The 57,671-nt window shown below is 56.3% G+C and carries 42 protein-coding genes (2 of these 42 cut by a window edge); 18 read left to right on the top strand and 24 right to left on the bottom strand.

The features are described from left to right. Together treY and glgX are read right to left on the bottom strand one after the other, a co-directional pair. Nucleotides 1–427 carry the start of a malto-oligosyltrehalose synthase gene (treY, locus tag OSO_RS44045; protein WP_083842919.1) on the bottom strand. The gene continues 2,600 nt to the left of window position 1, outside the view, so the window shows 427 of its 3,027 coding nt (coding positions 1–427); its start codon is at nt 425–427; its stop codon lies beyond the left edge, outside the window. Beyond that, a complete protein-coding gene (gene glgX / locus OSO_RS0117980; protein WP_010584599.1) occupies nt 424–2,622 on the bottom strand; it encodes a glycogen debranching protein GlgX in 2,199 nt (732 codons plus the stop codon). Before glgX ends, treY begins: the two co-directional genes overlap by 4 nt. Nucleotides 2,623–3,016: 394 nt before the next feature. Here glgX and treZ point away from each other — a divergent pair, with 394 nt between their 5' ends. The 3 genes from treZ (at nt 3,017) to treS (ending at nt 10,512) form a co-directional block, all read left to right on the top strand. Further along, nucleotides 3,017–4,909 carry a malto-oligosyltrehalose trehalohydrolase gene (gene treZ / locus OSO_RS0117975; RefSeq protein WP_010584598.1) on the top strand — a complete coding sequence of 631 codons (1,893 nt, stop codon included), beginning with the start codon at nt 3,017–3,019 and terminating at the stop codon, nt 4,907–4,909. 183 nt (nt 4,910–5,092) lie between these two features. Next, complete coding sequence (locus OSO_RS44040; protein ID WP_010584597.1) at nt 5,093–7,174, top strand: glycogen debranching enzyme GlgX; 2,082 nt, start codon at nt 5,093–5,095, stop codon at nt 7,172–7,174. After that, complete coding sequence (treS, locus tag OSO_RS0117960; RefSeq protein ID WP_010584596.1) at nt 7,174–10,512, top strand: maltose alpha-D-glucosyltransferase; 3,339 nt, start codon at nt 7,174–7,176, stop codon at nt 10,510–10,512. Before OSO_RS44040 ends, treS begins: the two co-directional genes overlap by 1 nt. A gap of 100 nt (nt 10,513–10,612) precedes the next feature. On the opposite strand, the gene OSO_RS0117955 is transcribed toward treS, so the two are convergent. Beyond that, nucleotides 10,613–11,242, bottom strand: a complete 630-nt coding sequence (locus OSO_RS0117955) for a hypothetical protein (RefSeq protein ID WP_010584595.1) — start codon at nt 11,240–11,242, stop codon at nt 10,613–10,615. A gap of 38 nt (nt 11,243–11,280) precedes the next feature. After that, a complete protein-coding gene (locus OSO_RS48205) occupies nt 11,281–12,831 on the bottom strand; it encodes a S8 family peptidase (RefSeq protein WP_157605326.1) in 1,551 nt (516 codons plus the stop codon). Between the two features lie 407 nt (nt 12,832–13,238). Here OSO_RS48205 and OSO_RS0117945 point away from each other — a divergent pair, with 407 nt between their 5' ends. Beyond that, on the top strand, nt 13,239–15,392 hold the full coding sequence (locus tag OSO_RS0117945) for a serine/threonine protein kinase (protein WP_010584593.1): 2,154 nt from the start codon (nt 13,239–13,241) through the stop codon (nt 15,390–15,392). A gap of 298 nt (nt 15,393–15,690) precedes the next feature. On the opposite strand, the gene OSO_RS0117940 is transcribed toward OSO_RS0117945, so the two are convergent. Then, nucleotides 15,691–17,004 carry an MFS transporter gene (locus OSO_RS0117940; protein ID WP_010584592.1) on the bottom strand — a complete coding sequence of 438 codons (1,314 nt, stop codon included), beginning with the start codon at nt 17,002–17,004 and terminating at the stop codon, nt 15,691–15,693. A gap of 957 nt (nt 17,005–17,961) precedes the next feature. Here OSO_RS0117940 and OSO_RS0117930 point away from each other — a divergent pair. Further along, entirely contained in the window at nt 17,962–19,386 is a 1,425-nt protein-coding gene (locus tag OSO_RS0117930) for a TlpA family protein disulfide reductase (RefSeq protein WP_010584591.1), read from the top strand. Between the two features lie 304 nt (nt 19,387–19,690). Here OSO_RS0117930 and OSO_RS0117925 read toward each other — a convergent pair whose 3' ends face one another. Continuing rightward, nucleotides 19,691–20,413: an arsenate reductase/protein-tyrosine-phosphatase family protein gene (locus OSO_RS0117925; protein ID WP_010584590.1), complete on the bottom strand. Its 723-nt coding sequence runs from the start codon at nt 20,411–20,413 to the stop codon at nt 19,691–19,693. Between the two features lie 83 nt (nt 20,414–20,496). Between OSO_RS0117925 and OSO_RS0117920 the strand changes: the two genes are divergently transcribed. From OSO_RS0117920 to OSO_RS0117895, 5 genes are all read left to right on the top strand, one after another. Beyond that, nucleotides 20,497–20,877: an ArsR/SmtB family transcription factor gene (locus OSO_RS0117920; protein ID WP_010584589.1), complete on the top strand. Its 381-nt coding sequence runs from the start codon at nt 20,497–20,499 to the stop codon at nt 20,875–20,877. 67 nt (nt 20,878–20,944) lie between these two features. After that, complete coding sequence (arsD, locus tag OSO_RS0117915) at nt 20,945–21,322, top strand: arsenite efflux transporter metallochaperone ArsD (RefSeq protein WP_010584588.1); 378 nt, start codon at nt 20,945–20,947, stop codon at nt 21,320–21,322. Between the two features lie 179 nt (nt 21,323–21,501). After that, on the top strand, nt 21,502–23,271 hold the full coding sequence (gene arsA, locus OSO_RS0117910) for an arsenical pump-driving ATPase (protein WP_029247162.1): 1,770 nt from the start codon (nt 21,502–21,504) through the stop codon (nt 23,269–23,271). Nucleotides 23,272–23,516: 245 nt separating this feature from the next. After that, entirely contained in the window at nt 23,517–24,227 is a 711-nt protein-coding gene (locus OSO_RS48200; protein WP_010584586.1) for a leucine-rich repeat domain-containing protein, read from the top strand. A 179-nt stretch (nt 24,228–24,406) separates the two neighbouring features. Next, the gene (locus OSO_RS0117895; protein ID WP_029247161.1) at nt 24,407–24,922 is read left to right on the top strand and encodes a GNAT family N-acetyltransferase; all 516 of its coding nucleotides are present in this window, start codon (nt 24,407–24,409) and stop codon (nt 24,920–24,922) included. Nucleotides 24,923–24,955: 33 nt separating this feature from the next. Here the strand turns inward: OSO_RS0117895 and OSO_RS48195 are convergent, their stop codons facing one another. The 3 genes from OSO_RS48195 to OSO_RS0117875 all read right to left on the bottom strand — a co-directional run bounded on the left by OSO_RS48195 (nt 24,956) and on the right by OSO_RS0117875 (nt 31,025). Continuing rightward, entirely contained in the window at nt 24,956–27,613 is a 2,658-nt protein-coding gene (locus tag OSO_RS48195) for a hybrid sensor histidine kinase/response regulator (protein WP_010584584.1), read from the bottom strand. 607 nt (nt 27,614–28,220) lie between these two features. Then, the gene (locus OSO_RS0117880; protein WP_029247160.1) at nt 28,221–30,035 is read right to left on the bottom strand and encodes an RDD family protein; all 1,815 of its coding nucleotides are present in this window, start codon (nt 30,033–30,035) and stop codon (nt 28,221–28,223) included. A 225-nt stretch (nt 30,036–30,260) separates the two neighbouring features. Continuing rightward, nucleotides 30,261–31,025 (bottom strand): hypothetical protein, encoded by a 765-nt coding sequence (locus OSO_RS0117875; protein WP_010584581.1) that lies wholly within the window; start codon nt 31,023–31,025, stop codon nt 30,261–30,263. Between the two features lie 28 nt (nt 31,026–31,053). Between OSO_RS0117875 and OSO_RS0117870 the strand changes: the two genes are divergently transcribed. Together OSO_RS0117870 and OSO_RS52625 are read left to right on the top strand one after the other, a co-directional pair. Beyond that, nucleotides 31,054–31,218 (top strand): hypothetical protein, encoded by a 165-nt coding sequence (locus OSO_RS0117870; protein ID WP_157605325.1) that lies wholly within the window; start codon nt 31,054–31,056, stop codon nt 31,216–31,218. Nucleotides 31,219–31,512: 294 nt separating this feature from the next. Continuing rightward, nucleotides 31,513–31,929 carry a TfoX/Sxy family protein gene (locus OSO_RS52625; protein ID WP_010584578.1) on the top strand — a complete coding sequence of 139 codons (417 nt, stop codon included), beginning with the start codon at nt 31,513–31,515 and terminating at the stop codon, nt 31,927–31,929. Here OSO_RS52625 and OSO_RS0117860 read toward each other — a convergent pair. From OSO_RS0117860 to OSO_RS0117795, 14 genes are all read right to left on the bottom strand, one after another. After that, complete coding sequence (locus OSO_RS0117860; protein ID WP_010584577.1) at nt 31,820–33,178, bottom strand: MFS transporter; 1,359 nt, start codon at nt 33,176–33,178, stop codon at nt 31,820–31,822. The genes OSO_RS52625 and OSO_RS0117860 overlap by 110 nt on opposite strands. Before the next feature lie 91 nt (nt 33,179–33,269). Beyond that, a complete protein-coding gene (locus OSO_RS0117855; protein WP_010584576.1) occupies nt 33,270–35,726 on the bottom strand; it encodes a LamG domain-containing protein in 2,457 nt (818 codons plus the stop codon). Between the two features lie 101 nt (nt 35,727–35,827). Continuing rightward, a complete protein-coding gene (locus tag OSO_RS0117850) occupies nt 35,828–37,249 on the bottom strand; it encodes a DUF1501 domain-containing protein (protein WP_010584575.1) in 1,422 nt (473 codons plus the stop codon). Nucleotides 37,250–37,279: 30 nt separating this feature from the next. Further along, nucleotides 37,280–39,691: a DUF1553 domain-containing protein gene (locus OSO_RS0117845; protein ID WP_010584574.1), complete on the bottom strand. Its 2,412-nt coding sequence runs from the start codon at nt 39,689–39,691 to the stop codon at nt 37,280–37,282. A gap of 25 nt (nt 39,692–39,716) precedes the next feature. Further along, nucleotides 39,717–40,385 carry a GntR family transcriptional regulator gene (locus tag OSO_RS0117840; protein ID WP_010584573.1) on the bottom strand — a complete coding sequence of 223 codons (669 nt, stop codon included), beginning with the start codon at nt 40,383–40,385 and terminating at the stop codon, nt 39,717–39,719. A gap of 13 nt (nt 40,386–40,398) precedes the next feature. Further along, on the bottom strand, nt 40,399–41,334 hold the full coding sequence (locus OSO_RS0117835) for an alpha/beta hydrolase (protein ID WP_010584572.1): 936 nt from the start codon (nt 41,332–41,334) through the stop codon (nt 40,399–40,401). Next, a complete protein-coding gene (locus OSO_RS44020; protein WP_010584571.1) occupies nt 41,331–42,257 on the bottom strand; it encodes a dihydrodipicolinate synthase family protein in 927 nt (308 codons plus the stop codon). Before OSO_RS44020 ends, OSO_RS0117835 begins: the two co-directional genes overlap by 4 nt. A 6-nt stretch (nt 42,258–42,263) precedes the next feature. Then, complete coding sequence (locus OSO_RS44015) at nt 42,264–43,463, bottom strand: enolase C-terminal domain-like protein (RefSeq protein WP_010584570.1); 1,200 nt, start codon at nt 43,461–43,463, stop codon at nt 42,264–42,266. A 411-nt stretch (nt 43,464–43,874) separates the two neighbouring features. Continuing rightward, nucleotides 43,875–44,831 carry an inorganic phosphate transporter gene (locus tag OSO_RS0117820; RefSeq protein WP_010584569.1) on the bottom strand — a complete coding sequence of 319 codons (957 nt, stop codon included), beginning with the start codon at nt 44,829–44,831 and terminating at the stop codon, nt 43,875–43,877. An 11-nt stretch (nt 44,832–44,842) separates the two neighbouring features. Beyond that, complete coding sequence (locus OSO_RS0117815; RefSeq protein ID WP_010584568.1) at nt 44,843–45,757, bottom strand: sulfurtransferase; 915 nt, start codon at nt 45,755–45,757, stop codon at nt 44,843–44,845. A gap of 121 nt (nt 45,758–45,878) precedes the next feature. After that, a complete protein-coding gene (locus OSO_RS0117810) occupies nt 45,879–46,583 on the bottom strand; it encodes a YggS family pyridoxal phosphate-dependent enzyme (RefSeq protein WP_029247155.1) in 705 nt (234 codons plus the stop codon). 80 nt (nt 46,584–46,663) lie between these two features. Beyond that, nucleotides 46,664–47,227: a class IV adenylate cyclase gene (gene cyaB, locus OSO_RS0117805; protein WP_010584566.1), complete on the bottom strand. Its 564-nt coding sequence runs from the start codon at nt 47,225–47,227 to the stop codon at nt 46,664–46,666. Between the two features lie 181 nt (nt 47,228–47,408). Next, nucleotides 47,409–47,990 carry a hypothetical protein gene (locus tag OSO_RS48190; protein ID WP_010584565.1) on the bottom strand — a complete coding sequence of 194 codons (582 nt, stop codon included), beginning with the start codon at nt 47,988–47,990 and terminating at the stop codon, nt 47,409–47,411. A 56-nt stretch (nt 47,991–48,046) separates the two neighbouring features. Next, on the bottom strand, nt 48,047–49,162 hold the full coding sequence (locus tag OSO_RS0117795) for a serine hydrolase domain-containing protein (protein ID WP_157605323.1): 1,116 nt from the start codon (nt 49,160–49,162) through the stop codon (nt 48,047–48,049). Between the two features lie 519 nt (nt 49,163–49,681). On the opposite strand from OSO_RS0117795, the gene OSO_RS44005 reads away from it, so the two are divergent. The 6 genes from OSO_RS44005 to OSO_RS0117755 all read left to right on the top strand — a co-directional run bounded on the left by OSO_RS44005 (nt 49,682) and on the right by OSO_RS0117755 (nt 56,848). Continuing rightward, entirely contained in the window at nt 49,682–50,152 is a 471-nt protein-coding gene (locus tag OSO_RS44005) for a hypothetical protein (RefSeq protein ID WP_010584563.1), read from the top strand. Between the two features lie 91 nt (nt 50,153–50,243). Then, a complete protein-coding gene (locus OSO_RS0117780; RefSeq protein WP_010584562.1) occupies nt 50,244–50,696 on the top strand; it encodes a glycine cleavage system protein H in 453 nt (150 codons plus the stop codon). Nucleotides 50,697–50,720: 24 nt separating this feature from the next. Continuing rightward, the gene (locus OSO_RS0117775; RefSeq protein ID WP_010584561.1) at nt 50,721–51,866 is read left to right on the top strand and encodes an ATP-binding protein; all 1,146 of its coding nucleotides are present in this window, start codon (nt 50,721–50,723) and stop codon (nt 51,864–51,866) included. Between the two features lie 13 nt (nt 51,867–51,879). Next, nucleotides 51,880–53,733, top strand: a complete 1,854-nt coding sequence (locus tag OSO_RS0117770; protein WP_010584560.1) for a prenyltransferase/squalene oxidase repeat-containing protein — start codon at nt 51,880–51,882, stop codon at nt 53,731–53,733. A gap of 234 nt (nt 53,734–53,967) precedes the next feature. Further along, the gene (locus OSO_RS0117760; RefSeq protein ID WP_010584558.1) at nt 53,968–55,851 is read left to right on the top strand and encodes a polyprenyl synthetase family protein; all 1,884 of its coding nucleotides are present in this window, start codon (nt 53,968–53,970) and stop codon (nt 55,849–55,851) included. A 7-nt stretch (nt 55,852–55,858) separates the two neighbouring features. Next, nucleotides 55,859–56,848: a prenyltransferase/squalene oxidase repeat-containing protein gene (locus OSO_RS0117755; protein ID WP_010584557.1), complete on the top strand. Its 990-nt coding sequence runs from the start codon at nt 55,859–55,861 to the stop codon at nt 56,846–56,848. Between the two features lie 80 nt (nt 56,849–56,928). Here the strand turns inward: OSO_RS0117755 and OSO_RS0117750 are convergent, their stop codons facing one another. Next, nucleotides 56,929–57,671: the 3' portion of a dimethylarginine dimethylaminohydrolase family protein gene (locus OSO_RS0117750; protein ID WP_010584556.1), read on the bottom strand. The gene runs 85 nt beyond the window's last position; the window shows 743 of its 828 coding nt (coding positions 86–828); its start codon lies off the right edge, out of view — the gene reads right to left on this strand; its stop codon occupies nt 56,929–56,931.

Below are 57,671 nucleotides of genomic sequence, written 5' to 3'. Positions count from 1 at the left end.
TATCGAAATGGCCGGCAAAACGAGACGCCGAGCCATTTTCGAGCACGTCCATCCACCACTGATTTCCCTCGCCAACGCACATGTGATTCGGAACCACATCCAGAATCAGCCCCATACCGCGTCGTTTCAGTTCATCTGCCAATTCGCCCAAGTCGGCCTCTGTTCCCAATTCAGGGTTCAGCCGACTGTGATCGAGGACATCGTATCCGTGAAGGCTTCCCGGACGCGCCTTCAACAACGAGGAGGTGTACAGATCAGAGATTCCCAGGCGATCCAGGTAGGGCACGATGCGAAGCGCATCACGCAGTGTAAACTGAGCGTGCATTTGCAGGCGGTAGGTCGCTCGGGGAATGCGCAGCCGCCTTGAGGCCAGTCGCGTCGCCTTACCTAACAGGTCCCTTACTGATTCGTACGAAAGCGATGTCATGAAACAATCTCTGTGACGAGCGTCTCACGACGATGCTGTTCTTGCCGAAGCGTCTCGGCTTGCTGCGGCGAGACGGAAACTTCTGTCGCGCTGATGGTTCGAAACACGGCCATCGAACGCGCGTGCAGCTCATATTTGTGCAGCTCGTCGTAGGGTTCTGAGGGAAGTTCCGCGACCGAAGTATCCAGCAACAGTTGCCATCGATGGTCATGACTCACGACCGGAAGCACGAACGGAATCGTCTCGCAGTGCGCGTTCATCAACATCAATATCGTGTCACCCACAATCAGCTCGCCACGCGAATTCGATTCGTCAATCAGATCGCCAGCGAGGCGAAGGCCAAGACTTCGAACGCAGCCTGTCCAGTCTTTGTCGCTCATATCCTCGCCGTTGCAGTTGAACCAGGTGACATCCTGAATACCGTCACCTCGGATCGAACGCCCTTGAAAGAATGACCGTCGCTGAAACACTGGCTGAGTCCGCCAGATCGTTGTCACCAATTTGACGAACGCCAGAAAGTCTTCCTGGTCTTGATCCAGTTCCCAGTTCAACCACGAAAGTTCATTGTCCTGGCAGTACGTATTGTTATTACCCTGCTGAGTATGCCCAAGCTCGTCACCCGCCAGAATCATCGGCACACCTTGTGACAGTAGCAAAGTCGCCATCAGATTCTTGCGTTGCTGAACACGAAGTGCATTGATCGCCGGATCAGTCGTCGGACCTTCCGCTCCACAGTTCCAAGAATCGTTTTGTCCTGCACCATCGCGATTCTCTTCGCCGTTGGCTTCGTTATGCTTTTCGTTGTAGCTAACCAGATCATTTAGGGTGAATCCGTCATGACAGGTCACGAAATTAATGCTCGCGTACGGCTTGCGACCACTGTGTTCATAGAGATCGCTTGAACCACACAGGCGCGTCGCGAGCTCAGCAACTGTCCCGCCATCACCTTTCCAGAAGCGCCGGACACAGTCACGGTACTTGCCGTTCCACTCCGTCCATCCCGGCGGAAAATTACCGATCTGATAGCCACCGGGCCCGACATCCCAAGGCTCGGCGATCAGCTTCACTTTCGACAGAATCGGATCTTGGTGAATGATGTCGAAGAACGCTCCCAGCTTATTCACTTCGAACAGCTCGCGTGCCAGCGTACTGGCCAAATCGAAGCGGAACCCGTCGACGTGCATTTCGGTCACATAGTACCGTAGCGAATCCATGATCATTTGCAGGACCTTTGGGTGCTGCATGTTCAACGTATTGCCGCAGCCGGTAAAGTCCATGTAGTAACGTGGATCTTCTGAAAGACGATAATAGGCCGCGTTATCAATGCCGCGCAAGGAAAGTGTGGGGCCGTTCTGATTGCCTTCCGCCGTATGATTGTAAACAACGTCCAGGATCACTTCGATGCCTGCCGCATGAAACGACCGAACCATCATTTTGAATTCATGAACGGGGCTCAGCGAATTATTTGGTGACTCGTAACTCAAATGGGGGGCGAAAAAATTGAGCGTATTATAGCCCCAATAGTTCACCATGTTTCGATCGGCCAGATACCGATCGGTCAGCGATTGATGAATCGGCAAAAGTTCAATGGCGGTGACATTCAGATCCACCAAATGCTTGATGATGGCCTCGCTGGCCAGACCGACATAGCTTCCTCGCAGCTTTTCAGGCACGTCGGGATGTTTCATCGTCAACCCTTTTACGTGCGCTTCGTAGATGAGGGTCTTGTGCCAGGGCGTTCGCGGCGGTCGATCATCGCCCCAAGTGAAAGCGGTATCCACGACGATTGCAAGCGGCGCGAAAGCAGCGTTATCGGACTCGCTAAAACTCAGATCATCTTTTCCGAGCTCATAACCAAACAGGCTGTCGTCCCATCGCGGGGTACGCGCCAACAGTTTGGCATACGGGTCCAGGACGATCTTATTGGGATTAAAGCGATGGCCCCTCTGTGGTTCATACGGGCCGTGAATACGATAGCCGTAGACCTGCCCGGGTAGAAGGTCCGGAAGATACGCATGCCAGACTTGGTCCGTCGTTTCGGTGATTTCAATCCGTTGCGATTCCTGCCCTGCATCAGCAGACTCGAACAGACAAAGCTCTACTTTCGTTCCGTTTTCACAGAACAGTGCGAAGTTCACGCCGCTGCCATCCCATGTTGCGCCCAAGGGGTAAGGAAGCCCTGGCCAAATTCGCATAATCGCTCCTTATGCTGATGGTAAACGACTGAAATTCTCGCCAGCCGCCGATTCGCAAAAGGTGTACCAGTGGCCTGTCTTCGACTGCAATTTTGTTGGCGAAGGAAGTTTCATGCCACAAATGTCCCACATGGCACCTGACAACCGCGACAGGGCGGATTCTGAAACGATCAGCTGGGTTGCGACCGATCAATCACTGATCGCCAAACATCCATCTAGCCATGCAGTTTGGCTCTCCGCGACTCGACGCGTGGGGCCATGGAAAGTTCAGAATCGGAATTCCGCAGGAGCGGCCCACGTTCCTTCTCATTCGCTACCTCCAGCTCGTAACGCCAGGGCAAGGTATACGAATTGCACGTTCACGATTCGGAATTTGAATCAACCGGAGTGAAGCATGGATGGACGACGCTACCCCATTGGAGCGGAACCGCAATCAAACGGAGTTCACTTTCGCGTCTGGGCTCCCAACTGCCAGCAGTGCGCGGTGGTGATCGAAGGCGTCGATCATGACCTGACGCCAGAACCGAACGGATACTTTGCCGGCCTAGTCCACCCAGCGGAAGCCGGAACGATCTATCAGTTTCGCCTTGATCAAAAACAGCTGGTGCCTGACCCCGCATCAAGATTTCAACCCGAGGGACCACATGGTCCCTCTCAAGTGATCGATGGTGGCCGATATCGCTGGAGCGATGCGGGATGGAAGGGGCGAACGCTGCATGGGCTGGTCCTTTATGAAATGCACATTGGAACCTTCACCGCCGAAGGCACATGGGCAGCGGCGGCGGCGGAACTTGCAGAGCTTGCAAGCCTGGGGATCAATTGTGTTGAGATCATGCCGATTGCCGATTTTGCGGGGACATTCGGCTGGGGATACGATGGCGTCAATCTGTTCGCCCCCACTCGCCTGTACGGTGTGCCGGACGATGCGCGTCGCTTCGTGGACACCGCTCACGCGCATGGAATCTCGGTCATCTTGGATGTGGTCTATAACCACCTTGGCCCCGATGGCAATTATTTGGCGCTCTTTGCGTCCGACTACTTCACGGATCGGTATGCAACCGACTGGGGCGCGGCGCTAAACTTTGACGGGCCGAATGCGGACGCAGTTCGTGATTTCTTCCGACTCAACGCGGCGTATTGGATTGATGAATTTCATTTAGATGGGCTGCGACTGGACGCGACGCAGAATATCTACGACAGCGCTCCGATTCATGGTCACATCATCACTCAAATTGCACAGGCGGCGCGTGCCGCCGCACCGGAGCGAACCATTCTCTTGATCGCGGAAAACGAGCCGCAGGACCCCGCACTTTGCCGAGACGTCAGCGCCGGTGGATACGGTCTCGACGCGGTGTGGAATGACGACTTTCATCATTCCGCAATGGTCTCGATCACGGGACATCGCGAGGCCTATTACCAAGACTATCTGGGGCAGCCGCAGGAGTTCATCACCGCCGCGAAGTACGGCTATCTCTACCAGGGGCAATGGTATGGTTGGCAAGAACAACGTCGCGGCCAACCGGGTCTCGACCTTCCGGCGCCGGCATTCATCAATTTCATTCAGAATCACGATCAGATCGCGAACTCTTGCCGGGGTAAACGCGTTCACCAGCAATGCAGCCCAGCTCGGTTTCGAGCGATGACTGCACTGGCACTCTTGCTGCCCGGCACGCCGATGCTCTTTCAAGGACAGGAATTCGCCGCATCAAGCCCATTCTTCTATTTCGCCGATCACCATGCCGAATTGGCTGCCATGATCGAAGAGGGACGTATTAAGTTTCTCAGCCAGTTTCCAAGCCTTGCCGATCGGGAGATAATGGCGCAAATTGCCTCCCCTCACGATGCGACGACATTTCGCAGGTGCAAACTCGATTTCTCGGAACGCGTGTCTCACTGTGCCGAGTATCAGCTGACGAAAGATCTGCTGAAGCTGCGGCAAACTCCTCCCGGCTTTCAACCCTTAAACGCGAGACACGTCGATGGCGCCGTGCTCGGGGACCGGGCCTTCGCAATTCGCTACTTCTTTGAGAATGGCCAAGATCGATTGCTGGTCGTCAATTTGGGACTTGACCTGAAACTGACGACGGTTCCAGAGCCGCTTCTGGCCCCACCAATTCAGCGTCAATGGTCGGTCATGCTATCGACTGACGATTCGAGTTATGGAGGAAATGGCGTCCGCCCTCCCGAAGAGGCGAGCGGTGGTTGGTTTTTGACGGGAGAATCAGCCGTCGTACTGGAGGGGCTCGATCGTGAGCACCAACCGAAAGAACGGGAGCATCCATCGTGAGTCGATCACACCCAGCATACCTCGTTCGGTGAATGGAACGCTGTCGACAAATCTCGGAGTGGGGCGTCAACCGAACTGACATGCCCATGACTTCATCACGAACAGGCAAACGCCCCGATCGACGACGCTCGCGAACCTGCCACGACACTGTGGCCATGCCACGAGAGCCGAGGAAAACTCAATATGATGAAAACCGATCGCACAGAACGTCACAGGAATTCGGACGTGTGGGATGGTCAGCTCACACGCCACGTGGTCAACGACGGCTTTGACGCCCTCATCGAACGAGAATGGCTCGTGACCAATGGTCTCGGTGGGTATGCATCTGGAACAATCGCCGGCGCGGCAACCAGACGCTATCACGGATTGCTGATTGCTGCCCACCCGGCCCCGCTGGGGCGCCTTGTCCTTTTGAGCCACTTGGGCGAGCAGTACCTGACTCCGAAAGCGATCCATTCAATCGGCTTCATAGAACGCCTCAATCAGTCGATGCCGATTGATGACCTTCAGGTTCTGGACGGCTTCCGATTGGAATGGGGACTGCCCGTGTGGCAATATTCGATTGATGGCCACGTCATCGAGAAGCGGCTTTCCATGCCTCACGGGCAGAATACCGTCATGGTCAACTATCGCCTGATCGAAGGCCAAGGGCCAGTCGAGCTAAGATTGCGTCCGGCGGTGCATTTTCGCGGTCACGACGATCCTGTTTCGACGCCGACGCTCGGTGAATACGTCATGACGACCAGTGGCGGGCGTTATGAACTCGTCAATCATTCATTGGACTTTCCCCCTCTGCGACTGCAATTGGAGGGGCATGCGTCAGGCTTCGCCCTGGACGAGACAGAGCTGCCAGATGTGCTCTATCGAATCGAGGCCTCACGCGGATACGACAATGTGGGACGCATGTGGTCACCGGGCTATTTCGAAGCAAGGCTGACCCAGGACGAAGATGTGTCGCTGATTGCTTCGACGGAATCGTGGGACCGACTTCAGGCCCTATCCGTACATGAAGCACTGAGCATTGAGGTCGAACGTCGTCGTCGACTGATCGAGACAGCTGATCCCGCCGCGCGTCGTGGCGTTCCGGCGGAACTGGTCCTGGCTGCCGATCAATTCATTATCGCGCCGGCAAGTCGAGTGGAAGATTCGGCCCGAGCCGAGGCGGCAGGTGAGCAAGCTCGAACCATCATCGCCGGTTACCATTGGTTCACCGACTGGGGCCGCGACTCGATGATCAGCTTGGAAGGATTAACACTTGTGACCGGCCGCTACGCGGAAGCCGGTTATATCCTGCGAACGTTTCTCGGCCACGTTCGTGACGGATTGATCCCGAATTTTTTCCCCGATCGTGGCACTGAAGGAGTCTATCACACTGCCGATGCAACTCTGTGGTACTTCCATGCGCTCAGTCGGTACATGGCGGTGACCGGTGATCGAACGGTCCTGCGAGGCTACCTGCCGGTTTTGAACGAGATCATCTCACACCATCGAAACGGCACTCGTTTCGGAATTCGTATGGACCCGCAAGACGGCCTTCTGATTCAAGGAGCGGAAGGCTATCAATTGACGTGGATGGACGCCAAAGTGGATGGCTGGGTTGTCACGCCTCGCCGTGGCAAGGCCGTTGAAATCAATGCACTCTGGTACAACGCACTTCGCCTGCTTCAGCAATGGCGACAGGAATCGGGAGAAGATGAACGCGAGATCACAACGATCGCCGATCGCGTTCAGGCTTCCTTCAACGCGAGATTCTGGTGCGATTCCGAGCAAGGATTGTACGACGTCATCGACGGCGAGCGAGGAAACGATTCGGCGTGCCGCCCCAACCAGATCTTTTCGATCTCCCTACCGAACCCCGTGCTTGATCCAAGTCGCTGGGAGATTGTTCTGCGGACCGTTCAAGAACGCCTTCTCACTCCCTATGGACTACGGTCCCTCGCTCCGGGACACCCCGACTACAAACCACAGTATTACGGCGACCTTCGGTCCCGAGATGCGGCCTATCACCAAGGCACCGTCTGGGCCTGGTTGATTGGACCATTTGTTGACGCGTGGCGACGTGTCTATCCCCATCGGGTTCATGAATGCTCTGAACTCTTGACCGGCTTCGACTCACATCTCAGCGAAGCCTGCATTGGAACGATTTCTGAAGTCTTCGATGCCGAAGCACCGTACCTGCCACGAGGCTGTGCCGCGCAGGCGTGGAGCGTGGCAGAGGTGCTGCGTGTTTCCACGCTGATTTCTTCTTCTCAGGAACGAGACTGATGGACAATTCTCTCTGGTTCAAAGATGACATTTTCTATGAACTGCATGTGCGTGCCTTTCAGGATGGAAACCAGGATGGGATTGGCGATTTCATCGGCCTGACGCGAAAACTAGACTACCTGGTCGATCTTGGAATCACGGCAGTCTGGTTGCTTCCGTTCACGCGGTCGCCGTTGAAAGATGATGGCTACGACATCGCGGACTACCTGAGTGTCCATCCCAACTACGGGTCGCTCGACGACTTTAAGCTGTTCCTTGAGAAGGCGCATGCGGCCGGAATTCGTGTCATCACGGAACTGGTGATCAATCACACTTCCGATCAACATCCGTGGTTTCAGCGAGCCAGACATGCCGCGCCAGGCAGTGCCGAGCGGAATTTCTACGTCTGGAGCGACGATTCCGAAAAGTACTCGGGCGTCCCACTGATGTTCCCGGACTTTGAGAACAGTAACTGGACGTGGGACCCGGTTGCCAAGCAGTATTACTGGCATCGCTTTTACAGCCATCAACCGGATCTGAACTTCGACAATCCGGCCGTGCGCCAGGCGATCATGCCAATTGTTGACTTCTGGTTTGAAATGGGCGTCGATGGCATGCGGCTGGATGCGGTCCCGTACCTCATCGAACGAGAAGGTACAACCTGCGAGCATCTGCCAGAAACACACGGGTTCTTGAAAGAACTCCGAGCGCATATCGAAGCTCGCTTTCCAGATCGAATGATCCTCGCGGAAGCGAACGCCTGGCCGGATGATATGGTTGCCTATTTTGGAAAAGGGGACGAATGCCACATGGCATTTCATTTTCCCTTGATGCCGCGGCTGTTTATGGCGTTACACCAGGAAGATCGATTCCCGATCACCGACATCCTGGCGCAGACTCCTGCGATTCCCCACGATTGTCAGTGGTGCCTGTTTCTGCGCAACCATGACGAATTGACGCTGGCGATGGTGACCGATGAAGAACGTGATGCCATGTATGACGCCTATGCGCATGATCATCAAGCCCGCCTTTTCCTGGGAATTCGACACCGCTTGGGTCCGCTGCTCAGGAATGATCGACGACGAATCGAATTGATGAACGCGATTCTATTTTCACTTCCCGGTACACCCGTCATTTACTACGGCGACGAAATCGGAATGGGAGACAACATCTATCTGGGGGATCGCAATGGCGTGCGAACCCCGATGCAGTGGACCGCAGATCGCAATGCGGGATTTAGCCTCGCCAATTCACAGAAGCTGTACCTTCCGGTCATTGTCGATTCGGAATACCACTATGAAGCGGTCAATGTCGAAACTCAGCAGAATAACCCCTCTTCGTTGCTGTGGTGGATGAAGCGTTTGATTGCCCTGAGGAAACGCCACCCCGCCTTCGGGCGAGGCGAACTGCACCTGATCGAACCGGACAACTCAAAAGTCATCGCCTACGTCCGCGAAACGGAATTCGAGCGTGTCCTAGTCGTTGCTAATCTGTCACGATTCGTGCAAAACGTGCAACTGGACTTGAACGCCTACGCCGGATTGATCCCCAATGAGTTGTTCGGACACAGCCGGTTTCCAGCAATTCAGGCGAACCAGACCTATGGCCTGACACTGGGCCCCCATAACTTCTATTGGTTCGCTCTGTCATCGCAGAAGGAACTGACAGCCACTTCTCTCGAAACACCCACCATCAGGGCCGCCGGCTGGAACGACCTGTTTCGAGGCCCCGGTTGGGATTCCCTCTCACCGGTTCTCGCCGCGCGTCATGCACCGAATCTTCATTCTCAGTTGATCGGTGCGCGAGTCAGTTCGATTGAGAACTTGAAAATGGGTGACCTGGACATCCGCATCCTGGCCTGTCGGCTTGAGTACGCGAATGAAGCGCATGAAACGCTGTTTCAGCCGCTCATTCTTCTTCCTCGAGAGCGATTCGAAGATCAGCATGATCTGCCACACGCCATGATCATTGGGCGAATGGCGTTGGGAAAACATGAAGTACTCTGCGATCCATTGGGATTGCCCGAGTTTGCGTCAGAGTTGGCGGCGGCCTTTTCCATCGGTCGCACCTTGGTCCTGGAAGGAACGAAGGAACTTGCGTTTCGACGAACGAGTGTTGCCCCGGACGCGGTGCCCTCACCGCAGGACTGCCGTCCTGCAACCGTCCAGCACTACCAACAAACGCTCGCAACGATCTCGCTGGATCATCGCTTCGTACTGCGAATGCTGCGACGTCCCGATGAAGGAACTAACCCCGATGTCGAGGTAGGACAGTTGCTGCACGACAAAGGCTTTCTCGCATTCGCGCCCCTCTTGGGAACGATGGAGTACGGGGATCACAATGCCCCGCGGATGACTGTTGGAACACTTCATGCCTATGTCAACAATCAGGGAACGGCGTTGCAGTTGATGCTGGACCAGGCGAGTCGATTCTTTGAAATGATCGCTGCGCATCCGCTGGAAGCATGCCTGCCAGAGATCCCTGAGTCCGAACGCGCCACCGCCGACGCAAACTCGCCAACACAAGGGGACATTCTTGTCAGTCCATTCATGCGCCCCGTTCGCACGCTCGCCGACTTCACTGCACGACTGCATCGAACTGTGGCATCTGATTCAGCTCACCCGACGCTCGCTCCGACCCCGCTGAATCCTCGCTCGTACTATCAAACACTCAGAAACGCTGCAGGACGTTTGCAGGCACGTCTGCGAGAAACGAGCGGCGATTGGCCAGTGGATGTCCAGAAACTGGCGTCGCGAGTGAATCAAGCGTCGTCCACAATCCTCAAATGCATCGAGGCGGCACTTGCCCCGCCTGTCGCAGACAGTCTTCGAATTCGCAGTCATGGGGACTACCGGCTTGGCCAGTTTCTCGTTTCCGGACAAGATTTCATCCTGACCAACTTTGAAGGGAAACGCGATCGGCCGATTGCCAATCGGCGATTGAAGCGGGTTCCATTTTACGACGTTGCGGCGCTTTTGAGTTCGATCGATTACGCCGTGAGCTCTGTCCGCCTTGGCCTTCAGCACGCCAATGCAACTCGTCCCGGCACGGTGCGAGAAGAGGACCGCGAACGCTTAGAGGCCTCCGCACGGCAGTGGGTGTCACGGATGGACCAAGAGTTTTTTGACGTCTACACGGCAGCAATGGATGACTCCAGACTGCTGCCAACTTCTTCAGAGGGCCGCCGCAGCCTGTTTGAGCTGACACGACTGGGAGAAGCCCTGAAAAATGCCGACTACGATCTAGCCCTGCGTCCGGACTGGGCGGTTGTTCCGCTGTCGTCGATTCTGCATTCTCTCGAACGACTTTCCGACACAGACAGTGGGCACGATCGTGCGGAACCGCTAGAAATCTCGTGAGGAAAATACAGACCAGTTGACGAAGTCGCCGCACGTCACCAAACGAATCCGATCGCGACGCCAGAACTTCACTCAATGTGCCAAACCATTCAGCGCAGTCTTATCGAAGCCGCGCGGTCTTGGTCGGTGCAACCTCAAGCGTCTCGGGACTGAGTTTCAATTTGAGCGGATACACGCGTTCGGCGAGATGATCGACCTTCCCGCTGACCAGAACCGTCTTTGCAGTCAACGATTCCGCTTTTAAGCGCAGCTCTTTATTCTCAGACGTATCGAGCGGCCATGTGACTCCATCAGCCACAATCGACAACAGTGGCGCCTTCCCTTCCGCGGCGGACCCCTTCTGCAAGATTCCTTCGACCGTCATCGTCGCACCTTCCTGAACCGCCTTTGGATTGCGATCCGTCAGGTGTGTGACGTCCACGATCCACCGTGTCTTGCGCTCGGTGCCTGCAATACATCGCAGCGTCCCGACAACCGTGACGGGCTTCTTGTCATGTTGGTCGGCGAACTTGCGGGCGTCGTCGTCGGGCAGTTTTAATTCCCAGATGATCCCATTAAAGCCGACAATGGTGCCCGTCGTTTCACCGCCCATCGACATTTGACGCCGATGAAGCTTGCCATGGCACTCAACGCGCGCCCCCACCATCTTGGGCGATGCGGCCTTCGGTTCACCCGTGAGGACCGCCACGCAAACAGTAAGAATCAGAAAGATCATCATGAATCGCAACATTCCGAGTTCCAATCATTGAACAGCGTCGTCGACGTCGCTCAACGCAGTTTCGAAGGATCGACCTTCATCCGATTCTCAACCAACCGCCGTACGGGGATGATATCTGACGGATTTGAAGGAGATGGATTGTTCGAGTTCCCGCGTGCCAGGAACGAAATATCGAGCACTCCCCCACTCACACGGGCAGGTGCGCTTTCACCCCACCAACCCTTCAGTGCAGGAACGGGCCTTGCGTTCTCATAGATCAAATCGCGAACTTTTGCCATCTGAGTTCGATCTTGTGCCGGTGACGAAAAGGTGCTGGCCCAGACCATGGCTGCCGCACCGGCCACGTGTGGTGTGGCCATCGAGGTTCCGTCGTATTGTGCATATTGGCTGTTACGAACCGTACTGACGATGGCAACCCCTGGAGCACCAATGTCGACGGACAACGGCCCATAGTGACTGAATGAACCTCGTTTGTCATTTTTGTCGATTGCTCCGACTGTGATAATGTTCGCATTCTTACAAGCCGCCGGATAGTACGGCGATTTGTCATTGTTATTGCCGACGCTGGGTGAATTTCCGGCGGCCGCGACAAACAGCACACCTCGCTGTTCCGCTCGCGTAATGGCCTCGCTGAGCGCAGGGGCCGTTTCAGGCCCTGCCCAACTGTTGGAGATAATGTGGGCACCATTCGCCACCGCCCAATCGATCGCTTTCACCGCGTCAGAGATATTTCCGTTGCCGTCAGGCCCCAAAAAGCGAAGCGCCATGATCTGAGCTTTCCAGGTGACACCGACGACACCGACGCCGTTATTACCCACCCCTGCGATCGTGCCGGCGCAATGCGTTCCGTGATTCTGTTCGTCCATCGGATCATCGTCGTCGTCGTAGAAGTCAAAGCCAAACTTGCCATTCTTGGACCACATATTGGCCTTCAAATCCGGATGATTGTAGTCAACTCCGGTATCGATGACGGCCACGACGACTTTGGGCGTCTCGCGAAAGGTAGGCCAGACGAGGGTTGCGCCCAGGTTCGTCATGCCCCACAGGTTGGCAAAGAGAGGATCGTTTGGGACGGTACTGGTGGCCGTGGCGCTCACCAGCTGTCCTTGTTCGATCGGCTTCACATTCAGAACATAATCTGGCGCCGCGTGGACGACGTTGTCATCATCGATCAATGCCTCGACGGTCTTCGAAGTGACCTCTTCAACGGGCTCGACGACCAGGAACGCACCACGCTCATAGTCTTCGACGGTCCGCAGGCCGGCCGCCTGCATCGTGGCCTCGGTCGGCTTCTGCGACAGGTCGGTATAGCGAATGATCAGGCGTTCGGCTTTTCGCTGAATCGCAGGATCGTCCTCAACCATGCTGATCGACATCGACTGCATGGCAATTTTCTGACCCGACGGGACGTCAAACACCGCCTTGCCATTCCGGCAGACGCCCTTGTAACGTGAGTTGCAATGCCGCAAGACGTCCAATTCGGGGGCCAGTTTCTTGTGTCGACTGGGCCGTGTCTTCACCGCAAACTTCTCGGCCGAGACACTACTGGCCGTGAAAAGAATGCTCACGGCCGCAATGCCGATCCGTGTGGCCAGATGCATGTTCATAGACCCCTCAAGATTCTCAGCGCGCAAATGGCGGTCAGTTCGAAACGATCGCGGCAACCCGTTTGTCGCACTCAATTCGCGACACGGAAAGTCCGAGTGCTCGCCCCCCCAAATTTGACGCTCGTCAGTGCAGAGGAACTCGCAATTTTCGTCACATTGGAACGCCAGTTCAGGTGTAATTAAGATTCTGTAAGAATCTTCGGCGTTATTTATGCAATCGCGCAAAGTCAGTAAAGATCAATCATTTCCCACGATTGACTTAGTCGCACCAAATTTTGAAAAGTCGGCTGGGTCGCCTCGCGCTCGCCGGACCTTGTTTCGGTGCACACCTGTTCTAAATGTCGCACTTTCCGCTTCAAGGACCGTGTTGCACATGATCCGCTCCCAGTACACTCTTTGGCATGAATCGAGAATTTGGTCCATACGATATCTCTCAAGAACTCGGCCGCGGCGCCATGGGCGTTGTCTATCTTGCCACGCACCGTAACTTGCAACGCGAATGCGCACTAAAGACGATTGCCCTCAAATTCAAGGATCCGCATGCCGCTGAGCGGTTCATTCACGAGGGACAGGCGGTCGCAAAGCTCGGAAAGCACCCGAATATCGTTCAGGTCTTCGACGCCGGAATCGTCGAGAAGACTCCCTATATCGCGATGGAACTGGTCAAGGGTGAAACGCTCGATGCGCTCGCGGCCCAGCGAGGGGCATTCCCGGAATCCGAATTGATCGAGTTGGGCCGCAAGATTGCGCTGGCGCTCGATCATGCGCACCGCCGTGGAATCGTGCACCGCGACGTCAAACTTGCCAACGTCATCATGGATGATACCGGCGAACCACAACTGGTGGATTTCGGGATCGCAAAAAACCTGAATGTCTCGCGAACAGCCATCAGCGAACTTTCAGTCTCCTCTGTCAAGACGCAAGAGGGTGCCTCGGGATCGCCTGCCGAGTGCATGTCTGACACCGCGAATGACGCCACGTTTATCGTTGACCAAAATGTCTCGACTCCAAGTCTCGAAGAGGGTATTCAGGGCACCCCCGCCTTCATGGCTCCTGAGCAGGCGGACCCCAGGCGCGGACCTGTCGATTCTCGAAGTGATGTCTACGCGCTGGGAGTGACACTGTACGTCCTCGCAACGGCGCGTCGCCCGTTCGAAGCGGCGACGATCACGGAATTGCTGGTACGAGTGGTCACCGAACCACCCCCGTCACCACGTCTGTTTGCGGACGTCAGCCTCGATTTCGAGGCCGTGGTTTTGAAATCGCTCGAGAAGAGCCCTGCGGATCGTTATCAGACGGCCCTCGAGTTCGCCGATGACCTTTCGCGGGTTTCAACAGGGATGCCCACGCGTGCACGCAAGCTGGGGAAACTCGGGTGGCTTCTGCGTCGACTGCGTGCGCACGGCAAGCTCGTCGCGATTGCCTCCGTCTTTTTGATCTTCGCGATTATTGTCTCCAGCTACTTCCTCTACCGGTCGCGAGAGATTCAAGCCTTATGGGGCGATATTGCGGAACGAACAGCACGCGCGACAGCCCGGGAAGTCGACTCGTTGCTTGACCCTGCGCTACCGATGCTGGAGGAATGCGTTTCACTCGCAGAGACCGGCCTGTTGCCAATCGATGATCAAGAGTTGCTCGCGCAGCATCTGGTGGCTCGGTTTCGCTATCAGAAAAAGCTGTCGTGGCTCTCGTATGGTGACGCACAAGGTCGATTTACGGGTGCGTGGCGGCACGCGTCGGGACGAATCGTGGTCCAGAGATCCTGGATCGATGAAGAAGGCGGACACGTTCGCGAAGAATTCGTCGACGGGGAACGCGAACACCTGCGATGGAATGACAACTGGACCTACGATCCAAGAACCAGACCGTTCTATCATCTGGCTGCAGAAGCGAATTATCCGATCTGGACGAAGCCTTATGAATGGTTCGGAGAAGAGGGGCTCGGAATCACGTCCGCTTTCGCGTTTCGGAACCAAGAAACACATCAAGTTCAGGGAGTCTTCACCGCGGACTACCATCTGGGAGCCCTCGCCGATTTTCTGGCGCAGCTCAAGATCGGCAAGCATGGGCGAGCCTACCTCTTGAGGCGCAGTGGAGAACTGCTCGCATCCCCCGAGCGAGGTACCATCGCCCCGGATGACTTGCTGCGTACGGCGATTCAAACCTCAGAGAGAACTCTTGGCGGAATCCAAAACCTGGAGTTCGACGAACCCGGTTCGTTCTCATTTCAGCATGAGGGAAAGTCCTACGTCGCGGCGTTTGAGGCATTTGAGCCCGCCGATGGATTGCCAGTCGTCACGGCCGTGCTCGTCCCCGAGGAGGATATTACGGGCCCGGTCAAAGCCGCGGCCGTCCGCACCGCGCAAATGGCGGGTAGTGTGGCACTTCTCGCCATTTGCGCGACTGTAATTGCAGGAATTTACCAGAAGCGAAACCTGATCAAAGCTCTCGCTCAACGTAAACGCAAACTCAAGCAAAGTGCGGTCGACGCTTCGTTAGAGAAAACGTCAGTCAACGGATCAGGACAGCAAAATCAGACTCCCGCGAAGCGATGAAGTCGTCACGGTTTCCAGATCGTTGAGTTGTCACAATCAGGTCGCGTGTCTCCTGGTAACCCGTTCACAGCCCGGGGACTGGCTCATTTTCCCGAGGTAAAGAAAAGGCTTACCCTTGTCGATGCACTGTGGATTCCAATTGAACCGGGAACATGTGCCTGCCCCCCCTCTCTTCGGACTGTGAACGGTTATTGTCTCATGTCCATGAAGCCCCACTTCAAGACACCGTCCTTCTTCGAGTGATTTTTGATTGGAGGCATCGCGTCGATTCTGGTTGCGATCTTGATCGCTCCAACGCCTAGTCCTGGTCGGCGGCGATGGCAATCGGCTCACTGGCATCGACGGCCGCTTCTGCCGCGGCGGCCAAGCTGATCGACTGGGCTGTGATCGGTGAGTTTTCAGCAAGACGGACACGCCCCGCCAACCAGAGTGTCGCCATTGTAAAGAGTGCCGCCATCCATCCGACGTGTCCGAAGTGTTCGATCCGATTGTCCGCGGTCTGTGTGATCATCACGCCTCCCAAATAGGACGCAACCCCACAGGCCATATGCTGCACCGCCGCATTGGCGCTCAAGAACCCGCCGCGGCGATGTGGCTCAACACTTCCCGTGATCATCGCCATCGCAGCAATCATCCGTCCCACATTGGTGACCATGAGCGCCCCGAACACGCAAACCGCGATCGCGACATGAACGCGGGGCAAATGAGTTATCGCCAGCAGCAACACGCCAGACATTGGCGCGATGATTCGATAGATGGTCAGCTTTCCATACTGATCTGTGAGCTTCCCGACAATGGGTGATGCGACCAGCGTCAAGGCGCCGCCGACGATATAGATCACCGGCAGTTGCTGCTCCGTCATACCAACGTTCGCGACGAAAAAGGCACTTACGTACGGAAACACCGAGAAACTTCCCATCATCAACGCCACCGTCAACGCAAACGCGTTCAAGTGGTTGGCAAATGAAAACGTCTCGATAATCGACCGTATCGGATGGGAATGCACCTTCCCCAGGTGCTCATTCAACGGCGGCATTGCGTAAGGTGTCAGGACGAGCAGTGGAACTCCGGCGATGACGAGTGCGATAAAAGGCACATGCCAGCCAAAGTTGTTGCCCAGAAAGAGGCCAAGAGGCACCCCTGCCACCGACGCCAGTGCAAATCCCGTCATGAGTGCGCCGGTCGCCCGGCCACGCCTTTCCTCGGGAAACACGTCTCCCACGATGGTCATCGCCATCCCGCCGAGGATCCCGCCGAAGATCCCTGTGGCGGTCCTTGCGGCCACCAGCGTGAAGTACGACGGAGCGATCGCACAAAGCAATGTGCCTAGCAGAAACCCTGCGTAGAGAACCATGAACGTCGACCGACGCGCAAAGCGATCGACAACCGCCGATGCCAATAATCCCGAAAAACCTGCGGCAAACGTGTACGACGACACGATCAAACCAAATTCGGCCGTGCCGATGTTCAGGGTCCGCATGAGCTGCGGGCCGAGCGGCATGACGATCATGAAATCGACAATGGTCGTGAACTGAACCGCCGCGAGGATAAACAACACCAGCCGCTCACGGCGTTGGATACGTTTTGTGTAGTCGTCAGAAAGCCCCTGCATGATGTCCCTACCTGCCTCAATGGTTCCACCAGATCTGGCTTCCCTCAACACGATTGATTCGCCACTCCGTCACGTCCAGTGGATCGTGATCGCGGCTTCAAGGTTCGCAGGAAAAGTTGATCGATAGCTTAGTTCTCGAAAAGTTCACCCACTGGCAGCAGTTGTAGGCGCTCCTCATGGCCACTTCTAGTAGCACAACCACTCGGTCATGACGGCTTCATGAACATCGCCAGCAGGACCGCTGGAATGATCCCCACGAGTCCATTAGCGTCTCGAATCTGGTTTGAAGCTCCACTGGGCCTGCACGACAACAGGTGTACAGTTCGCAGCGGTTTGAGTTCAGCCTGTTGAGATCACCGAAACAGGCTCCGACCAGATTCGAATACTCCCAGCTTTTGTGACAGCCAAGGAGCCCGCCCACCGTCTTTCAATAGGCTGTCAGAACAACGTCCCCATGATCAACGGCCAGACATCAGCCATACAGTGCCGAGTTGAAGGTCTTTCAGCCGTTCCGAAATTTTTTTGAAGTTTTCAGGGATGATTGCGATTTTTTTAAAAAACGGCCGGAAATGACCACGTGGCCTGATGGTTTCGTCCCCTCGTCACCAAGCTCCCGCTTGGTAACGAGTCTTACTGCATCACAAATTGACCTCAGCAGCACAGAACACTTTCGCCGGAGGTGTTATCAAGCGAGAACTTGGCAACGAGGTTGATCGGTTGCAGATTCGACGACAATAAAGATAGAATGTCTTTTCCTTTCAGAATCGAGACAGGCTCAGCTCTCATACCGAATTCTCGGCACGCATTTGCAGACGCGAATGCGCCGCGAAAGGGGCATGACCGAAGGGCACAGCATTTAGAATGCGGTGGCATTAGGTCCGGCATGATCACAGACGCTCATTTTGATGATCCCCTTCCCTGCGGGTCTGAACGTCAATCAATTTCTGGAAAACGATCATGATATTCACTCGCTTCTTGTCGATTGCGGTCGTATCGCTTGGTGTTCCGTTGATGTCCGCCGGTGCGGCCGCGAGCGCGGAATCACCGTCAAATTCTTTGCCCGAGTATCGTTTTGAAGTCGGGCAGGAGTTCGTCTACTTTGGCTCCAGCGAGATGACCTATGACGGTGGGACATTCCAGACGCTCAGTCGTTCGCAGTTCTTCGTGATTGCACAAAATTCGGACGGGACATGGGAGCTTCTGGTACGCAACGCTCGGCTGTTCGAGCAGATTCGCAAGAACGAAGACCTGGCTAAAGCGAAAGCGAAGATGAAGAAAACACTTGAGAAATCTGACGACCAATCCGTTGTCAGAACTTTTGGCCGTTTCCGCATTGACCGCCACGGAAGAATGCACGGCTTGCCGGCCATGGCGGAGGTCTACGCGAAAGTGTCTCACATTCTCGTTGGACTGCCACAATCTTGGGAAGAGGCGGAACACGGATGGACCGTCGTCGATACGAGCCTTGGCGAGAGCCTCGTGAGTCGACGAAGCGAATCAAATGTTGTCACCGAAACGGTGATCAAGACCTTGGTTCAATCAAGCCAAAACGCGGTGTTCGAAATCGAAGAAGACTTCACCACGACATTCGATGTCGAATCAAGGCTTCCCCGGCAAATCATGGCAAAGACCGTTCAGAATTATGCCCCCAAGGGCGAATCGACAACGACAGTGGAACTCGTTGGCGTCAAGAAGCATCCCATTGAGTGGGCGACGATGTGTGCCGAAGAAACCGCAAAATGCGATGACGTCATCCAGCAACACGGAAAAATCCTTGAGGAACGAAACCTCGATCCCGCCCAATTGAATGAGCAGCTTCAGCAGAGCCGCGAGACGCTGGAGCGCTTGGCGAACAGACTGAAGACCGACGAGCTCAAGGCAGCAATGCTGGATCAAGTCGTCAAATGGAAGCAGGAACAGGAGCACGAGGTTCAAAGCACAACAGAACGTGCGGCAATGATCGGTACAAAGTCCATTTCATGGAAGACGACAGATCTTGATGGAAATGAAATTTCCGTCGCCGATTTTCAAGGCAAGGTCGTCGTGATGGACTTCTGGTATCGTGGCTGCGGCTGGTGCATCGTGGCAATGCCTCAAGTCAAAGAGATCGCTGAACATTTTCGAGATCAACCAGTTGCCGTGCTCGGGATGAACACAGACGAACGTCTCGAAAATGCAAAGTTTGTGATTGAAAAACTGGATCTGAAGTACCCGAATCTCAAGGCCGAGGCGATTGCCGAGGAATACAAGCTTCAGGGCTTTCCCTCCCTCTTGATTCTCGATCAGAAAGGTACGATCCGCGATGTCCATATTGGCTACTCGCAAACCTTGAAGGACAACGTCATCCGTTCGGTGGAAAAGCTCCTCAACGCTCCCCCCTGACCAGACGACGCAGCCTTGACGCTCTGACATCCTCCGGTGTCCACATTCGTACAGAGGATCTCAAGAATCCCGATTCGCCTTCCTGCTTTCGCAGGGATGGTCCGAATCGATGCACCACTGTTGTTGCGGCCGGCCCCAGAATCTGCGCTGTATAGCCGATACGTTTGATCGCGAAGTCTTGCCGACGTATTCCAGTTTCAGGTTCCAAGCCTGTCGGCCGCGCTCTGCAATCCCATCACTCGCCCATCGAATTGATGAATCCGGTTTGCTGTGGCACGAGGACCGTTCGGAAACGTCGTTCCATTCAGCGTTCCACTTGGGAAAACAGGTATGACATCTCTCGGCAGATTTGCTGGCAACGCTCGTCGTAGGTCGCAGCTTCTTTGGAAGTATTGTCCGAGGCTTTTGGATCGTCGTAGGTGATGGCAACGCGCAGCGAACAGCCTGACACAACTGGGCAGCTATTGTCCGCCTGCGAACAGGTCATGATCGCGCAAAACTCGCTCTTGGGGTTCGGTGTTTCGTGGTGGACCTTCGAGTAACAAATCAACGCGGGTTCTCCATCGACGAAACGCACGGCATAGCGAGGATTCGCATCGAACTCGCCCTGAACCAGGGAGTTGGTTTTCTCAATCAATATTCCGGCCCGTTGCATCGCCGCCACAGCGCGCGGATTGAATGCAGTCGCTTCTGTCCCACCCGAATACGTCTCAACGCCTCGGATCCCGTAGTAACGCGCGGCGGCGGCGGCCCAGATTTGCGACATCTGACTTCGTCGCGAGTTATGCGTGCAGATACAGGTCAGTTTGATCGGCTGATTGGCGTGCGCACGCGTCTGGACGTACGTGGCGATCTTCCGGAGCTCCGCCTTCCGCTCAGCGGGAATCTGATCGAATTCTGCCTCTCGGGCCTTGAGATAACTCTGGACTGATTGAGAGACGGCCATCTTTTCTCCTGGAATCTCGTCCGCAGTTAACAAGGTTGTCACAAGAGCAACCAAGATCGCGGCCACAACTGGTCCTCGCATCGCAACGGCTTCCTGAAACGAAGGGAAGGTCTTAGTCAGATGAAAATCATCCTGCGATCCACGTGTGAGGGCCCAAGAACTCTATGGACCTCTCGACAACGGAACATCATTTCGATATTATTGGAAATATGGAAGAATCTCAAGCCATCCGTGCCCTGTCTGCACTTGCTCATGAGTATCGGCTGCGCATATTTCGTTTGCTCGCCAAGCATGGAACAGATGGCATGGCTGCGGGGAAGATTGCGGAGCAACTGGAATTGCCTGCGGCGACGTTGTCCTTTCATGTCAAAGAGCTACTGCATGCCGGTCTGATCGTCGATCGACGGGAAAGCCGTTCGATCATTTATTCGCTAAATCCAAGCGTCATGCGATGCCTGCTCGACTTCCTGCTCGATGACTGCTGCAGTGGCCACCCAGAACTGTGTACGGCCTCATGCAAGCCGACGAAAAAATCAACGCGGTGAAATCGTCTGAAACGCGACATCTGCCGAGCCTCATGACATTCGTCATTCTCTGAACAATGGAAGCACCATGCCATCTATCCAAGTTTTCGACAAACCGATGTGCTGCTCGACCGGAGTCTGTGGACCGCAGGTGGATCCGGTCCTTCCTCGTTTCGCCGCGGATCTCGACTGGTTGCGATCACAAGGTGTTTCCGTGGATCGATTCAATCTGGCACAGCAGGCCGACGCATTTGTGAAAAATGCTGCCGTCCAAGAGTTACTAACGAAAAAAGGGATCGACTGCTTGCCACTGACATTTGTTGATGGCCAGATCGTTGCCGAGAGTGAATATCCTTCTCGCGAGAAGTTCATCGAATGGACCAGACTGCCATTCACGGTCGCCCCATTTCCGTCACTATCGATTGTCACGGACACAGGTTGCTGCAGCGAGCCCGGCTGCTGCTAATGAACCGCGTCTGGTCTTGTGCCACGCCACGAGTACCAGCAATTTCGACGACGTCGAGTTTCGCCCGAGATACGAGTGGTAGTCGCTGTAAACGTTCGCCCTGAATCGCCTGGCGGCGTGCCGTCGATCGAATTCTCTTTGTTGTATGACTCTAGAGCAACCTTTTTGTGGCGGCACTGATGAACCTGCTGACAAATCCGACACGAATCCTGTTCTTTACGGGAAAGGGAGGCGTCGGCAAGACGTCTCTCGCCTGCGCGACAGCCGTGTCACTCGCGGACCAAGGCAAAAAGGTCTTACTCGTCTCAACGGACCCCGCATCGAATCTGGACGAAGTTCTGGGCGCCGCACTGGGAAATCATCCGACTCCCGTGCCCGCCGTTGCCAACCTCTCGGGAATGAATCTCGACCCCCAAGCCGCGGCGGCCGAATATCGTGAACGGATGGTCGGGCCCTACCGTTCACTTCTGCCTGCGGCAGCGATCGCCAGTATGGAAGAACAATACTCTGGTTCCTGTACACTCGAGATTGCGGCCTTTGACGAGTTCTCGCGTCTGCTCGGCAACCTGTCCGCAACGGCCGATTTTGACCATGTCATCTTCGACACAGCGCCCACCGGCCATACACTTCGACTGCTGACGCTTCCCACCGCCTGGTCGACATTTCTCACGACAAATGACACAGGAACATCATGCCTCGGGCCATTGGCTGGACTGCAGGCACAGCAGGAACTCTATCATCAGACGGTGCTGTCGTTGGCCGATCCCAGCCTGACCACACTGATCCTGGTGGCACGCCCCGAGACAACAGCATTGCGAGAGGCCGCCAGAACCAGTCGAGAACTGGCTGCGTTAGGAATTCTGAACCAACATCTCATCATCAACGGATATTTTACGACCGTATATCAGAACGACCCAGTCGCGACTGCGATGCAGGCCCGCATGACACACGCTCTTGACGACCTGCCTGCAGAGCTTGTGGCGTTGCCCCGAACCACAATCCGATTGTCGGCCAGCAATGTACTCGGACTGGCCTCACTACGAGCGATATTCGGCAGCGACGCGTCAATCGCAGATGACCAAACGCCCGCGATTCACCACGTCGATCTTCCGCCTGGTTTGGGCAGTCTGATGGACGAACTGGCTGAACCTGGACATGGCGTCATCCTGACGATGGGCAAAGGTGGCGTCGGCAAGACCACGGTTGCGGCCGCCGTCGCAGTGGGGCTGGCAGAACGAGGCCACCGGGTTCATCTTTCCACGACCGATCCCGCCGCGCATCTCGCCGCGGCAGTCATGGGAAACTCGATGCCGAACCTTCAAGTCAGTCGAATTGATCCTCAGCAGGTCACATCCGCCTACACCACAGAAGTCATGGGAGTCGCGGGGGCCAATTTGGACGCCGCAGGCAAGGCCCTGCTGGCGGAAGACCTTCGATCGCCCTGCACCGAAGAGATCGCCGTATTTCGTGCTTTTGCTCAGGTCGTGGCAGAAGGGCAAAAGCAATTTGTGGTCCTCGATACGGCCCCGACCGGCCATACCATCTTATTGTTAGATGCAGCACTCGCGTATCATAAAGAGGTCGCTCGTCAGGCGTCAGAGATGCCCGAATTCGTCGTCCAACTGCTCCCCAGACTACGCAATTCGAATCTGACGCGCATTCTGATCGTGACGCTGCCGGAAGCCACTCCCGTTCACGAAGCGGGTCAGCTTCAGCAGGATCTGCGGCGTGCGGAGATCGAACCGTATGCCTGGGTGATCAACCAAAGTCTTGCTCCACTTTCCGTCCACGATCCCGTTCTTCACGCGCGTCAGAATCACGAACGCCCATACATTGACGAGGTTGTCAACAAGCACGCAGCTCGCACCGCACTAATTGAGTGGCAAAATGAGCCTCCGACAGGAATCCTCGCGTTGGAAAAGCTGCTGACGTCCACGAATCGGTCCTGACTGTACAGGACTTCAGCCCTGTCGCGCCGGTTCGTGCGTTGGCACAAAATCGATTGTGGTTCAATGGCTTTAGTCGTTTTCACTTCTGTTCTATCAGCCCTCTGTTCGATATGTCAGAAAGATTCTGCTCGAGTTCGACTCGCCGCGGCGGATCAAATCAGCGACACTGATTCGGTGTTTCTTCGTCAGTTCAGGTCGACTTACCAGCGCCGTGTCCATTCCATTGGCGATCGTGAGGCACACCGATGCGTCTTCCGACACTTCTGCTGCTGATCAGTGTTGTGCTCTGGCCGAATCCGGCGCGTGCCGAGGATCAGGACGAAGCCATCAAAAAAATCCGGCTGCTGCGCGGTGAAGTTCGTCTGGATGACAAACTGCCCGGCACGCCGGTTGTGTCTGTCTCGTTCTACGGCAGCTCGCGGTTCAACGGCAAGTTCCTGCACCTTGTGAAGGGCTTGGATCAACTGACGTCTCTGGATCTTCGCAAAACGGACATCGGCGATACTCATCTCAAAGAAATCGCCGAACTCGAAAACTTGACGACCCTGCGACTCAGCAATGTGCCAATTACGGATGCGGGCCTTATTGAACTGCGATCGCAAAAGAAACTAAGCACACTCGATCTGGCGGGAACTCGGATCACGGATGACGGGCTCAAAGAGCTGAGCGTCCATCACAGTCTGAGGTACCTCGATCTAAGCGAAACGACCATCACAGGCATGGGATTAAAAGACCTGAGCGGTCTTCCCAACCTGCTGAGCCTGAATCTGGAAAACACCAAAGTGAACGACACAGGATTGGAGTGCGTACATGAGTTCAAGCATTTGATCCGCATTAACCTGCGCCGCACCAGTGTCACTGACGCCGGCCAAAAGGCCTTTAGTGTCTCGATGCCCAACACAAGGATCTACGACTCGGGCAGCGGACCTGCATTCAACGTCGGCATGAACCGCTAATGTTTTTTCATCACGAAAATTACGGTGCGGGTGTCCGGGGCTGGACGAGCGAAGCGATGGAAGCCCCTGGGTGCGGCAATGCCCTCCAATTGCGGACACCCGATGATATCTATTGTCCTGACACTCAGGGCACATTCACACGGCCTTTCAATTCAATCCAAGTGCTGTCGGAGACAGTTATGCCTCTCACCATTCGACTGGAAACGCCCGCCGATCATCGATCAATCTGGAACGTGAATAATTTGGCCTTTGGCCAACCGGTCGAGGCCAATTTGGTCGACGCGCTGCGTGCCGGTGGAGACACGACCGTGTCACTGGTCGCAGAAGCCGACAATCAAATTGTCGGTCACATTTTGTTCAGCAAGTTAAAGATCGTGACGAGCAACAACGAATCATTCGACGCGCACGCCCTCGCCCCGCTGGCCGTTCTGCCAACTTATCAGAGGATGGGAATTGGCAGTCAATTGGTCACCGAAGGTCTGTGTGGGTGTCGCAAAATTGGCGGCCGGATTGCCATCGTTCTTGGTCACCCCGGCTTCTATCCGCGATTTGGCTTCTCGGCGGATCTCGCCAAATCCCTTACTTCACCCTTCGGCGGCGGAGAAGCCTGGATGGTCAACGAGCTCGAACCGGGTGCGATGGCGGGCGTTGTTGGCCATGTCGAATATGCTTCGCCGTTCCATCAGCTCCAATGACGGAATCCAGTCAGCCGCAAGTCGAGTGCCGCCTCACGACGGGCAACCACCAGTCTGCACTAACATCTTCATCAAAACATGGGGATCAACCGGCTTGACCAGATGCTGGTTAAAGCCCGCTTCTGTTGAACGACGCCGGTCTTCCTCCTGCCCCCATCCGGTCACGGCAATCAGAATGACATTCTGACCCCAGGGTTGGTTGCGGATGCGACGGGCGACTTCGTAGCCGTTCAGGCCGGGGAGACCAATGTCTAAGAGCGCGATATCGGGTTGGAAGTCGATCGCCGTGTCGAGTCCTTGTTGACCATCGTAGGCCGTTCGAGTTTCGTTACCCATGATCCGCAGCATCATCGCCAGGCTATCCGCTCCGTCGCGGTTGTCGTCCACGACGAGGATTCGATATGACGGGACAGATCGAGCTGACAGGGGTACGTCATCACCCGCCACTTCCTCGACAAGACTGGTCAACAATGGAAGGCGAATGGTAAAGGTCGAGCCTTTTCCCGGCCCGTCACTCTGTGCGTCCACGGTGCCACCATGCATTTCGGTCAGTTTGCGGACCAATGTCAGACCGATGCCCAGACCGCCGCGAGACTTGGCGAGCGACGATTCGGACTGCTTGAACATCAGAAACAGGCGTGGAATCTCGTCCGGAGACAATCCGACTCCGCAGTCTTTGACCGATATCACGACTTCGGAGTTTGCGACATTCGCAGAAAGATTGATCTTCCCTTCGCGGTCGCTGTACTTGGCGGCGTTGTTGAGCAGGTTCGATATGGCCTGTGCCAGCCTGACAGGATCGGCATCGACCATTACGGGTGCATTTGGCAACGACAGCGTGACCGTGTGCCCCAGGTGCTCGATCAAGGGACGCGACGTCTCCATCGCGCTTTGAATAATCGTCAGCAGGCAGACTCGCTCTCGATGCAGCTCGAACTTACCCTGGCTGATTCGACTGACATCCATTAAGTCATCAACGAGACGTACCACATGTGTTAGCTGTCGATCCATCATATCGCGCGTGGCGCTTCGACTGGCTTCATCACCGTGACTCAATCTCAGGATTTCGAGCCCATTCCGGATGGGAGCCAAAGGGTTGCGAAGCTCGTGGGCCAGGATCGCGAGAAATTCATCCTTGCGGCGGTCGGCCTCGTGCAGCATTGCCTCGGCCTGCTTGCGATCGGTGATATCGCGCGTCGAACCAGCAACCGCTTCGACCGAACCGTCCTCGGCCAGAACAGGCATGAAAATGTATTCGTATTGGCGTTCGCCATCCACATTCGCATACGGTGTTTCGTCGCGAAGGGGCTGCTTCGTGTCGATCACCTGTTGGATCTGGCGATGCAGTTTTGCCGCCAATTCCGATGGATAGTCAAGCTCGTAAAAATTCTTGTTGACCGCCTCGGAAAACGTCTTATGCCATAACGCCAGTAGCGATTTGTTGATGTAGACGAAGCGGCCGTGCAAATCAAAGATGTAGTTAAAATCGGGAGTGTTCGAGAGAGCCGTCTCGTAGATCCGACGTTGTTGGTCAGAGGCATTCATCAACCGCAGCTTTTCAGCGGCTGCCCGCTGCTGTTCCGAGACATCCTGCAAATAGATCGAAATTCCGTCGTCGGACGGATAGACGCGCACCAGATACCACCGATCATGCTCGGCGTAGTACGCCATCACTGTGGCCGGGGTTCGTTGATCCATGGCTTGGCGAAGCGCCGGTTCGAACTCGGTCCCGATCACCCCGGGGTATACATCCCACATCACTTGCCCCACCAAGTCATCGCGTGACCTGTCGATCACGCTTTCGGCAGGCCGATTGAGATAGGCAAAACACCAGTTGCGATCCACGGAAAAGAACGCGTCGGTGATACTGTCCAAGATGACACGCGACCGTTCTCCGGCTTGCCGTTCGGCTTCTTCCGCCTGCTGCCGCGAACGAATGTCGCGAAAGATCACGACAGCTCCTTGGACTCGATTCCGTTCATCCAGAATGGGTGAGGTGCTGTCTTCAATCGCCCATTCGGTTCCATTTTTCGAGATCAATAACGTCCGCGCGGTTAGGCTTATCGCAGATTCAGACGAGATGGCTCGCAGCGCAAGGTTTGGGACCGGCGTACGCGTCTCCTGATCGACAAGGCGAAAAATCTCGTCCAGCGATCGCCCCACGGCACGTTCTTGCGGCCATCCAGTTATTTTTTGGGCGACATCATTTAGAAACGTGACCTTGCCTGTTGCATCCATGGTGATCACAGCGTCCGCAATACTGGCCAATGTGATTCGTGCAAGCTCCGCCTGACGCCCAAGGCTCTTCTGTGCAACCCGAATCGCCGCAGTCGAACGCTGCATGGACTCGCCGACCATTGCGACCATCAGGCAAACCAGCAAGTACAGTCCAAGTCCCACTGGCTGTGAGGCATAGTTGCTAAATATGGTCAATCGGGGAGGGACAAACAGAAACCACGCGATGAAAAAGCCCAAAACGGTCGCGAGGGCGGCCGTCCGCCAGCCACCAATGCGCGAGGCAAACACCACGGCGGCAAAGAATGTTGGATAGGGCGTCTCATCGCCAAGTACCGGGTCGAGCAGCAATCGTACGAATCCAGCAGCAATCACGGCCAGAACGGTGAGTCCGAAGGCGGTAGCTGTGTTGATTTCGGCCGGCGAATCGGCTTCAGGCGAGCGAGTTGTTTTCAAAGGAGATCCATCGCGACGGCCGTCGACGATACAAAGGAAGGTAGCGGCGAGAATTATGTCAAATCATCATTGCACTTCGATGCATCCCTCAAAACATTCAGTACGCGTCAGTCAGACAAAACCTGGCAGCGAACAACCGACGTCCGAATCAGTTGACCGAACCCGTCTTGTGACCAATTGTCGCTGCAGGGCGCTGGGACGCAACACAGCATGAGTGCAGTTTTTTTCTCGGAGACGTCTCATCCATCAACCCGAAATTGTCGACGAGCGGCACGCTGAATTCAACTGATACGTCGCGAGGAAATTTGGTCAAGTTGATCCCAGCCACGCAAAGGAGTCGTCGGGCCAACCGTTCACAGACCGGGGGCTGGCTCATTTTCCCGCAGTATAAGGGAAGGCTCACCCCAGTCGATGTACTGTGGATTCCAATTGAACCGGGAAAATGTGCCTGTACCCCTCTTTTCGGGCTGTGAACGGTTACGTCGTCGGGTGACCACCGAATGAGTCCCTTGAGCTGTCGATGATCCCAAGCGGGAGAACCGACGTTGATCGACAGTGTCTCTCAAACCCCAGGAACGCGGGCCTCGACAATCAATCATCGATCCATTCAACCAGAAGAAACGGCTGATCCCTCCGGGCAATCTCGGGACGCCTCGACAACGATGGTATCGGCAACAAGATCCCCCAGTCGCTGTCGAGCACTGGTCAGGGCGAGACTCAGGATTCCTGGAACCCACCAGGTTGCGTTGCAGGTGTCAACGCACATGACGATCTCGCGTGCAAGGCTACGACTGAACCCACATGGCCGGAGTGTTGATTGCAGGGTCCTAATTCCGACACACCACTTGCCAGGTGTCACACCCCAGCGCCCTTGAATCGCAACAAACGCAAAAGCGATGAAGGCCATCCAGATTCCCACCCAGATGACAAGCTCCGACGCCGCCTTGACGATTGGATGCGAGACCTGGCATTCCAGTGCCTGGGCGAGCGTCAACCAGTCAAAATGGGGGTTCACGATCCAACCGAATCCGATGATCAGACTCGCGACCAATACGATGTCAATTCCCCGCGCCAACCCTCGCTGTCCGAGCGACGCCAGCCGGACGGCCCGATCGCCGAACCCATAATCCGCTCGGGTGTATCGGCACATCATGATCCAACATCCGACACCCAAGAGCGTTGTTGTAAGGAATAGAACTCCCATCAGCATCATCCCAAGACTCAGTAAGCCTTTCGGAATTGCATCAATGACGCATTCTGTTGCTCGAATGCCATCCTGTTCTATCGAGTAGATTCTGGTCACGCCCATCGCCTGAATCGTGGAAACATAAGATTTCATACCATTCTGACACGCGACGACGCGAATGTTGTACGTGAAAGGAAACGCACAAGTCGCGGAGAGCTTCCATTCGGTTCCGTCAAATCGGTAAAGATGCCCAATCGGATTAAGGGTATGGACGTCGTCTACGATGAGGACTGCCGGTTCACCATTGACGAAAAGTAGATTCGGAATGTCATGGCCGATCTCTTCGCGAACGAGCGACCAGCCTGCGACCGCGTCTGCTGGATTTTTCGATTCCGGTACAGATACCGTTTCGCTCAAGATGAGCGCCCCGTCCAAAGAATCCGGATCGTCCATCGCAGGCCCGTCACTTTCATCGGACAACGGCTTCAGTTGCAGCCCGCGTCGATAGAGAGAATATCCGCCGACTTTCAGCAAGACGTGAATCTCGTCGCCAAGGTTCAAGCAGGACATCTGTGAGGCTTGTGAAAAGTAGACACCCACCGACCCAATCATCGAGATTCGATTCGGGTTTGGCAGCACAACGGCGTATTTGTCGTTCCAATCGCCATCCGAATGCGTTGAGATCACGAATCCATCGCCCCCGCTTTCGACACGCGCCGGTTCACCGTCTAAAAGGAATCGCTGACCTGTTGGAACGAGATTTTGAAATGGATCGTCGGAAAATTCCGATCGTTGTGCCCGACCATCGACAATCTCAAACGATTCAGGATTGTTCATCGTCGGATCGACCAGCCAAAGTCGGTCACCGAACACGGTCGGAAACAGGACAACTCTGCTCTGGAAGCTCAAACTGAGCGAGTGATTCTTGCCAGTCTCTGGATCAATGGTCACAAGCATCCACTTCCAATCCTCAATGCCCTCGCGTTGACCTAATCCCTCCAGGCAAACGAATTGATCGTTCCAAAGTGGCGCGTACATCAACCGGTAGATGTTTGTCGCACCTTCACCGATCCAGGGAATTGACCGTAACGTGGAATGCACGAGCGCCGGAACGGACCACTGAGGTCCCCCGATTCGCATCATTCCAATGAGACCGCCTGCAGCAAGAAACGGGGTGGTCGCAAAAACCGCCAGCAAAAGAAGCCCCCAAAGATAGCCCGGCTGACGACTCGACATGGCCCCCCCTTGTCGCGAAACGACGATCATTCACAACGACGGCTGTGCGGATCAGTTCCCAGAGACTAAGACATTGCCACTCAAGCGGGAAGTCCCGTGTGTTTGCCAACTGTTCCCATATGCAGAATGAGCGTATCGCGTTTTGAGAAACACTGTGGCGTCAATCGCCGCAGGACGCAGCACGACATGGGAACGCGGAGACGATTTGCCACTGCCAATCACTCGTTACCACTTGCCGACGACAATCGCCTGAAGTTCGCCGTTTCGGAACGTGAAGACGGTCGCTCGAGATGTATAGTGCAGCAGGTAAGAAAAATCATGCTCGGCGGTGTCGATCCCTTTGAGGTACTTGTACCCTTTCTCGATTCGATCTGGGTTTCCGTACGCACGAATCACGTCATTCACCGTGCTCCACATCCCGATCCCCTTGTCCGTCGCCCCGTCGAAGCTGACGAACGTACGATTGCGGAAGCGGAACACGATCGATTCGATTCGTCCACCCGACTCGATCAGGGCAACACCCGACTCTTTGTAAACGAGCCAATGCGTCGGATCGACATAGTTCGCGACGCCCGCGTTGACGTGAAATCCATCACCTGAATCAGAACGCAGTACGTCGTCGGGACGCCCCATCATCTCGACAATCGATCGCGCAGTCGCGCCAATTCGCAGTCGCCTGGTTCCAGTGCCCAGAATGATCAAATTGTCAGATGGATCTTGTGATCGCTCGGCCGTGGAACGCAACCTCGGCCCATCGGAACTCGAGCGGGCCGGAACATCAATCAGTTCGGACGTCGGAGTCGTGGCAGACTTAGTCCACAACCCACCTCGTGCCATCAGCCACCACAAGAACGCAGCAAACAGAATCACTCCGAAAGCGATCGCCGTACCGATCCAGACTCGTCGAGGAATTGGAAAGGGCAATGAAAAGCGTCGAGTTGGACGATCCGATTTGTCGAGCGGAGTGGATTTGTCGGATGACTTGCTCATGACTCAAAAACCTGACGAATGTCTGCGAATGCAGAAAATTGACACGAAAGGCTTCGCACTTTTAGTCCAGTCCGCCTGCAATGCCAATCGCAATCTGATTGTTGGAAGGCCCGAACGAACCGCCTCTGCTCTGATCATGACGTTGGACAACTCACCGGATTCGCCGGAGTATCTGAATCTGGCGGATCGCTGACAACGGTTCAGATATCGCCTATGAGTGTTACAAGCAGGAACAGGCAATCTGGTGTTCACTCTGGCATTGCCTGTTCAAATCTGGGCATATTCAATTCAGTGACATGATCTGTGGCGGAAGTACCGGCCCACAAGATCACGTCGGAATGGACTCGACGTTTTCTCTATTCTCGACCCGCGGAAACGATGAATTGATACAGGATTACAACAATTCCCTATTCCCAGCAAAAAAAGCGAAGAATTCGATCGGCAACTTGAACCGACAATCTTCGAAAAGAACGAAAGCCCCCCTGCAATGGCATATGACGAAGATCTTGCAGAACGTGTGCGTGCCGTACTTGCGGCGCGGCTGGTGTCGGCCGACGAACGCCCAATGATGGGCGGCTTGTGCTTCATGGTTGACGGAAAGATGTGCCTTGGGATCTCGAAGAACCGACTTATGGCTCGCATCGATCGTGCGATTTACGACGAAGCTTTGACGCGAAAAGGCTGCATTCCGATGGAAATTACGGGACGGCCGATGCGCGGATTTGTATTCGTCACGCCCGAGGGACTTCGATCGAAACGCAACCTTGAGTCATGGGTCGATCTGGCCCTGGAATTTAACCCCCGCGCTGTGGCGTCAAGACGTCGCGGATCGATCGCTCGTCCAGTGGCCCCTGAAACCGCGACTCCACGGAAGCCTGATCGTCCTCTTGCGCAGAAGGATTAATCCCCCACCACAGGAATGCGCCGGCGACAACAATGCCACCCGCGACGGCCAAGCTGATCCGCCACCCCAGGTCCTGACCATAGTACTGAGCAAAAATCTGGCTCATGACCGGCGTCAATGACGGCGACAATGTGCCACCAATGTTGCAGCCGGTATTCATCAAACTCGCCGTCGTCCCACCATATCGCCCACCGAGTTCGACGGACGTCGTCCAGAAAGATCCTTCGCAGGCGCCGATCAATGCTGCAGAAATGGCGAGCAAGACGAGTGTAACGTGGGGATTCGAGGCGAGAAGTCCGACTTCAAAGATCAGTCCGCTCGAGATCATCCCCAGGACTGGAACGAGCGAGCGTCTCCACCGCGGGGAGAGACGCGCCGGAATTTGCCCCACGAGCCAGCCTCCGCCGACCATGCCGAGGCCCATCGACAGGGTAATGATCGTCGCGTACCACCGTGCGACTGACCGATCTTGTTGCTGGACCGTCTCAAAGAAGAAATTAATCCAATAAAAGAAGAGGTACTGAAAATAGCCCATCGCGGCGTAACTGAGTGTGATGCAGATGACACTCGGTTGGCGAAGAACATGCCACAAACTGAGTTGCCCATCGTGAATTTGAGCATTTGGCGGAGACGATTGAGGTTCTTTTGGCGAGCGCTGCGTCCCGGATGTCCAGGCGAGCGTGACGATTAACGTCATCACGCTGGATACCCCTAATGCCCAGGTCCAGCCGCAGTGATCGATCAAGTACCCCATGACGCTGTATGTCGCAGCCATTCCAACGCAAGCTGAGAACGTTACAAATCCGTTTGCCAGGACTCGAGAACGTGGTTCGACACACTGCGAGACCATCCGTGCCGCAGCAGGGTGCAAGGGGGCATTGAAGACACCCATGAACGATCGCACAATCAACAGACTGATCCAGATGGCTTCCACATCCTTGCTCAAATAGGCCGTGCAGCCCGAGAGCCCCACGAAAACAACGGACCCGAATCCCAGGAGCGTCAGCGCCGCACGCGGCCCAAAGCGATCGATCAACCATCCGCCCGGCAACATTGCCACTGTGTAGAACAGTAGAAATGCCGAGTAGACCAGTCCCATTCGGTCGGGGCTGATCCCGTACTTCGGAATCAGTTGCTCATTCCCGATGACGGAAATGCTGATTCGATTGAAGTGTCCACAGGCGACGACCAACATCAACAATGGAACAGTTCTTTTCAGGCCAACCGTCGTCGCAGTGGATGCATTCACACGGATCTCCCCAGGTTGAACTCAGTCAGATATCGATCTCGTCACATCGATTGACCGAGGTCACCGGCGCTGGGACCTCGACAGAACGGCCTCAAACGCGCGCATCCGGACGGACGCCGAAGTGGCTCAGCACATTGTGCATCAGCCCAGACCACTTCTCGTCGTTGGCCAGCGTCGAACCGGAATTGATGGAACCGGAGTGGAATACATGCCCGCCGCCGGGACGTTCCCAAAAGATCATCTCCGCGGCGGCCGTCATCGGCGGCATCTTGTCGGGCGGAACGGGACGCTGGAAATAGTCCCAGGCAAACCCGATTCGTTTCGGGTCGGCATAGCCATCCGCCAGCAGCGTCATCCCTGCCGGGTCTTCCGTCGGCTGAAGCCCCCCTTCGGGCGCGGGAAGGACGAGATACTTTGCCATCGTCGACACGCGGAGATCACCTTCGTGGCCGATCGGTTGTGGAACCGCATTGCCGGGCGTGCCGCCGAGCGAATCCCCTTCCTTCAAATTCAAATCACGTGGGCTGCGAAACAGAAAGTGATCGGGATTTCGAACCTTGTACGGCCCAACACCGGGCCAGTTCACGCCGAGTAATGAGAAGTACTCAAGACCAAACAGACGCCAGGCAGGGTATCCACACTCGCGCGACATCCCACCACGTTGGCCATCATGACTGTGCCACATTTCACCCCGCCGGTCTGGACGGATCGCAGACCCCGGCGCGTCTCCCTTACGACACTCAATGATCGTCGCATCTGCATTGAACGAAACACGCCAGAACGCGGTATTTCCCGAAAGGACGATGGCATTCCCGCCGCCATCCAGATACCGACTCATCGCCGTCATCCCTTCGAACGACCAATACTCGCTGTGCCCGACGACGTAGACCGCCTTGTATCCGTCGAGAACTTGTGGATCGAGATGCAACTGCGTGTCACAGAGCACATCGTATGCGTACCCTTCGCTCTCGAGCCACGCTTGAGTAAAGCGATCCTGCCGACAGAGGTGACTGTAGTCCGCTTCGTCAGGCCCCATCAGTGTGTAAGGACCGACAACGGGCCAAGGCATTTTGAACCCCAGCTGGTACGTTCCCTGCCCCGCGCGATGTGGACGATAAAAACAGTACGCGGGCGGATTCCCAGGGCTGTTGTCAAACCCGTTATTTCCGATCGACTTTTTGATCCCCTTCCACGTCGGACTGAAGGGAGTTGCGGAATAGGCTTTCCAACTGTTCGTCGAACAGATGAATGCGACGGGTGCTTTTGGGCGCGAGTGTGCTTTGTTGACGATGAACACCGTATGGTACAGCCGGTCTTCTCCATCCAAATTGAAGCGAAACCGACCGACATACAGTCCCGATCGCGCCGATTCGGGCAATCGAAACTCGTGCGAGGCATTCCAGCGGCAGTCGTACAGATCATCCGAAGCCAGCCGTAGCCCATGCCCCCGTTGTGGGTCCTTCGATGGGTCATAGGTGCCAAAACGTGGCACGTTGCCGTTGAAACTGGGGCCGCCAATCATCCACGTTCCCAGATTCACAATGCGTGCGTGTCGGCCGTGAGGACTTGAATCCGCAGCACGATCACCGCGTTCTTCATCCAAATGCCAGCAGGCGAGCAACTGGTCGCTAGCAGGCAACGTCAGTCCCTTGCTCGCGATGCGAGAGGCAATCTCGGCCGCAGTCAGAGCCTTTCCGTAAATCGACGGCATCGCAATATCGGCATCAAGGAATTCGGCAGCTTGCCCTAGATGGCCCGCAGCGCCAATGCGCAATGGCGCCCCTCCCGGTCGCACAGTACCAGCATGCTTCCAGCGGCCGACTTCTTTGCCATCCACCCAAATCTGTTTGGATGTGCCGTCATACTGCGCAACAACGTGATGCCACTCGTTGTTCAACACTGAACTGGGCGTGTTGTCCGGAAAGGACTTCAGCCCCTCGGGATTGACCTGCATTTTGAGCTGATCAGGCGGCGTGGAGTGCAGGCCTTGATCGGCATATTCGCCCCCGTCGCCCAGGTAGAAACTCAGCGAGCCATCTTCGTTGACGAACAAACCATACCCACACGCCTCCGGCGCATTGAACTGTCCAATGATCGCCTGCCGTCCCACCGTGCGCCAGCGGCGAATCCACAGCTCCAATGCGAGTCCGGTCAACGCATTCGCCGCATCAAGTGGTTTCTCAACGGACAGATACGCTCCAGGATGAATCGGCTGAATCGCTGCAGGTGATCGTCCAAATGAGTGCAGCAGCGTATCACGCGACGGTCCGTCGACATCGGTCCCTAGTCGACACACTTGCAGTTCATAGGGATACGAACTGCTAACATGAAAACGAATCGATTCTCCAGGGGCGACGTTCAATCGGTCCGTGTAGGCATGAATTCCCTCCACCGTTTGCTCATGATGCGGGGGAATCGCCGCCGCATCGACATCCGGCTTTGCTAGAGATGCGAACTTCGCCGAAACTCGCTCGCCCGCGACAAGACTCGTCGTGGCCAACACCCCACCGGCGGCTACCAGAAACTCACGTCGCGTTTGATCCGTCATAGCAGGTTTTGCTTTCGAAGAGTCGCAGATTCAGTTGCTGATTTTCACGTCAAAGGTGTTGATCGCGCAGGTCGCTACCGGCCGCTGGTCAATTGAATCGTTCAGGCCAGAATGCCGTCGACGAGTTCGCCGTGAACATCGGTCAGGCGGAAGTCACGTCCCGCATAGCGGTAGGTCAGGCGTTTGTGGTCAAGGCCAAGCAGATGCAGGACCGTGGCGTGCAGATCATGGACATGAACCTTGTCCTCGACCGCGAAATAGCCATAGTCGTCGGTCTTGCCCCATGTCAGCCCCGATTTGACTCCGCCCCCCGCCAGCCACATTGTGTATCCGTGGGGATTGTGATCGCGACCATCATTGCCTTCGCAAGTCGGGGTACGACCGAATTCGCCGCCCCAGATCACCAGCGTGTCGTCCCACAGTCCGCGCTGCTTGAGGTCGGTGAGCAGTCCGGCAATCGGTTTGTCGATGGAATGCGCCAGACGGCTGTGATCTTCCTTGAGTCTGCTATGCGCATCCCACCCGCTGAGGTTGCATTGGACGAAACGGACGCCGCGTTCCGAGAATCGTCGCGCCATCAGGCACTGCGTACCGAAATCCGCCGTCGTCGGATCATTCAAGCCGTACAGTTCCCGAGTCGCTTTCGATTCACCGGAAAGATCCTGCATCTCGGGGGCTTCGGTCTGCAGGCGAAACGCGAGCTCAAACGATGCGATGCGGGCTTCCAGTTCGTTGTCGGCCCCGTGCGTCTGTGCCTGACGTTGCTGCATCTGCGAGATGAGATCGATTTCCATTCGCTGCAGATCACGCTTGCCCGATCCATCGCCAATAAATGGAACGCGTGCCTCCTGCGGCCTTAAGCCGGAATAGCCGAGCGGTGTTCCCTGATAAGCAGCCGGCAAAAATGCCGATCCAAAATTGTTCGCGCCGCCCTGAGCAAGGTCCTGACAAATTGTGACATAACCGGGAAAGTTCTGATTCTCTGATCCCAACCCGTACGTCACCCAGGCCCCCATGCTTGGTCGTACGAAGGTGTCAGTCCCCGTATGCCATTCGAGCACCGCCCCGCCATGACGCGAGTTCGAACAGTACATGGAATTGATGACGCACAGGTCGTCCGCGCGCCGGGCCAATTCAGGAAACAGCGAACTGACCCACAGGCCACTTTCCCCATGCTGGCTGAACTCAAACGGTGACCCAACAAGGTTCCCCATCCGATTGGGAAACGAGACGACTCGAGGACGGCTCTCGGCGGGTAATGGTTTTCCGCTGTCCCGTGCGAGCAGTGGCTTATAGTCGAAGGTATCCAAATGAGATGGCCCGCCGAACATAAACAGCATGATCACGCGTTTGATTCGCGGTGAAAAATGGGGCTGCCTCGGGGCAAGAGGAGCCGTTGCCGCCGCGGCCTGATCGGCAAGCAGAGCGGACAGTGCCAGGCTCCCGAAGCCCGCGCCCATTCTTGACACCATCTGTCGGCGTGACAGCCGCGTCGGCAGCGGAAGTTGGAATGAGTGATCCATGGTCACCGGCTTTCCACGTTTGTCGAAGACTCAGTCGACGTAAATGAACTCATTGGACGAAAGCAGGGCTCGACACAGTCCCTCCCACGCACGTCGCCGCCGCGATTCGGCCGTTTCGGACGCGATGGACGCCGCCGATTCGTACCGCGCGAGAAATCCTTCCCACGCCGCAATCTCATCAGGCGCTGCACGTCGACTGAAAAGGGTTTTACTGACCCGTTGCAGCCGATCGCGGTCGGAAACCGTCGATTCGGTAAGCTGCGTTTCGGCCAGGCGTTTTGATGCCTGTTCGACCAGTTTGCTATTCATCATGAACAATGCCTGCGACGCAACGGTCGTCGTCATTCGATCACCGTTCAAGACCGCAGGATCGGGAAAATTGAATGCCTGAAACACGTCGTACACGGCACCGCGCAGCACCGGCAAATACACACTGCGCCGCGCCGACTGATAGAGCTCTGACTTTTGTGACGCCCCACCCAATGACAGATTTTGAAACGGAGTCGTCGAAAGCAGAGTGCCTCCCATGTTCGAGTCAAGCTGACCGCTCACGAACAGAAGCGAATCGCGTAGCACTTCGGCTTCCATTCGTTGCCGCGACATGTGCCACAGTCGTCGATTCTGTGGGTCAACCTGCATCGCGTGCTCGTTCGACGTGCCAGTCATTTGCCATGTTCGAGACAGCAAGATCCGTCGATGCAGTTTTTTTAGCGACCAGCCATCCGCAACAAACTGCCGCGTCAACCAGTCCAGAAGTTCCGGATGCGAAGGCACTTCGCCCAGACGACCGAAATTGTCGACCGTCGCCACAAGCCCCTGGCCAAAATGCCATCGCCAGACGCGATTCACAATGACTCGAGGTGTGAGCGGATGATTGTCATTCGTCATCCAGCGCGCCAGCTCCAGTCGACCGCTGCTGGAACTGGTGATCGCCGACGACTCGATGCCCGCAAGAATCGACGGGAATCGACGCGGAACCATGGGGCCTCGCGTCAGATGATTGCCCCGCAGTCGAACTTCCAAGTCACCCACATCGCCGTCATTGACCGCCATCGCTTTCGGAATCTTCGCGTATTCGGCGTAGGCGCTGGCCAGCAGAGTCGAATGCGCAGAGCGCTCTTCGTCCGACATGCCAGTTGTGTTTCCATTCACCAGTGCGTTGTCGTGCCGATCGATGATCTGTTCGAGATCCTTGACTCGGAATGCGGCTTCCTGCCCGCCGAGCCCGGATGTGCTCCACTTCGAATCGACGCGATACGAGATCATTGTCCGCGTACTTTTGAAGATCCCGGCCAGCCCGTAGTAGTCGCTCACGGCGAGAGGATCGAACTTATGATCGTGACAGCGGACGCAGCCCATCGTCAGACCGAGAAAGACTCGACACGTCGTATCGAGCTGCTCATCGACGATATCAAGCTGTTGTTTGACAGGGTCATCTTCCGCCAGCATTTTCGGGCCGATGGTGAGGAAGCCAGTCGCCACAATCAGTTCGTCCCTTCGTGACGCGTCTTCCGAAGCAGCGAGTTGATCCCCGGCCAGTTGTTCCTGAACAAACCGGTTAAACGGTTTGTCGGCGTTCAACGATGCGATCACATAGTCGCGATACCGCCATGCATCCGAGTAGGCCAGATTGTCATCCATGCCGTTACTGTCAGCGTACCGAGCCACGTCGAGCCAATGCCGCCCCCAGCGCTCACCGTACCGTGGGGATTCCAGCAACCGAGTGACAACACGTTCGAAGGCATCAGAGCTGTCATCCTGAAGGAAGGCATCCAATTCGGCGGGTGTTGGCGGAAGACCGATCAGGTCGATCGACGCACGCCGTAACAGCGTCCGCTTGTCGGCTGGAGCAGCAGGCACAAGACCGGCCGCTTCGAGACGCGCTAGAATAAAATAATCGACCGCCGTTTGTGGCCAACTACGGTCCCGTACGGTGGGCACAAGCGGTGTGCGCGGAGTTTGAAACGCCCAGAAACGACGAGCCTCTTCGCTCCATTCATGAGGTTCGGCCGGCGAACGAGCGGGGGCGGCAACGTTCACCGCACCGGGCCATAGCGCTCCCCTCTTGATCCAGGCTGAAAGCTGCTCAATTTCCGACGGGGCGAGTTTCTTTTTTGGTGGCATCGCCACGGCGCCATCGTGCCGCACCGCAAGGATCAGCAGACTTTCGGCGGGCGCACCTCGAATGAGCGCGGGCCCCGATTTGCCTCCACGCAGCAATCCCTCCAAAGAATCAACTCGCAGATCGGCTTCACCTTTGTCCGTCTCCGGACCGTGGCACTCGAAGCAATGCGTGACGAACAGCGGACGGACTTTGCTTTCGAAGAATTGAATGCCAGCCTGGTCCACGGTTGAGGCGGCGTCTAGGGCGTCCTGACCGAGGACACCGACACTCAGCCCCCCCACCAGGATGACACCGACCAGAATCAGTTTGTGAACCATGACAATGCTCCGCAGCGGAACGCGCTCAAATTCCAATCGTGCCGAAAGTTCGTCGCAGTTGCAGAAGCAGCGAACGTTCGCAGTGGTCGCGCATCGCTTTCTCGGCAATGTCGACATCACGCGAGCGAATCGCCGCGACGAGTTCGACGTGGGTTCGATTGGGGGCAGACATCGCCTCATCATGCACGGCATCGACGGCTAACAGACGGACCAGGTGGCATGATCGCAACACGGCCGCCAGCGACGGAACGCCGGAATGTTCCGCAATCTGTAAGTGAAACTCGAAGTCACGGCGACGCGCTTCAGCAAGATTTTCTTCGACGTCGGCAAGGCGATCGACTTCCTCGGCCAGCGATTGCAGTTCGTCCAGTTTGCGATTCGCAACCAACTGAGTGCAACGACGAATCGCTTCGCATTCAATCGCGATTCGCAGCACATGCTGACTGCGAACCGTTTCCGCGTCAAACCGTTTCACCCGAGCCCCATAGTTCGGCTCAAAGTCGACCAGTTGCTCGTGAACCAACTCCCGAACCGCCTCAGAAACGGCCGTCACAGTGACGCCCAGCGACTTGGCAATGGGGCGCAACGTCAAATGAGTACCAGGAGGCAATCGACCATCCAGAATTCGCTCACGCAGTTCCAGAAACGCCTGACGCGATTTGGAAAGACTGTCGGCGGTTAACAGATCGCTCATCAGCAAAGGACTCCTATTTCGAAGTCTTGTGGGACGGTTGTCCGTTGAATTGTTGGTCAAAAAAGTCGAATGTCGCCTGTTCGGCCTGGGCTAGATGCGCGCCCGTCAGTCCGTGCCCGCCACCTTCGATGGGAACAAGTTTCGTTTTGACTTCCGCCGACAGCAACCGTTCGTAAATCCATGCCGATTGCACGAACAATACATCCTGATCGGCTGTGCCATGAATCAACAGTGTCGGTGCAGAATTGGGAGTCACCCAGAACAAGGGACTGGCGCGAACATGCAGGCGCCGCGATTCGGCGGTGAGTTCGGCACCCAGAAATCCGCGGAACGCTTCTGCCGCCCCCTTCCAGACGCCGTATTCACGCGTGAAGTCGCTGGCCTGAGCCCACGCGGCAACACACTGAACGTGGCTCGATTGATCCAGATGCGTGTGATCACCGTCAAACTCACGCACGTCATTCGTGACTGCGAGGAACTGCGACAAATGCCCGCCGGCAGAACTTCCCATCGCGCCGATTCGATCGACGTCGATCCCGTATTCGACCGCATGAGCGCGCAGCCATCGGATGGCGGCCTTACAATCATGAATGTGAGCTGGCCAACGATGTTTGGGTGAGAGTCGATAGTCAATCGTCGCGGCGACGTAACCTCGTGCCGCAAACTTACGGCAGAGGGCGTCGTAGTCTTCGCGTCGTCCGCCCGAAAAACCGCCGCCGTGAATGCAGACGATCGTCGCAAACGGACCTTCTCCTCTGGCGGGGCTGGCCAGATTCAGCTTGAGCGTCTCGCCCGCGACTTCTGCAAACATGACATCGGGAATCCACTTCACCGCGTCTTCGTCCGCCCATGATTGGCGTTGCACGGTGCAGAGAAATACCGTCAGGCCGATCACCGCACAGAATCGAAGTGCGACTCCAACGCGACGCGTTCGGATCGTCGTGCTCATAACTGGCCCCTCATGCTGGAATTGACTTCCGGCATGAATCCTAATGCGTGTGCGCATCGGACAATGGTCTCTCGCGAGAAGGGAGTGAGCTCGCGTGCCAGTCGATGTTGCACAGGTCCAGACAGCTTCAGCCGCTGAGCCAAGATCTCACGCGAGCAGGTCACGAAGTGATTGATCGACTTCTCCAGGAAAACCAGTGTCGGCAGGATCTCGCCATACAACGAGACCGCTTCCTTCTCACGCCCCGCCTGATAGTGGTCAAAAATCTTTGGCGTGCGATCGACCGTTTCCATCCCGGGAATGATCCCCACGGCACCGGCCCGCAGTTGATCCACCATGTCCAGTCCTCCTCGACCGACAAACAGGCGAAATGCTCCGCCCGTCGCGTCCATCACGCGTGCGGTGACTTCAGGAGGATCTTCCGTCTTCAGCAGACAAATATTCGGATGCTGGCGATTCAAAGCCGCCAATCCGTCAGTGGAGAGCTGAATCCCAAGATAGATCGCGGCATTCTGAACGGCGATCGGCAACGGAACGGCATCGGCCACGGCACCGAAGAAACGCAACAACTCAATCTCGGCGACGTCACTCACAGATGGTGGCTGCAGGATCAGCCAGGATGCACCGAGTTCCGCCGCGTAACGACCAAACTCAATCTGCCCTCGAGCCGTATTCTCACCGATTGTCACGGAGAGTGGCAGGCGGCCGCTGAGCGTTTCCGCGACAACGGCCAACGTTTCACGCCGCTCGGCCGTCGAGAGCTTGTTGACTTCCGTTCCCAACCCCATGACACCCAGGCCATGACAGCCACTGGCAACCGCTAGCTCGACCTGCCGCCGCATCAACTGGGGGTCGACTCGATCGTCGGACTGATAGAAGGGGACGAGCATCGGGTAAATGCCGCCGAAATTAACGTTCTGCATGATGGTTCACTTCAACAGGAATTCGGCAACCACGGGTTCGTTCAGCTCGACGCCCATACCGGGCTTGTCAGACAGCACAATGTGTCCTTCACGAGCCACGGCATCTCCAATAAACAGCTCGGACAGGAACGTGTCGCCGTCGCGGAAATCGGGGGGCAGATACTCCGACAACGGTGAGTTCACATGAGACATGATCAGGTGCTGGTTGTGATAGTTCTGCGAATGAGGCACGACCGGCAATGAGTGCGCCGCAGCAAACGCCCAGACTTTGCGGGCCTCGGTGACACCTCCCACTCGATTCACGTCCAGTTGCACGTAGTCGACACACCCGCGTGTGATTAGTTCTTTGAATCCGTACCGCGTAAATTCGTGTTCGCCGCCGGCAACGGCCGTATTTGTCGACGAACGAATTCGGGCATAGCCGTCCAGATCGTCCGGCGAGACCGGCTCTTCGATCCACATGAGATGATCGTCTTCCAGCATCCGGATCATTTCGATCGCGTACTGCGTGGTCCATCCCATATAGGCGTCGGCCATCAGATCGACGTCGTCGCCGATGGCGTTGCGAACCGTGCGAACCAGTTCGGCATTCTTTCGCATTCCCGCGCGACCGTCCTGCGGACCGTAACCGAACCGCATTTTGACCGCAGTGAATCCGGCATCGACATACTTTCTTGCCGCAGCCGCCAGACGATCAAGATCGCGGTCAGCATAAAGTGCGCTGGCATAGGCGCGGATGCGGTCGCGAGTACGGCCCCCCAACAAATTGTAAACCGGCTGACCGGTGGCTTTACCGAGAATGTCCCAGATCGCGATATCGATTCCACTGATCGCTTCGAGAATCAGCCCCTTCCGACCAATGTTGATGGTCGAGCGGTACATCAATTCCCAATTCAATTCGACATCGAACGGGTTTCGCCCCAGGATCAACGGCGCCAGAAGTTGCTCAACCGCGTCGGCCATTGCTTGCGAACCAAGTCCAATCGCGCCCAATCCGGTCAGACCATCATCGGTGGTGACTCGCACCAGGACATGAAAGACCGGATCGCGACGAAGATCAATCGGGACATTGAACACGCCCGCCCCGCGTTCGCGGCCATTTTTTCCTTCATCGTAGAGCAGATCCAGCGGGCACGTGCACCACCACTCGAACTTTTCAAAGTCCGGCTGCCTGATTTTCAGGGCTTCGATACGTGAGATCCGCACATTCGCACCACGATTGAATATTGACCGAACTATGTTCGAACACACTCTAGCAAACATTGATGCGATGTCAATTCAACGGACGAATCACGGAAAATTTAGGCTCACAGGTCGTTGGGAATCTTGATACACGCCGACGCATCACCTTGCGTCTTTGCGCCCTGGCGCCTTTGCGTTCCCTTCTTCCCCGGTGAAAAGCAGCTTCGGAATGAGAATTAACGCGATGGCGCCAAGGCGCAAGGACGCAAAGTGAAGACCGGCCGAGTTCAGTTGCAAACGCTCCGAGCCCAACACTGACCCCACACGCTTTTCCTCCTTGCGTCTTTGCGCCCTGGCGCCGTCGCGTTCCCTTCTTCACCGGTGAAAAGCCCCGCAGGCACGAGTCACGGCGCAGACAACACCGCCGCGATCGTTCTAGAGCCACGAAATCAAGGCATAAGCAACCGCGGCCAGGATGGCTCCGCAGGGAACCGTGCTGACCCAGGCGAGCAGGATTTCTCCGATTTTCCGCCACTTCGCCTGTCTCGTGGTCGCGCCCATGCCCAGCAGCGACCCGACACTAACGTGCGTGGTACTGACGGGCAGACTATGGAAACTGGCGGTCGTCACCAGCCCCGCCGTGACCAGGCTGGCTGCAAACCCCTGACCGGGATTCATTGATGTGACTTTCTTCCCAAGCGTTTCCGCTACGCGATCAGCATCAAGCAGTCCCCCCAGCGCAATCGTCGCTGCGACCGCAAGAAAGCCCCAACGCAGATCAAATCCGGGGGCCACCAGCAACAGCGCGACCATCTTGGGTGTGTCATTCAGACCACGAGCAAAGCTGGCCGCTCCAGCGCTCAGATAGTGTAGCGCGTCCAGCAACGGTGTGCGGTGGTCGGGAGCGAGCCTCACTGCTCGCAGGAACAGATACGTCACCGACCCCAAAAGCGCCGCCACAATGGGACTGAAGAACAGCGGATAAAGGAAATTCTTTCCGAGTGCCTCCAGATGAACCTGACTGCCGCTTCCCGCCAGCCCGGCACCGACCAGTGCCCCGACAAGGGCGTGCGTCGTGGACACAGGAAAGCCGAACCGAGTTGCCAGAAAGCTCGTAAGCGCAGCCCCTATGGCCACCGCACAAACAAACTCGGGCGACTGGACGAGCACGTCCGAAACGATCCCACGTCCACTGAATTTCTTCAGCATTCCCTCGGCCAGAAACGCCGCCGCAATCGAGCCGGCGAACGTCGTCGCCGTCCCCCACAACAGGGCACCGCGAAGACTGGTGGTGCCGCTTCCATACAGCGATGCCACACCTTTGAAGTTGGCATTCGCTCCATTGGTAAATGCAACGAAACAGACGGCGAGGAACAGCAGAGTTGTCAGCACGTGGATCAAACTCAGGGAGCTTTGTTTTCTTTCGTCTCAGCCGGATGCTGCTTCAATGACGCGTATTCCTTCCACGAGCCTTCATACAGGCGGACATGGGGATACCTCGCCACATGCTTAAGATAGAACCGAAGCAAACTTCCCTCGCGCGATGTCCCGCAATACACAACGATCTGCCTGTCAGGCGTCACCCCCGCCGATTCCAATTCGGACTTCGTCTGCGTCAGAGGCCGAAACTGGTGAGTGTTTTCGGAATCCATCAAACGCGCCCAATGAAAGCTGATCGCGCCAGGAATATGACCTTTCCGCAACCAGACATCATCGTTGCCGACATACTCGTTGTAAGGCCGGGCATCGACCAGCACCACCCCCGGCCTTACCTTTGAGGCCAGTAGTTCATCAATGCCGATCGCGATCTCGTGATTCCCCTTCACGGGCAGCGTACCGGAAGGATTTCCGAAGTATTCCTGCGTGACGGGCAACTTGGCCTGGTGCCAGCCACGAAGTCCGCCGTCAATGATGCGAATATCGTCGACTCCAAACTTCTCGAGCACATATGCGACCATGCTGGCACTCAAAATTTCATCGTTCGGCAGCGTGTCCCCTGTGGCATAGATCAAATGCGTGCGATTGCGATCAACACCGGCACGAACGAGCAGCGCTTTTGTCAATTCATCGGGAAGATACTGCACAGGGATACCCCGATCGGTTCCCCGCAGCGTGTCGAAGTTCAGGTGATGAGCTGTCGGGATATGGCCCCGGAAGTAGTCCTTGTAGCCGCCACGAGTATCAATGACGATCGGCTTGTGATCCGCCGCAGAGGTTTCGATCAGCCGATTCGCCTCGGCCGTCGAGATGACGCCGATCTCGGCAAATGTCGTCCTTCCGATCAGAGAAAGGACAATAGCGAAAGCAAGATACTTCATCGGTGGGTGAGTCTTCTGTGCAATAAACACGGACCAGTCAGAGTGGCACTACTATAGCCCGTCCGTCGAATGATGCCACAGATTCGCCATGTGATATGGCAGGCTTCTCGTGCCCTCGATTTCAAGAAAGCCCTTCGAACAGGCTGCTGCCGACGCGGATCAGCGTTGCACCTTCTTCAATCCCCACTTCGAAATCACCGCTCATGCCCATCGACAGTTCGTTCAGTGCCAGTCGTCCGTCACACTCGAAACGAAGACGGTCGCGTAATTCGCGAAGGGCGCGAAAAACGGGTCTGGCCGATTCCGAGTCGTCATTTAACGGCGCCATGGTCATCAAGCCCGCGATTTCGACGGATGGGCTCGATGAGAGATGCGACCATGCTGCAAGCAGATCGTCGGCGATGAAGCCGTCTTTGCTCGCTTCGCCCGAGATGTTCACTTCGAGCAGCAGTCGAGGAGGACGTGGCAATGCAGCCCCCAACTTCGCAATGTGATCAAACAACCGCACAGAATCGACCGAGTGAATCAGTCCGTTTGAGGCAAGAACCCCCTCCGCTTTGTTTCGCTGCAAATGGCCAATTAAATGCCAGCGAACGTGCGACGGCAATTGCGCCGCGCGAGCCATCAATTGCTGTGGCCTCGCTTCCCCAAGATCCGTCACACCAAGCTGCACCAGTTCCTGCACCCACTCCATTTCCGCATACTTTGAAACCGCCACTAGTGTCACATCGGCGATGGAGCGGTTGCCCCGATGACAAGCCGCCTCCATCCGCTCGTGCACGAGGCGCAGGTTCTCAACCAATCGACTTCGCAACGCGTCCGACATGTTCGACCACGACTCCCCAACAACGTGCAAACATCGTCGCAATCCGCAGATCCCAACGAACAACGTCGTAAGCATTTCCTCTAGGAGACAAGCCCATCCGACTCGATGAGCAAATCCAGATACGATCGCGTTTCGGGCACGGAAAGCCCTAGCTTTCCAGCCAATTCCCAAACCGCTTTTTCGGCTGCATCTCGACCGTCTGCCTCCGCAATCAATTCGATTTCCAGAAAGGGCCCCAACCCCGGAACATCATCGAGCGCCAGTTCGAAATCGCGTCCAGACACGTCCAGAGTGAACGTTCGTCGCGATTTCCGAACCTCGCGGACAAAACGGAACCCCAACATCCGGACAATTTCATCCAACTTTTGCAACGAATCTGGACCGTGATCAAAGCCGACTTCGATTTCATGGCGTGTCTTGGCCACCGTACCGATCTTGGGCCCCTTGTAGGTCACCGCGTTCGATCCGTCGACCGAACGTATTCGGAAGGCTTCGTCCGTGGTGCGAAAATCCCGCGACGGGTGATTGAAATACCGATCGCAGTGCGAGACCGGCGCGTGTTCGCATGCTCCCAGTGCCAGTACCGCCGCCTCCACGTCCTGAGCACGTTCCAATCGAAACTTCAACTCGACTTCATACTTCATTGATGGGAACTCTGACTTTTCGATTCAATAGGTGGATCTCTCAAGCGGTGCTGGCAAACAGACGCCCGTGCGACCGTCAGGAGATTGCCGTAAGGTTCTTCGAAGCTCGTTCCTCTCGCAATGCCTCCAATGACAAATCTCCACAGCGTTCCCTGGGACACCATGAAATCCGTTTCCCTGATCAATCCGTGGGAAAGTCAAAATGCTCTTCCACCGCTTCGACCTCAAGCCCCAGTCGCGCGCGGAGTTCATTTGCCCGTACTTGGCCCGCTCGAAGTGGGCGAATTGTGAACAGCAGGAACGCGACCAGGCATGAAACTCCCAGCATGAGGTTCATCACGCCGTTCGTTGCATTCGCAACAGCACCACGCGGGGCATACATTCGGACCGCCCCCCAACCAAGATTCAGCAGTCCAAATAGGACGAGGAATCCTTGTAGCCACCCGACGAGAATGGATTTCGCGCTGAGCCTGATGCGTAACCACTCGGCTTCCGCCTTGCTTTCCGTTCCGTAAGGAACCAGCCAGCTTGAGAGGGGAATTAGAGGGATATAGTACAGGTGCATAAAGCGCGTCACGACGTAACACGTTCCCGGTACATCGTCAACACGACCGCAAAGCTGCTGTCCAGCGATAATAAACACGGCAGACAGTTCCAGAGCGAAAGGTTCGGTCCACAGACGATCGACATTCGATCGAATCCATTCATCGAGTACAACGTATCGCGAGATCAGATGGATCAAAATCGCAACACCAACGAACACCGCCTGATTCCTGCCCGCGTCCGATCGCGATCGACCGTCAACGAGTCGACTGGGATTCAGTCCACCAGGTTCAGGTCGGCATAGATGGCTTCATTCAATTGGCGTGCGCGGCGATTGTGTTGCCCTTCTCCGGGTCGGCCGTTGAAGTAGTAGGCAACAACCAGACCTTGCTCCGGGTCGCACCACCCTTGCGATGACTGCGCGCCCCCATGACCGAATGTACGAGGTGAACAGTACCGGCCGTATCCATAGGGAACTGTCTCGGCTCCATACAGATTGGAATCGACAATCACACCCAATCCAAAATCGACGGTGTGCGCCAGCGTCAGATCCATCTGGCCAACTCGATGGCGAGCCGTTAATGCGGCGACCGCTTGAGACGAGAGAATTCGACGACCATTCGCCTGCCCCAGATTGAGCAGCATTTCATAGAACCGTCCGAGCTCACGAATAGGCCCGCGCGTGTTCGAACCGGGCGACGGCTTGGCACAACGTTCGGTGGTATGCCAGTCCAGCGGTTGTAGTTCGCCACGTTCGCGCGCCGCAATGCGACCGATTCGATCGCCGTAACGAGCATGCTGCTCGGGCGTCAACGCCGCCCAGGTCTCCAGCATTCCCACAGGCTCGAACAGTCCTTCCCGAATGACCTCTGCGTAGGGACGGCCCGTTAACCGCACAAGAATCTCACCGAGAATGAACCAACTGGTCGTCGTGTGATACCCCGCCGTACGACCGACAACCCATTCGGATTCCAACGACGCCGAGCAGATTCGCTGAATCGTGTCATCCCAGGACACCTCGGGCCATCCTGTTTCAGCAGGTCGAAAGCCCCCTGTATGCGTCAACAGATGTCGAATCGTGACGCTCTCTTTACCACCGACAGCGAACTCGGGAATGAAGCGTCCAACCCGATCATCCAACTCCAATCGCCCCAGTTCCCACTGCTGAAGAATGGCAACTGCCGTTAGCGGCTTGCCAGCAGACAGCCAGATATTGAGGGTGTCGGCCGTCATGGGCTGACCGGCCGAAGATAGTCCAACGCCACAATCGGCCAGCGAATCGCCCGCATGCGAGATGTAGAGTTGGCAGCCGGTATGAAGCTGCCGTTCGACTCCGTCCTGAATTACGGCCAGCGTTCGTGGAAACCGGACTCCGAAATCGTCTTCACTCATTTCATTTCCATCTGGAAAGTTCGGCGTTGGCCGACCGCCATCCAATTCGTCCAAACATCAATTCTTCAGGCCCAGCTTCGCCTACAGCCCGATCGCGATATTGATATTGAGGGACGTCCCTCACGATGCGATCCTCGGAATGGCGGACAATAGCAGTTCGCAGCAGGAATCCAAGCGGCCCCGCCCTTCGGAATCAGGGCAGAGGCCTGTCGTCAAAACGCGCAAGCTCGATAGCGCTCGCCAATCAAGTCCTCACACCCGTACAGTATCGATCCGCAAGTGAAGGCGGCAAAGGGGCATGCAATTGCGATCGCCCGATGACTATGGTTAACTCATGACGTTGCTGGCAATCGCAAGAAGAAGAAGAAGAAGGAAACGCAAAGGCGCAAGGAAAGAACGACTGACCCATCAAGGAATCACGAGAACCGTAACCAAACTGTTGCCGCAAAATCTTCACTTTGCGTCATTGCGCCTTGGCGCTCATTTTTCTTCAAAACACATTTCACTTTGAGGCAATCCATGTCGACCAACACCGCGAAGCCGTCCGCCGCGGATGCTGTCGCTCGCTGCCAGATCATCTTTGCACACGCCTGGATGGTCAGGACATTTGTGAAGCACAGCGAGGTCGTCGAAGATTTTCCTGAACTGATGCAGATTGTTCGGTCGGTATTCGATACGTCCAGGGCACTCGAATCGAAGGTCGATCAACCGTTCGAGTATTTGACGACACTGCGAAAAAAGATTTCGAAGCTTCGCGCGGCGGCAAATCAATTCGGCGAGGACGCGCCGCACGCGTCAGATCACACCAACTTTCGGCAAGCGGTGATCTCGATCAATGGCTGCGTGGACGAATTGGAATCGATCTTGAAACTGTTTCCTCCTCCGGCCCCTCCCGCGATGCCCGCGCACTTTCGACGCGCGGCCGACTCGGGTAATCTGCAGCCACCGGCAGAATCGCCTGCGGTCATCGACACAAACGACAAACCTTGACAGCGTTATTTTCTCAAATCCAGCGGGGCGGGTGGCGTTTCAATGACAACGGTCTATTATCAGATGTTCTCATGGACTTCGGCGCCGGCTTATGACTGATCCGCACATCTTCATGATGGGCAATTTTGAGGCCCGCATACCGGCTGATCGCCGGTACTTTGAATCGCACGTCTGGGCACAACCCGCAGGGGATGTGTTGCGAATCGGTTTTACGTCGTACGCCGTCAGATTGTTACAGGACGTCTATTTTCTGGATTGGCAAATCGATCCAGGTACGCAAGTTCGAAGAAAGCAAACGATCGGAGAGATTGAAAGCTCGAAAGCCGTGTCAACGATGTACGCTCCTGCGGATGGACAAATCGTACGGTTTAACGAGGCGCTGCTGAACGACCCGTCGCTCATCAATGCAGATCCCTACGAGCGGGGCTGGCTGTACGAAATGACGACGAACTCATCCCTGCTTGCCCCTGAAGATTACCTCAAGGTTCTTGAATCCGGTTGGGAGCAAACTCAACGGTTGCTGAAGAATCAATTCAACGAATGATGCCGCTTTAGAAAGAGCCAGCCGATGGCCGGTCGGAAGTTAACAGTCGTGATCTCGCAGGCGCCGGGGAAAAATCCGGTCAAACGCCAACTGGAAGAAGAGATCGCCACGCAGCTCATGCTTTCCGGGACGGCGGAAGTCTCGATCGTCCCCAACCTTTACGATCTGACGCACGACCACACCGGAATGCTCTGGTTGAAGTCGCTCAAAGGTCATCTGGTTGTGCTGGGCTGGCTTTATCCCCGTGCCATCCGTTGGGTGCTCGACCGTAACGGAGTGAAAGGTCAGGTCGGTGAATCGCGTCTGAATGTCGTCGAAACCGACGACGAAGCAGACCTGGAGGAAGAGGCAGCCACGTCAGAGGCCGCCGCACCACAGGGAATTGGTGCCGTGAATGTCCCCAACCGATTGATTTACGCAATTGATCTGCGTAACGATCCGTCACCCAAAACCTATCTCGATGAAATTGAGCGGCTATCAAAATCGCTGGCGGCCCCTCTGGTGCAATTGACGGGACTATTTGGCGATTCATTGAACGCCTTCGGTTCCAGCTCAAACGGTTCGAATGGTCACGCCTCATCGACGACCAACGCAAATCGCGACGACCATTCCAATGGTGAAAGCGCGATCCAGCCGACCGATTCGCCGATCAACAGTCACGTGGGTCTTGCCATTCCAGGCTCATCCCCCCCCGCGGCGCCAGCCGTCTTGGGAGGCGACATTACCCGCCGTCGCTGGTATCCCGTCATCGACTATAGTCGCTGTACGAACTGTATGGAGTGTCTCGATTTCTGCCTATTCGGCGTCTACGGCGTCGATTTGCTGGATCGCATTCTCGTGGAACAGGAAGACAATTGTAAGAAAGGGTGTCCGGCTTGCAGCCGCGTTTGCCCCGCGAACGCGATCGTCTTTCCCGAACACAAGACACCGGCCATCGCGGGAGCAGAAGGTGGTACCGTCGATGACTTCAAGATTGATCTCTCGAAGTTGTTCGGCGCACCGTCAGCCCTCGAGATGGCCGTTCTCGAACGAGACACCGAACTCGTCGCTGACGGGCGGGACGCCGTGGGCGTCTCAGTCGGCCTTCCCAAGCGACAAACAGGTACCGAGTCCGCACCACGCGACGATCTCGACGACTTGATGGACGGTTTGGATTCGCTTGACCTTTGATGGTGACGGGTGGATGACAGATTTGAACCGCCTTCGCCGCGGATATGATGCGGCGGCGAAATGCCTCCTCAGCGAAGCGGGGCCGTACGGAACCTGGGAAGGGGAACTTTCCTCGTCACCGCTTTCGACCGCCACGGCCATCGCAGCACTGCAGTTGGTTCAACGGACAAACCCAGCACGAGCCGCCGAATTTGCCCCCCTGATTCAAGGTGGCTTGCAGTGGCTGGCTCAATGCCAGAACCCTGATGGGGGCTGGGGCGATACGATTAAGAGCCACAGTAATATCTCAACTGCCACACTGGTCTACGCCAGCTTTCATCTGGTCAAATCGGATGCAATCGCCGCGTTAGCCCCCTCCGCGGCGGGGTCACCCTGCTTTGCAGCAAGCGGTTCGTGTGACGACGTCATGTTACGTGCGAAAGGGTATCTCGACGATCATGGTGGATTCGACGCCATCCGTCGCCGCTACGGCAAGGACCATACGTTTTCGGTACCGATTCTGACCCAGTGTGCGCTCGCCGGGTTATTGCCTTGGGACCAGTTGACTCCATTGCCATTTGAACTGGGTTGGTTGCCGCATTGGTTCTATCGATGGGTTCATCTGCCTGTTGTGAGCTACGCCCTGCCCGCACTGATTGCAATTGGCCAGGTGCGGCACTATCACCAGCCATCGCGAAACCCACTTCTGCGTTGGATTCGACAAGCCTCGGTCAAGCCGACGCTGCGGCGATTGGAGTCGATTCAACCTGAAAGTGGCGGATTTCTGGAAGCCACGCCACTCACCAGCTTTGTCACGATGAGCCTCGCAGCGATGGGGCTCAACGAGCATCCGGTCGCGCGGAAAGGAATCGAATTCCTGCAGGCTTCCGTGCGCCCCGACGGCAGTTGGCCCATCGATACGAATCTGGCGACATGGGTAACAACCCTATCCGTGAACGCCCTTCGGCCTGAATCGATCACGAGCTTCAAGGCCGAAGCGATCACCGACTGGCTGCTGCACCAGCAGCACCGCGTCGTGCATCGCTATACCAACGCAGCACCAGGCGGATGGGCTTGGACGGATCTCTCGGGGGGCGTTCCCGACGCAGATGATACACCCGGCGCCATCCTCGCATTACTCAAACTCAACTCGGCAAATCCGAATCTGCCATCCGCACTTCTCGCTGGAATCAACTGGCTACTCGATTTGCAAAACCGTGATGGCGGGTGGCCGACGTTCTGCCGTGGATGGGGCGCGCTGCCGTTCGACCGCAGCACACCGGACCTGACGGCCCATGCATTACGGGCCCTGCGTGGCTGGCTGACGTTTCATGAGCGGCACGCATCTGACCATTCGTCGATCGAGCCGCATCTGCTCCATCGTGTGAACATGGCCGTCAAACGGGGCTTTTCGTTTCTCGATCGCACGCAGCATTCGAACGGAACATGGTTCCCGCTCTGGTTTGGAAACCAGTTCTCTGCGGATGAAGAGAACCCCGTCTATGGCGTCGCACGTGTTCTGGCGGCGTATCGTGACTGGAACCGATTGCACGATCAATCGGCACAACATGCCATCAAATGGCTCGCTTCTGTGCAGAATCCGGACGGCGGCTGGGGCGGTGCGGCCGAAACACCGTCATCAACAGAAGAAACCGCCCTGGCTGCGGAAATATTACTCGCCCAACCTGAATTCTCGGTGCCCGCGTCACGCGGACTCGACTGGCTGCTGGAACGAGTCGAATCAAAAATGTTCCAAGTTCCCGCGCCGATCGGACTTTACTTCGCGAAACTGTGGTATTTTGAGCGTCTATATCCAATAATCTTTACGGTATCCGCTTTCGCTCGCGCGATCGAGCAGGCTGATCCAGCGAATAGTCTGTTGAAATAAGGGAAATGCGTTTTGATGATGACGATTCTCTGCTGCATTCCCAGACGCAAGGGGTCCTCCCCCGTCGTCTCAACAGACTAATCAACCTTCCCCTGACCTGCTTTGGACCTGGAATTCCTGCCCACGACATCAATGATTCTCAACCGGCTGTGCCGGAAACGCCTCGCAGATCCATTCGCGTCACGAAACAGCGCCGCATGACGCGGTTCTGCCCGGCCCACTGAAAGGCTCTCCATGATCGCAGCGACTCACGCTTCGGCAGTTAATGGTGACGAGGAGACTAAAGCGTCCGACGTGGCTCGTCCCAATGTCGTCGATTCGGAATCATCGAAACCCACGAGCGAAGATAAGCCACGCCGCCGCAGCACATCCCATTTGAAGTTGGTTCCCGAGACGCTAGAACTGCGTGAACAAATCCGGGAAGCGGCCGAGCACTATGCGACTCAGCTGGACAAACGCCGTCCATTTAATAAGAACGAACTGGAAGCCCACGGCCGCAAACTGCTTGAGCAACTTGGTCAACCGGAAGGGTTCCTCGGCTTTGCGATGGTCCTGGTCGGGAACGCGTTCTGGAAGCAGCAATTCCTGGCGATTCCATTTGAACGTCGCCTGCTGCTGCTGCCGCACTGCTTGAAGCACGCCGATGGCTGCCCTGCGGAATATGACGAGTTCGGCCTGGATTGCGAAAAATGTGGCGCCTGCTCGATTGCAGACTACAAAGTCCGCGCCGAACAACTGGGCTACAAGGTGCTTGTCGCCGAAGGCTCGCCGATCGTGTTGAAAATCATTGTGTCCGGACACATTGATGGAATTCTGGGAGTCGCGTGCTTGAACGTGCTCGAGAAAGCGATCGACAAGGTGTTGCTCGCCGGGGTCCCTTCTTACGCCGTACCGCTCCATTCGGGCGACTGCAAAAACACCAAGCTCGACGAATCGTGGGTTTGGCACTGCCTCGACAAGTACGTGCCCCTGGAAGATTCAAAGACATCAGGGTACATCCCCCTGATGCGTGCCTCGAACCAGGTGTTCGACGAACAATTGGACGAAGTCCTGCCCCTGGCACGACAGGGCGCCAGCGACACCTTATTGGCTGAAACGGAATCCGTCGCTCGCCAATGGCTCGTCCAGGGCGGCAAACGATTGCGGCCCTTCATCACTCTGGCCGCCTATGACGCGCTCACCGGTGCGGCGGGCCTGCAGGCCCAATCGAACGACGATCTCGCGCCATTTTCGCTCGGTGTCCGCCGAACCGCCATGGCAATGGAAGCCTTTCATAAGGCATCGCTTGTCCACGACGATATCCAGGACAATGACGATTACCGTTACGGCCAGGAAACACTGCATCGTCGCTACGGAGTCGCCACGGCAATCAATATCGGCGACTACCTGATTGGACTTGGCTACCGTCTGATTAGCCAGAGCCGGAAGGAACTGGGGGCCGAAGCTGCCAGCGACATCCTGGATCGGCTCGCCAGTGCCCACCTGAAACTTTGCGAGGGACAAGGTGCGGAACTGCGATGGACCGGGGCCGACGCCGTCAAGCTGACCGCCCTTGATGCCATGAAACTGTACGCCCTGAAGACCTCGCCCGCCTTCGAAGCGGCACTGTATGCCGGGCTTCGACTCGCCGGTCCAATGGATGCCTACGAGGCGATGGTTCCGGCGTTCAGCCGCCACATTGGGGTTGGGTTTCAGATCTTGAACGACCTGCTGGACTGGGAAGAGGCCGCACCGAACAAGATGGTGGCCGGGCGCGATGCCGAGATGGCCAAGCCCACGATCCTGCTGGCGCTCGCCCTCGAAGCCGCAAAGGGCCCCATTCGAGTCGAACTGGAGAAAGCGATCACCGCCCCGCTGTCCGCGACCGTTCGTGCCGAACAGTTGCGTCGGCTCTACCAGAAGCTGGGAGTCTTCGAAAAAGCCCAGGCGCTTGTGGACAAATGTCGCAGCCGCGCCGAGGCACTCGCGGACGCAATTGAGCCCGAACCGCTGCGGCAGCTCCTCTACTTTTTGACAGACACGGTGCTGGCCGACTCGACGACGCCCACCCCCCAGGTAACTCTCGTACCACTATCGGTGCAATTGCCGATCATTGGTCACCCTGTCGGTACGACGTGAAACTGGTATGGCTCACCCCTATTTGTTCCGACTGGATGAACGAGTCTCACGCGGATTGTCCGCCTGGGATGCCGCACGCCGACTCAAACATCGACAATTCATCCTCACGCAGCAAAACGCGGATGGGGGGTTCGGCGGACGCGGCCTGCCGGCAGAAAGCGCGGAAGAACAACACGAAGGTCGCGAATCGGACCTGTACTATACCGCGTTCGCAATTCGAGCCCTGTCGGCACTGAAAGAGTTTCGCCCTGAAGACGCCAGGCATGTGGCGCAATATCTGGACACCGCCCGGCATCACCAGGCCACGGTGATTGACGTTGTGAGCTGGCTATACTCAGCATTGATGGTCCAAGCACAGGGCGGAATCGATCTACTCGCGCAGGCCGACACCAGTTGGCCTACGCGTCTTGCCGCCAGCCTGGAAGGCTTTCGATCGAGGGACGGCGGGTATGCCAAAACGCATGAAGGCGCATTGGGAAGCACGTATCACTCCTTCCTGGTGGCGCTCTGCTACGAATTGATCGGCCAGACACTGCCTGATGCCGATCGATTGGTTGCATTTATGCGAGATCGCCAACGGGATGACGGCGGTTTTGTCGAGATCGCGCCGATGAAACGGAGCGGAACAAACCCCACCGCCGCCGCGATCGGCGTGTTGACGTTGCACTCAACCATCGGAAAGCATCTGCGTGACGATGTCCTCGCTTTCTTGCGGGATGTGCGTAGCGGCGAGGGGGGATTCCAGGCGAACACCCGAATCCCCTTCGCGGACACCCTCTCCACGTTCACCGGTTACCTGACCTGCGTCGACCTGGATGCCGTCGACTTCCTCAATCCGTCTCAACTGGAACAGTTCATCCTCTCGCTTGAACTTCCCGACGGTGGATTTCGAGCCGCTGCGTGGGACCAAGCGACCGATGTCGAATACACATTCTATGCACTCGGAACGCTCGGCTTGATCTGGAATCAGCGACGGCCCCCCGCCCCAGCGGAATAACCATTGCGAGGCGCTTGTGTGCGACTGACGGTGCCCGTTGCGCCATCCCGATGAATCATCGATCTTTCGCACGTTGATCGTCATGGCCATACGGCGGCCTCTTCACCATCCAGACGCAACGTTAGACATTTTGCGCTGCCACCCGCCTTCAGGAACTCGTCAAGCGGCGTGCTGTGTGGAACGTACCCCGCCTTGACGAGATCCGACTCCAACTGCGGGCATCCTTGATTCATCACCACGTGATGACCCACGACGACGGCATTGCAGGCAAACCGAGCGGCCTCGTCAGCTTGAACCGGAATCAGAGAACGGATTTGCGAGAGCGCACGCCGGGCATAGTCATCAAACGCTCCAGGATAGTAGAGTGCGGTCTCGGCATTTAAGGGGCAAAAGCAAGTATCCAAGTGATAGTAATGATCGTCGACGAGCTGCAGAGGAATGACGCGACAATTCAGTTGCGTTCCAATCCACTGCATCGACGACACGTCGCTACGCACGAGATACCCTGCGTAAAGCGTGTCGCCGCAGAAGAGTGCATCTCCAGCGCCCTCGAAATTGTGCCCAGACGGAAACGCAATCGTTTCGAAACCGGCCGACTGGAACCATTCGGCATCAACAGGGGTTTCGCCCTGCCGCGCCGCATGACGGAACGAGGCCAGGAAGACTTTATTACGGCAGACCAGCCCCGCATTCGCGGTAAAGACGAGATCCGGCAATCCAGCGACAGGCTGCATAAGACGCACATCAGCCCCCAGTTGAACAAGCAGATCGTGAAGTGCATTCCACTGTCGCTTGGAGCGTTCGAGATCACTCGGAACACTCC

Origin of the sequence: Schlesneria paludicola DSM 18645, from assembly GCF_000255655.1 — a bacterium.
GTDB classification, from domain to species: domain Bacteria; phylum Planctomycetota; class Planctomycetia; order Planctomycetales; family Planctomycetaceae; genus Schlesneria; species Schlesneria paludicola.
Note: the sequence above shows the minus strand (reverse complement) of the source record. Positions and strands in the feature narration are given on the sequence as shown.

Bases quoted from the DNA above. Each gene is read 5' to 3' on its own strand.
- OSO_RS0117930 (WP_010584591.1), top strand. From the start codon at position 17,962: ATGATATTCACTCGCTTCTTGTCGATTGCGGTCGTATCGCTTGGTGTT.
- OSO_RS0117760 (WP_010584558.1), top strand. From the start codon at position 53,968: ATGATCGCAGCGACTCACGCTTCGGCAGTTAATGGTGACGAGGAGACT.
- OSO_RS44040 (WP_010584597.1), top strand. From the start codon at position 5,093: ATGATGAAAACCGATCGCACAGAACGTCACAGGAATTCGGACGTGTGG.
- OSO_RS0117795 (WP_157605323.1), bottom strand. From the start codon at position 49,162: ATGAGTGAAGACGATTTCGGAGTCCGGTTTCCACGAACGCTGGCCGTA.
- treS (WP_010584596.1), top strand. From the start codon at position 7,174: ATGGACAATTCTCTCTGGTTCAAAGATGACATTTTCTATGAACTGCAT.
- arsA (WP_029247162.1), top strand. From the start codon at position 21,502: ATGAACCTGCTGACAAATCCGACACGAATCCTGTTCTTTACGGGAAAG.
- OSO_RS0117895 (WP_029247161.1), top strand. From the start codon at position 24,407: ATGCCTCTCACCATTCGACTGGAAACGCCCGCCGATCATCGATCAATC.
- OSO_RS0117940 (WP_010584592.1), bottom strand. From the start codon at position 17,004: ATGCAGGGGCTTTCTGACGACTACACAAAACGTATCCAACGCCGTGAG.
- OSO_RS0117855 (WP_010584576.1), bottom strand. From the start codon at position 35,726: ATGACGGATCAAACGCGACGTGAGTTTCTGGTAGCCGCCGGTGGGGTG.
- OSO_RS0117875 (WP_010584581.1), bottom strand. From the start codon at position 31,025: ATGAGCAAGTCATCCGACAAATCCACTCCGCTCGACAAATCGGATCGT.
- OSO_RS0117835 (WP_010584572.1), bottom strand. From the start codon at position 41,334: ATGAGCACGACGATCCGAACGCGTCGCGTTGGAGTCGCACTTCGATTC.
- OSO_RS0117955 (WP_010584595.1), bottom strand. From the start codon at position 11,242: ATGTTGCGATTCATGATGATCTTTCTGATTCTTACTGTTTGCGTGGCG.
- cyaB (WP_010584566.1), bottom strand. From the start codon at position 47,227: ATGAAGTATGAAGTCGAGTTGAAGTTTCGATTGGAACGTGCTCAGGAC.
- OSO_RS44005 (WP_010584563.1), top strand. From the start codon at position 49,682: ATGTCGACCAACACCGCGAAGCCGTCCGCCGCGGATGCTGTCGCTCGC.
- OSO_RS0117840 (WP_010584573.1), bottom strand. From the start codon at position 40,385: ATGAGCGATCTGTTAACCGCCGACAGTCTTTCCAAATCGCGTCAGGCG.
- OSO_RS0117755 (WP_010584557.1), top strand. From the start codon at position 55,859: ATGGCTCACCCCTATTTGTTCCGACTGGATGAACGAGTCTCACGCGGA.
- OSO_RS0117810 (WP_029247155.1), bottom strand. From the start codon at position 46,583: ATGTCGGACGCGTTGCGAAGTCGATTGGTTGAGAACCTGCGCCTCGTG.
- OSO_RS0117945 (WP_010584593.1), top strand. From the start codon at position 13,239: ATGAATCGAGAATTTGGTCCATACGATATCTCTCAAGAACTCGGCCGC.
- OSO_RS52625 (WP_010584578.1), top strand. From the start codon at position 31,513: ATGGCATATGACGAAGATCTTGCAGAACGTGTGCGTGCCGTACTTGCG.
- OSO_RS0117920 (WP_010584589.1), top strand. From the start codon at position 20,497: ATGGACCTCTCGACAACGGAACATCATTTCGATATTATTGGAAATATG.
- OSO_RS48205 (WP_157605326.1), bottom strand. From the start codon at position 12,831: ATGCATCTGGCCACACGGATCGGCATTGCGGCCGTGAGCATTCTTTTC.
- OSO_RS0117780 (WP_010584562.1), top strand. From the start codon at position 50,244: ATGACTGATCCGCACATCTTCATGATGGGCAATTTTGAGGCCCGCATA.
- OSO_RS0117870 (WP_157605325.1), top strand. From the start codon at position 31,054: ATGCAGAAAATTGACACGAAAGGCTTCGCACTTTTAGTCCAGTCCGCC.
- treZ (WP_010584598.1), top strand. From the start codon at position 3,017: ATGGATGGACGACGCTACCCCATTGGAGCGGAACCGCAATCAAACGGA.
- glgX (WP_010584599.1), bottom strand. From the start codon at position 2,622: ATGCGAATTTGGCCAGGGCTTCCTTACCCCTTGGGCGCAACATGGGAT.
- arsD (WP_010584588.1), top strand. From the start codon at position 20,945: ATGCCATCTATCCAAGTTTTCGACAAACCGATGTGCTGCTCGACCGGA.
- OSO_RS0117775 (WP_010584561.1), top strand. From the start codon at position 50,721: ATGGCCGGTCGGAAGTTAACAGTCGTGATCTCGCAGGCGCCGGGGAAA.
- OSO_RS48200 (WP_010584586.1), top strand. From the start codon at position 23,517: ATGCGTCTTCCGACACTTCTGCTGCTGATCAGTGTTGTGCTCTGGCCG.
- OSO_RS0117770 (WP_010584560.1), top strand. From the start codon at position 51,880: ATGACAGATTTGAACCGCCTTCGCCGCGGATATGATGCGGCGGCGAAA.
- OSO_RS0117850 (WP_010584575.1), bottom strand. From the start codon at position 37,249: ATGGATCACTCATTCCAACTTCCGCTGCCGACGCGGCTGTCACGCCGA.
- OSO_RS44020 (WP_010584571.1), bottom strand. From the start codon at position 42,257: ATGCAGAACGTTAATTTCGGCGGCATTTACCCGATGCTCGTCCCCTTC.
- OSO_RS0117845 (WP_010584574.1), bottom strand. From the start codon at position 39,691: ATGGTTCACAAACTGATTCTGGTCGGTGTCATCCTGGTGGGGGGGCTG.
- OSO_RS0117880 (WP_029247160.1), bottom strand. From the start codon at position 30,035: ATGTCGAGTCGTCAGCCGGGCTATCTTTGGGGGCTTCTTTTGCTGGCG.
- OSO_RS0117815 (WP_010584568.1), bottom strand. From the start codon at position 45,757: ATGAAGTATCTTGCTTTCGCTATTGTCCTTTCTCTGATCGGAAGGACG.
- OSO_RS0117925 (WP_010584590.1), bottom strand. From the start codon at position 20,413: ATGCGAGGACCAGTTGTGGCCGCGATCTTGGTTGCTCTTGTGACAACC.